The organism is Flavobacterium crassostreae, assembly GCF_001831475.1.
Taxonomy (GTDB): domain Bacteria; phylum Bacteroidota; class Bacteroidia; order Flavobacteriales; family Flavobacteriaceae; genus Flavobacterium; species Flavobacterium crassostreae.
On the sequence record NZ_CP017688.1, the window covers coordinates 1,211,101 to 1,268,771 of the forward strand.

Annotated in this window: 61 protein-coding genes and 2 tRNA genes (2 of these 63 only partly in view); 50 read left to right on the top strand and 13 right to left on the bottom strand. The window is 35.6% G+C overall.

Translation table 11 applies throughout. The features are described 5' to 3' along the window. The 39 genes from LB076_RS13825 to LB076_RS05615 form a co-directional block, all read left to right on the top strand. A protein-coding gene (locus LB076_RS13825; protein WP_141672823.1) for a hypothetical protein crosses the window boundary here: on the top strand, positions 1-338 show its end. 853 nt of this gene lie to the left of the window's left edge; 338 of the gene's 1,191 nt are visible here — the last part of the coding sequence; the start codon falls outside the window, past its left edge; its stop codon occupies positions 336-338. After that, on the top strand, positions 328-1,341 hold the full coding sequence (locus tag LB076_RS13615) for a glycosyltransferase family protein (RefSeq protein ID WP_078055269.1): 1,014 nt from the start codon (positions 328-330) through the stop codon (positions 1,339-1,341). Before LB076_RS13825 ends, LB076_RS13615 begins: the two co-directional genes overlap by 11 nt. After that, complete coding sequence (locus tag LB076_RS05440) at positions 1,338-1,889, top strand: acyltransferase (RefSeq protein ID WP_066334010.1); 552 nt, start codon at positions 1,338-1,340, stop codon at positions 1,887-1,889. Before LB076_RS13615 ends, LB076_RS05440 begins: the two co-directional genes overlap by 4 nt. Continuing rightward, positions 1,882-2,997: a glycosyltransferase gene (locus LB076_RS05445; RefSeq protein ID WP_066334007.1), complete on the top strand. Its 1,116-nt coding sequence runs from the start codon at positions 1,882-1,884 to the stop codon at positions 2,995-2,997. The genes LB076_RS05440 and LB076_RS05445 overlap by 8 nt, the downstream gene beginning before the upstream one ends. Next, complete coding sequence (locus tag LB076_RS05450; protein WP_066334004.1) at positions 2,981-4,117, top strand: right-handed parallel beta-helix repeat-containing protein; 1,137 nt, start codon at positions 2,981-2,983, stop codon at positions 4,115-4,117. The genes LB076_RS05445 and LB076_RS05450 overlap by 17 nt, the downstream gene beginning before the upstream one ends. A gap of 27 nt (positions 4,118-4,144) precedes the next feature. After that, complete coding sequence (locus LB076_RS05455) at positions 4,145-5,293, top strand: glycosyltransferase family 4 protein (protein ID WP_078055268.1); 1,149 nt, start codon at positions 4,145-4,147, stop codon at positions 5,291-5,293. Further along, entirely contained in the window at positions 5,286-6,083 is a 798-nt protein-coding gene (locus LB076_RS05460) for an acyltransferase family protein (protein WP_066334000.1), read from the top strand. Before LB076_RS05455 ends, LB076_RS05460 begins: the two co-directional genes overlap by 8 nt. A 7-nt stretch (positions 6,084-6,090) precedes the next feature. After that, complete coding sequence (locus tag LB076_RS14165) at positions 6,091-6,432, top strand: acyltransferase family protein (RefSeq protein ID WP_425598067.1); 342 nt, start codon at positions 6,091-6,093, stop codon at positions 6,430-6,432. Next, complete coding sequence (locus LB076_RS05465; protein WP_066333999.1) at positions 6,422-7,024, top strand: sugar transferase; 603 nt, start codon at positions 6,422-6,424, stop codon at positions 7,022-7,024. The genes LB076_RS14165 and LB076_RS05465 overlap by 11 nt, the downstream gene beginning before the upstream one ends. A 1-nt stretch (position 7,025) precedes the next feature. Then, positions 7,026-7,637: an acetyltransferase gene (locus LB076_RS05470; protein WP_066333994.1), complete on the top strand. Its 612-nt coding sequence runs from the start codon at positions 7,026-7,028 to the stop codon at positions 7,635-7,637. Further along, positions 7,630-8,775, top strand: a complete 1,146-nt coding sequence (locus LB076_RS05475) for a DegT/DnrJ/EryC1/StrS family aminotransferase (protein WP_066333991.1) — start codon at positions 7,630-7,632, stop codon at positions 8,773-8,775. The genes LB076_RS05470 and LB076_RS05475 overlap by 8 nt, the downstream gene beginning before the upstream one ends. Positions 8,776-8,818: 43 nt before the next feature. Continuing rightward, positions 8,819-9,367, top strand: coding sequence for a dTDP-4-dehydrorhamnose 3,5-epimerase (gene rfbC, locus LB076_RS05480; RefSeq protein WP_066334249.1), 549 nt, complete (start codon positions 8,819-8,821; stop codon positions 9,365-9,367). Then, entirely contained in the window at positions 9,367-10,230 is an 864-nt protein-coding gene (gene rfbD, locus LB076_RS05485) for a dTDP-4-dehydrorhamnose reductase (RefSeq protein WP_066333989.1), read from the top strand. Before rfbC ends, rfbD begins: the two co-directional genes overlap by 1 nt. A 69-nt stretch (positions 10,231-10,299) precedes the next feature. Next, entirely contained in the window at positions 10,300-11,346 is a 1,047-nt protein-coding gene (gene rfbB, locus LB076_RS05490; RefSeq protein ID WP_066333986.1) for a dTDP-glucose 4,6-dehydratase, read from the top strand. A gap of 20 nt (positions 11,347-11,366) precedes the next feature. After that, complete coding sequence (rfbA, locus tag LB076_RS05495; RefSeq protein ID WP_066333983.1) at positions 11,367-12,236, top strand: glucose-1-phosphate thymidylyltransferase RfbA; 870 nt, start codon at positions 11,367-11,369, stop codon at positions 12,234-12,236. 102 nt (positions 12,237-12,338) lie between these two features. After that, positions 12,339-14,306, top strand: coding sequence for a polysaccharide biosynthesis protein (locus tag LB076_RS05500; protein WP_078055267.1), 1,968 nt, complete (start codon positions 12,339-12,341; stop codon positions 14,304-14,306). A 132-nt stretch (positions 14,307-14,438) separates the two neighbouring features. Then, positions 14,439-15,305, top strand: a complete 867-nt coding sequence (locus LB076_RS05505) for an ABC transporter permease (protein ID WP_066333980.1) — start codon at positions 14,439-14,441, stop codon at positions 15,303-15,305. A 223-nt stretch (positions 15,306-15,528) separates the two neighbouring features. Then, the gene (locus LB076_RS05510) at positions 15,529-16,818 is read left to right on the top strand and encodes an ABC transporter ATP-binding protein (RefSeq protein WP_066333973.1); all 1,290 of its coding nucleotides are present in this window, start codon (positions 15,529-15,531) and stop codon (positions 16,816-16,818) included. A gap of 86 nt (positions 16,819-16,904) precedes the next feature. After that, entirely contained in the window at positions 16,905-17,540 is a 636-nt protein-coding gene (locus LB076_RS05515) for an FkbM family methyltransferase (RefSeq protein WP_157776668.1), read from the top strand. 2 nt (positions 17,541-17,542) lie between these two features. Next, positions 17,543-18,280 carry a glycosyltransferase gene (locus LB076_RS05520; RefSeq protein WP_066333970.1) on the top strand — a complete coding sequence of 246 codons (738 nt, stop codon included), beginning with the start codon at positions 17,543-17,545 and terminating at the stop codon, positions 18,278-18,280. A gap of 39 nt (positions 18,281-18,319) precedes the next feature. Further along, on the top strand, positions 18,320-19,225 hold the full coding sequence (locus LB076_RS05525; protein WP_066333961.1) for a glycosyltransferase family 2 protein: 906 nt from the start codon (positions 18,320-18,322) through the stop codon (positions 19,223-19,225). Between the two features lie 2 nt (positions 19,226-19,227). Continuing rightward, positions 19,228-20,139 carry a glycosyltransferase family A protein gene (locus tag LB076_RS05530; RefSeq protein WP_066333956.1) on the top strand — a complete coding sequence of 304 codons (912 nt, stop codon included), beginning with the start codon at positions 19,228-19,230 and terminating at the stop codon, positions 20,137-20,139. A gap of 4 nt (positions 20,140-20,143) precedes the next feature. Continuing rightward, entirely contained in the window at positions 20,144-21,352 is a 1,209-nt protein-coding gene (locus LB076_RS05535) for a glycosyltransferase family protein (protein ID WP_070786676.1), read from the top strand. A 183-nt stretch (positions 21,353-21,535) separates the two neighbouring features. Beyond that, the gene (locus LB076_RS05540; RefSeq protein ID WP_066333952.1) at positions 21,536-22,204 is read left to right on the top strand and encodes an acylneuraminate cytidylyltransferase family protein; all 669 of its coding nucleotides are present in this window, start codon (positions 21,536-21,538) and stop codon (positions 22,202-22,204) included. Next, positions 22,201-22,848 (top strand): hypothetical protein, encoded by a 648-nt coding sequence (locus LB076_RS05545; protein WP_066333950.1) that lies wholly within the window; start codon positions 22,201-22,203, stop codon positions 22,846-22,848. The genes LB076_RS05540 and LB076_RS05545 overlap by 4 nt, the downstream gene beginning before the upstream one ends. Continuing rightward, positions 22,845-23,885 carry an N-acetylneuraminate synthase family protein gene (locus LB076_RS05550; RefSeq protein WP_066333941.1) on the top strand — a complete coding sequence of 347 codons (1,041 nt, stop codon included), beginning with the start codon at positions 22,845-22,847 and terminating at the stop codon, positions 23,883-23,885. Before LB076_RS05545 ends, LB076_RS05550 begins: the two co-directional genes overlap by 4 nt. A 48-nt stretch (positions 23,886-23,933) precedes the next feature. Further along, on the top strand, positions 23,934-25,055 hold the full coding sequence (gene neuC / locus LB076_RS05555; RefSeq protein WP_066333938.1) for a UDP-N-acetylglucosamine 2-epimerase: 1,122 nt from the start codon (positions 23,934-23,936) through the stop codon (positions 25,053-25,055). Then, a complete protein-coding gene (locus LB076_RS05560; protein WP_066333935.1) occupies positions 25,055-26,455 on the top strand; it encodes a glycosyltransferase family 28 protein in 1,401 nt (466 codons plus the stop codon). Before neuC ends, LB076_RS05560 begins: the two co-directional genes overlap by 1 nt. A gap of 2 nt (positions 26,456-26,457) precedes the next feature. Continuing rightward, positions 26,458-27,021, top strand: a complete 564-nt coding sequence (locus tag LB076_RS05565; protein WP_066333932.1) for a serine O-acetyltransferase — start codon at positions 26,458-26,460, stop codon at positions 27,019-27,021. 41 nt (positions 27,022-27,062) lie between these two features. Continuing rightward, positions 27,063-28,496, top strand: a complete 1,434-nt coding sequence (locus LB076_RS05570) for an MBOAT family O-acyltransferase (RefSeq protein ID WP_066333930.1) — start codon at positions 27,063-27,065, stop codon at positions 28,494-28,496. Between the two features lie 21 nt (positions 28,497-28,517). Further along, on the top strand, positions 28,518-29,402 hold the full coding sequence (locus tag LB076_RS05575) for a hypothetical protein (protein ID WP_066334241.1): 885 nt from the start codon (positions 28,518-28,520) through the stop codon (positions 29,400-29,402). Then, a complete protein-coding gene (locus LB076_RS05580; RefSeq protein ID WP_066333927.1) occupies positions 29,399-30,544 on the top strand; it encodes a glycosyltransferase family 4 protein in 1,146 nt (381 codons plus the stop codon). Before LB076_RS05575 ends, LB076_RS05580 begins: the two co-directional genes overlap by 4 nt. A 3-nt stretch (positions 30,545-30,547) precedes the next feature. Continuing rightward, positions 30,548-32,083, top strand: a complete 1,536-nt coding sequence (locus tag LB076_RS05585) for a glycosyltransferase family 2 protein (RefSeq protein WP_066333924.1) — start codon at positions 30,548-30,550, stop codon at positions 32,081-32,083. Position 32,084: 1 nt separating this feature from the next. Continuing rightward, entirely contained in the window at positions 32,085-33,083 is a 999-nt protein-coding gene (locus tag LB076_RS05590; protein ID WP_066333922.1) for a glycosyltransferase family 2 protein, read from the top strand. Positions 33,084-33,117: 34 nt separating this feature from the next. Continuing rightward, complete coding sequence (locus LB076_RS05595; protein ID WP_066333919.1) at positions 33,118-34,077, top strand: hypothetical protein; 960 nt, start codon at positions 33,118-33,120, stop codon at positions 34,075-34,077. Continuing rightward, a complete protein-coding gene (locus LB076_RS05600; protein ID WP_066333916.1) occupies positions 34,065-35,180 on the top strand; it encodes a glycosyltransferase in 1,116 nt (371 codons plus the stop codon). Before LB076_RS05595 ends, LB076_RS05600 begins: the two co-directional genes overlap by 13 nt. Next, positions 35,180-36,262, top strand: coding sequence for a glycosyltransferase (locus LB076_RS05605; protein WP_066333913.1), 1,083 nt, complete (start codon positions 35,180-35,182; stop codon positions 36,260-36,262). The genes LB076_RS05600 and LB076_RS05605 overlap by 1 nt, the downstream gene beginning before the upstream one ends. After that, entirely contained in the window at positions 36,255-37,604 is a 1,350-nt protein-coding gene (locus LB076_RS05610; RefSeq protein ID WP_066333911.1) for an O-antigen ligase family protein, read from the top strand. The genes LB076_RS05605 and LB076_RS05610 overlap by 8 nt, the downstream gene beginning before the upstream one ends. Positions 37,605-37,668: 64 nt before the next feature. Continuing rightward, on the top strand, positions 37,669-39,063 hold the full coding sequence (locus LB076_RS05615; protein WP_066334236.1) for an exopolysaccharide biosynthesis polyprenyl glycosylphosphotransferase: 1,395 nt from the start codon (positions 37,669-37,671) through the stop codon (positions 39,061-39,063). 28 nt (positions 39,064-39,091) lie between these two features. Here LB076_RS05615 and LB076_RS05620 read toward each other — a convergent pair whose 3' ends face one another. Next, entirely contained in the window at positions 39,092-40,234 is a 1,143-nt protein-coding gene (locus LB076_RS05620; RefSeq protein ID WP_066333903.1) for a lipoprotein N-acyltransferase Lnb domain-containing protein, read from the bottom strand. A 24-nt stretch (positions 40,235-40,258) separates the two neighbouring features. Next, positions 40,259-41,329, bottom strand: coding sequence for a putative type IX sorting system protein PorV2 (locus LB076_RS05625; RefSeq protein WP_486599207.1), 1,071 nt, complete (start codon positions 41,327-41,329; stop codon positions 40,259-40,261). A 193-nt stretch (positions 41,330-41,522) separates the two neighbouring features. Between LB076_RS05625 and LB076_RS05630 the strand changes: the two genes are divergently transcribed. Both LB076_RS05630 and LB076_RS05635 read left to right on the top strand, forming a co-directional pair. Continuing rightward, the gene (locus tag LB076_RS05630; RefSeq protein ID WP_066333899.1) at positions 41,523-42,242 is read left to right on the top strand and encodes a CDP-alcohol phosphatidyltransferase family protein; all 720 of its coding nucleotides are present in this window, start codon (positions 41,523-41,525) and stop codon (positions 42,240-42,242) included. Then, entirely contained in the window at positions 42,242-43,099 is an 858-nt protein-coding gene (locus LB076_RS05635) for a glycoside hydrolase family 25 protein (RefSeq protein ID WP_066333897.1), read from the top strand. Before LB076_RS05630 ends, LB076_RS05635 begins: the two co-directional genes overlap by 1 nt. Positions 43,100-43,128: 29 nt before the next feature. Here LB076_RS05635 and LB076_RS05640 read toward each other — a convergent pair whose 3' ends face one another. The 5 genes from LB076_RS05640 to LB076_RS05660 all read right to left on the bottom strand — a co-directional run bounded on the left by LB076_RS05640 (position 43,129) and on the right by LB076_RS05660 (position 46,324). Beyond that, positions 43,129-43,353 (bottom strand): DUF5808 domain-containing protein, encoded by a 225-nt coding sequence (locus tag LB076_RS05640; RefSeq protein WP_066333894.1) that lies wholly within the window; start codon positions 43,351-43,353, stop codon positions 43,129-43,131. A gap of 11 nt (positions 43,354-43,364) precedes the next feature. Beyond that, positions 43,365-44,105 carry an LPS export ABC transporter ATP-binding protein gene (gene lptB / locus LB076_RS05645; protein WP_066333891.1) on the bottom strand — a complete coding sequence of 247 codons (741 nt, stop codon included), beginning with the start codon at positions 44,103-44,105 and terminating at the stop codon, positions 43,365-43,367. Between the two features lie 96 nt (positions 44,106-44,201). Beyond that, on the bottom strand, positions 44,202-44,549 hold the full coding sequence (locus tag LB076_RS05650) for a carboxymuconolactone decarboxylase family protein (protein ID WP_066333890.1): 348 nt from the start codon (positions 44,547-44,549) through the stop codon (positions 44,202-44,204). A gap of 3 nt (positions 44,550-44,552) precedes the next feature. Then, positions 44,553-45,359 carry a twin-arginine translocase subunit TatC gene (gene tatC / locus LB076_RS05655; RefSeq protein ID WP_066333888.1) on the bottom strand — a complete coding sequence of 269 codons (807 nt, stop codon included), beginning with the start codon at positions 45,357-45,359 and terminating at the stop codon, positions 44,553-44,555. Beyond that, a complete protein-coding gene (locus LB076_RS05660) occupies positions 45,359-46,324 on the bottom strand; it encodes a KpsF/GutQ family sugar-phosphate isomerase (protein WP_066334233.1) in 966 nt (321 codons plus the stop codon). Before LB076_RS05660 ends, tatC begins: the two co-directional genes overlap by 1 nt. An 84-nt stretch (positions 46,325-46,408) precedes the next feature. Between LB076_RS05660 and LB076_RS05665 the strand changes: the two genes are divergently transcribed. Then, entirely contained in the window at positions 46,409-48,604 is a 2,196-nt protein-coding gene (locus tag LB076_RS05665; protein ID WP_066333886.1) for an ATP-dependent DNA helicase RecQ, read from the top strand. A gap of 65 nt (positions 48,605-48,669) precedes the next feature. Here LB076_RS05665 and LB076_RS05670 read toward each other — a convergent pair whose 3' ends face one another. Further along, complete coding sequence (locus LB076_RS05670; protein ID WP_066333882.1) at positions 48,670-48,915, bottom strand: hypothetical protein; 246 nt, start codon at positions 48,913-48,915, stop codon at positions 48,670-48,672. A 163-nt stretch (positions 48,916-49,078) separates the two neighbouring features. On the opposite strand from LB076_RS05670, the gene LB076_RS05675 reads away from it, so the two are divergent. From LB076_RS05675 to LB076_RS05710, 8 genes are all read left to right on the top strand, one after another. Continuing rightward, positions 49,079-50,653 (top strand): NAD(P)/FAD-dependent oxidoreductase, encoded by a 1,575-nt coding sequence (locus LB076_RS05675; protein WP_066333880.1) that lies wholly within the window; start codon positions 49,079-49,081, stop codon positions 50,651-50,653. A gap of 213 nt (positions 50,654-50,866) precedes the next feature. Then, positions 50,867-51,394, top strand: a complete 528-nt coding sequence (idi, locus tag LB076_RS05680; RefSeq protein ID WP_066333878.1) for an isopentenyl-diphosphate Delta-isomerase — start codon at positions 50,867-50,869, stop codon at positions 51,392-51,394. 82 nt (positions 51,395-51,476) lie between these two features. Further along, complete coding sequence (locus tag LB076_RS05685) at positions 51,477-51,887, top strand: 6-pyruvoyl trahydropterin synthase family protein (RefSeq protein WP_066333876.1); 411 nt, start codon at positions 51,477-51,479, stop codon at positions 51,885-51,887. Continuing rightward, positions 51,887-52,345 carry a peroxiredoxin gene (locus tag LB076_RS05690; protein ID WP_066333874.1) on the top strand — a complete coding sequence of 153 codons (459 nt, stop codon included), beginning with the start codon at positions 51,887-51,889 and terminating at the stop codon, positions 52,343-52,345. The genes LB076_RS05685 and LB076_RS05690 overlap by 1 nt, the downstream gene beginning before the upstream one ends. Positions 52,346-52,373: 28 nt before the next feature. Further along, positions 52,374-53,342 (top strand): type I phosphomannose isomerase catalytic subunit, encoded by a 969-nt coding sequence (locus tag LB076_RS05695; RefSeq protein ID WP_066333872.1) that lies wholly within the window; start codon positions 52,374-52,376, stop codon positions 53,340-53,342. A gap of 55 nt (positions 53,343-53,397) precedes the next feature. Further along, complete coding sequence (locus tag LB076_RS05700) at positions 53,398-53,664, top strand: hypothetical protein (RefSeq protein ID WP_066334230.1); 267 nt, start codon at positions 53,398-53,400, stop codon at positions 53,662-53,664. 78 nt (positions 53,665-53,742) lie between these two features. Next, positions 53,743-53,816, top strand: a tRNA-Thr gene (locus tag LB076_RS05705). A 148-nt stretch (positions 53,817-53,964) separates the two neighbouring features. Beyond that, a tRNA-Thr gene (locus tag LB076_RS05710) sits at positions 53,965-54,038 on the top strand. Positions 54,039-54,158: 120 nt separating this feature from the next. Here LB076_RS05710 and LB076_RS05715 read toward each other — a convergent pair. The 5 genes from LB076_RS05715 to LB076_RS05735 all read right to left on the bottom strand — a co-directional run. Next, positions 54,159-54,863, bottom strand: coding sequence for a DUF4369 domain-containing protein (locus tag LB076_RS05715; RefSeq protein WP_066333870.1), 705 nt, complete (start codon positions 54,861-54,863; stop codon positions 54,159-54,161). A 284-nt stretch (positions 54,864-55,147) separates the two neighbouring features. Further along, positions 55,148-55,426: a DUF2805 domain-containing protein gene (locus LB076_RS05720; RefSeq protein WP_066333867.1), complete on the bottom strand. Its 279-nt coding sequence runs from the start codon at positions 55,424-55,426 to the stop codon at positions 55,148-55,150. A 297-nt stretch (positions 55,427-55,723) separates the two neighbouring features. Then, entirely contained in the window at positions 55,724-56,431 is a 708-nt protein-coding gene (gene aqpZ / locus LB076_RS05725; protein WP_066333860.1) for an aquaporin Z, read from the bottom strand. Positions 56,432-56,548: 117 nt separating this feature from the next. Continuing rightward, positions 56,549-57,469, bottom strand: a complete 921-nt coding sequence (locus tag LB076_RS05730) for an EamA family transporter (RefSeq protein ID WP_066334229.1) — start codon at positions 57,467-57,469, stop codon at positions 56,549-56,551. A gap of 201 nt (positions 57,470-57,670) precedes the next feature. Continuing rightward, position 57,671: a 1-nt sliver of an FAD-dependent oxidoreductase gene (locus LB076_RS05735; RefSeq protein WP_066334227.1), read on the bottom strand. It continues 1,460 nt past the right edge of the window; only 1 of the gene's 1,461 nt is visible here; the start codon falls outside the window, past its right edge; its stop codon straddles the right edge of the window (only 1 of its three bases is visible, at position 57,671).

Below are 57,671 nucleotides of genomic sequence, written 5' to 3' on the forward strand. Positions count from 1 at the left end.
CATCAGCTTCACCATTACAAGTTACGATGGACTATATATTAAGTCACCCCTTTTCCCCGTTAGGTCTTACTTATTCAGATAAATTATACTATAGTGATTCAGGTTTTATTCTCTATTTCCTTCGAGGTTCAATTTTTTTACTGTTTGGTGTTTACTTTGGTTTCATATCTTTAATAAAAAACAATCTTTTCAACAATAGAGAGGCTAACTTCTTTATCTTTTTCATACTACTCTTTGAAATAGGGTACCCTGTCTTAATATATGTTAGACTTTTATATTTTATTCCATTTTATGTAGTATATAGTAATCATTTAGAAAGAACATCCAATGAAAGTTAATGCATACACCACAGGTTTTCTTGCTCCAAGTGCTCGTTATAGAGTTAGACAACTTATACCCTATCTTGAAAATGAAAATGTTATAGTAAATGAAATTTATTCTAAAGCCGGAGCTTTTCCTCCTCCAAATAAAATAGATCAACTTAAGTGGGCTTTTGATAATATTAGTGAAAACACATTTAAAGTAATGCGTCAACCAGAGGCTGATGTAACATGGTTACAAAAGGTTATGTTTTCAAAACATTATACTTTTGAACGATTTTTAAAAAAACCATTAATCTTTGATGTTGACGATGCTATTTTCTTAAAAAACAATGGTTTTTTTGCTCAAAAAATTGCTGATAGAGCTGATAGAATGATTTGTGGAAATGATTTTCTAGCAGATTATTTTTCAAATTTTAATGCTAATATAGATGTTATCCCTACCTCTGTTGATGTTTCTAAGTACGACGCAATTGCAAAAGTATATAGTAGTAACACGTTCTATATTTTATGGACTGGTACTAGTTCAGGTTATCCATTTGTTTACGAAATGGAGCAAGCTTTAAAAATTATTGTTGATAAATATGATTTTGTTAAAATTAAAATTGTATCTAATGCACCACCAGTTTTTAAGTTCTTAGAAAAGGATGATTTTGAATTTTCATATTGGACAGAAGAAATAGAATTTAGCTCTATTAAGAATTCAGATTTAGGTATTATGCCTTTGCCTGATAATGATCAGACAAAGGGTAAGTGTAGTTATAAAATGCTATGTTATATGGCAGGAAAATTACCAGTTGTAGTTTCCGCAGTAGGTATGAATAATGATGTTTTGAAATTAGGAGAAATAGGTCTTGGAGTTACTAATAATAGTGAATGGGTTAATGCTATTGAAGAAATTATTCAATCAAAAACAATGCATGAAAAATTCGCATTGAACGGTTATAATGTTGTTTTAAATCACTTTGACGTTAATGTTGTTGCAAAAAAGATCTATAAAAGTTTTAATGAAGTAATATGATAGTAGCTAAGGTGTACAGAAAATTAAAAGACATATTTTGCCAATTATATATGAGTGGATCTGCTTACGCTAGGTTTAAAGGTGTTATTGTAGGTAATAATTGTCGTATTATTACGAAAGAATTTGGGACTGAACCCTGGTTGATTGAAATAGGTAATAATGTTACTATTACACATGGTGTTAAAATTTTGACACATGATGGTAGTACTTGGCTTTTTAATGATGAAAAAGGGAGGCGCTTTTTATATAAAAAGGTTAAAATTGGGAATAATGTTTTTATTGGTGTAAATTCAGTTATTATGCCAGGTGTTATAATAGAAGATAAGGTTGTTATAGCTGCTGGTACAATTGTTACTAAATCAATCCCTAAAGGCGTTATTGTTGGAGGTAATCCAGTTAAAATATTAGGTCTTTATGAAGATTATGAAAAAAATGTTTTAGAAAATTATGTTTCTAAAGAAAATATGGATTTCTCTTTATCGTATAAAAACAGAATAAATAAAGTGGTTGATGAAAGTAGTAAGCAATATATAACAATTGATGGATAAATTTGTTAATAGCAAGGTTTTAATCGTCCTGCCTAATAATAAATTAGGAGGAGCCGAGCAAGTTTTATTGATGATTGTTAAAGCATTAGTAAAGAAAGATTATTTAATTGATGTCTATTTTTTAAATTACTTTAAAAATGGTGGTTGGAATGAAATTGAAAATGTAAAGTACTTTATTTTAGATAATGGTAATGAAAAATTAGGGTTCATAAAATTTTTCTTTAAGATGTTGTTTAGTCGAAAACATTATAAGTTAGCCCTAACATCACATATAGCTTGTACATCTTTAGTAGGTGTGTTAAATTCATTACGGTTTTTAAATATTGATAGGGTAGTATGTAGAGAATCAACTTCAGTATTTAAAAGATTTTCAGGTTTTAAGAAAAAAAGTTATGAGTTATTATATTGGATTGGTTACAGGAAAATAGATCTTTTAATTTGTCAAACTAACTTCATGAAAGATCAATTAGTTGCAAATTTACCTTACCTAGAGAGCAGAACCCAAATTAAAGTGATGGACAATCCAATTGATTTAAACTCAATTGCAAAGTTGTCCTCAAATAATGTTGATGTATTTGATGACAAACAAAAAATAAATAAAATTATTGTTACAGCAGGCCGTTTGATTCATGAAAAAGGGTTTGATATTTTAATTGATAGTGTTAAGGTATTAATTGACACATACAGTCCCAATATTTGTCTCTATATTTTAGGCGATGGACCTGATAGAGATACACTGCAAGCGCAAATAAATGATGCCAACTTAAATGATAATGTTTTTTTATTGGGATTTCAGACTAATGTTTATCCATTCTTTAAAAAAGCAGACGTTTGCATTGTTTCCTCAAGAATAGAAGGGTTTCCAAATGTGCTTTTACAAATGATGTCTCAGAATATAAATGTGATTTCTACTGATTGTGCAGGGGGTATCAAAGATATTCCGGGTATTATCTTAGCGGTTACGACAGATGTAGAAGGTATTTCGGATGCTCTAAAAATGAGTTTGAATAATTGTGTTTTAAGAAATAGATTTTTATTTGATAAAATTTTAAGTAAAAGAGATAGTGATGAATATTTAAAAAACATTTTAAATGAAATTAATCTTTAATTTTTACATTTTATTGTTACTACAGGTAAGTTGTAATAGCCAGAGTTTTATTAAACAAAGAGTTCCTTTAATCTATAAAAATACAAATAAAACTTCAAAAGTAATTATTAGCTCTGAAATGAATATCTTAAAGGCAAAAGCGTTTCAATTAAAGCAAGCTTTGCCTAAAAATTATGACGTTACAGGCAAAGTGGATTACACGACAATTATACAAGATGTAATTGATAAAAATAGCTGCGTTGTTTTTCCAGATTTCCCATTATTGATAAATAGTAAGGGACTCACGTTAAGAAGCAATAGTACACTATTTTTTGGTAAAAAATCAAAATTATTTCTATTAGGCAATGAAGAAGTTGGTTATGAAGTTTTAAGAATTCATAACATAAAAGATGTTTCATTATATGCTCCAACAATTATAGGAGAAAGAGATGCTCATATTGGCACAAAAGGCGAATGGGGTATGGGGATATCTATTAGAGGAAGTGAGGAAGTGAACATATATAATCCAAACATATCAAATTGTTGGGGGGATGGTATATATATTGGAACAGGAAAAGGTGTAAACAAAAATATTGTTATAAAAAATGCCTTTTTAGATAATAATAGGAGAAATGGAATTTCGGTAATATCTGCAATTAATTTACGGATAATTAGCCCATTAATAACAAATACAAATGGTATTAATCCAATGGCTGGAATTGATGTTGAACCAAACAGCAATAAAGAAGAATTGCAAAATATAAACATTATTGATGCTATAACTTTCAATAATAAAAATAGAGGCATTTTAGTGGCTTTAAATAATTTTTACGGAACTGCAACAAAAGATGTTTCAATTAATATTGATAATCATATGGATGATCAATCTGGTTTTGGGATAGGTATGTCACTTGATTCAGAAGATTCTTCAGTAAGAAATAGTGTTAAGGGGGTTATCAATATTAATAATTCAATTTGGAAAAAAAATAAGATTGATGCGATTCAATATTATGATTTAAAAAATGATCAAATAAAAATTAATTTTATTAATAGTATCATTGACAATAAGAATACAAGTAAAGCAAAAATGAACGTTTTAAAATTTAAATATAAAAATTTTGATTGGGTTAAATTCAAATAACACGAATTAATCAAACTTAAATTAGCAATGAAAAAACTAATACGTATAACAACGGTACCGGTTTCATTAAGGATATTATTGAAAGGGCAATGTAAATTCATGTCTAATTATTACCAAGTTATTGGGATATCTTCAAATGGTTCTGAATTAAAAGAAGTAAGTATAGATGAAGGAATTACTGTTATACCGGTACGGATGACTAGGGTAATATCTCCAATTAAAGATATTATAGCAGTTTATAATTTATTTCGAATTTTTAAAAAACAAAAACCATTGATTGTACATACACATACCCCAAAAGCAGGCACCGTGGGTATGCTTGCGGCAAAGTTAGCGGGTGTGCCTAATAGACTACATACTATTGCAGGATTGCCTTTGCTTGAAGCAAAAGGTTACAAAAGAAAGCTTTTAAATTTTGTTGAAAAAATCACTTATAGTTGTGCAACTATGATTTACCCTAATTCATTCGGTTTAAAAGAAATAATTCTTAATGAAAAATTTTGTAAACCTACAAAATTGAAAGTAATAGCAAATGGTAGTTCTAACGGAATAAATACTAGTCATTTTAGTAGAGAAGCTGTTCAAAACATTAGTATTAATAAAGAAGAATTAGGTATATTAGAAAATGATTTTGTGTTTATTTTTGTAGGTAGACTAGTGTCAGATAAAGGATTGAATGAATTAATACAAGCTTTTAAAATTTTAAGTTCAGACTATCAACATGTAAAATTACTTTTAGTTGGAGGTTTTGAGAATGATCTGGACCCTTTGTTACCAGAAACATTAATTCAAATTAATAAAAATAATACAATTATACCTGTTGGATATCAACAGGATGTACGCCCTTATTTTGCTATTGCTAATGTTCTTGTTTTTCCCAGTTATAGAGAAGGGTTTCCTAATGTTGTTATGCAAGCAGGAGCTATGGGTTTGCCTTCAATTGTTTCGGATATTAATGGATGCAACGAAATTATTACTGAAGGCGAGAATGGATTCATCATACCAGTTAAAGATGCAAATGCAATTCAGGAGGCAATGAAAAAAATTATTGAAGAACCATTTGTATATAATAAATTGAAAGAAAAAGCTCGAAAAAAGATCGTTGATAACTATGAACAAAAAGTAGTTTGGGAAGCATTATTACAGGAATATAAAAGTTTAGAGAAAAATGGATAAAATAAATAAACCAATTTTTTTATCAGGATTAAATGGATTAAGGACTATTGCTGCAATAGGAGTTTTACTTTCTCATATTAATTTAAGTTTGCAAAATTTTGGTGTCAAAACAATTTCATTATTTGGTTTTAACGAAAAAGGAATTCAAAAAAGCTGGGTATTAGGAGAACACGGCGTGACAATGTTTTTTGTACTGAGTGGTTTTTTGATCACTTTTTTGTTATTAAAAGAATATGAAAAGACTGGAGCTATAAGAATAAAAGATTTTTATATTAGAAGAGCTTTGCGAATTTGGCCTTTATACTATTTGTATATTTTTTTAGTTTTAATTACAATATTTTCATTTTTTAAATTTGACTTCAATCTACTTTTGTACTTAACTTTTTTTGCAAATATTCCTTTTATAAATAATGCCACTTATCCAGCTATGGGTCATTTATGGTCTATTTCTGTAGAAGAGCAATTTTACTTGTTTTGGCCTTTTTTATTTTTATTTTTAATTAAAAATAAATTTATTAAAAAATTATCTATAGTAATATTTGTATTTGCTTTCTTCAGAATTTTTATTTGGTACATAAAACCTTTTTCTATACCCGCACTTATATCTGTCGTAAATAGGTTTGACTGTATGATGTTTGGCGCTTTAGGAGCTTATTTGTTTTTTAAAGAGAATGTAATTGTTAAATATTTAAACTCTAAAATAGTTCAATTGATTGCATGGGCAATAATGTTCTTGTTAGTTATTAATGTTTTTCAATTTCTGAATTCAATTTCTGAATTCAATTATTGAAATTTTTATTGTTGAGCTAATTACCTTTATTATCATAATAGGTCAAATTAAGGTTGAAAATAGAGTTGTTAATTTAGAAAATAAAGCTATGTCATATTTGGGTAAACTATCATTTGGGATATATGTGTACCATCCATTGATTATTTTAGTATTATCTAGATTTTTAACTATTAATGAAATTTATAGCTCAAACGAATTAATTTATACATTTGGCATTTTTATATTGACTATTTTATTTACACTATTAGTATCACATTTAAGTTATTATAAATTTGAAAAGAATTTTTTAAAACTTAAACATAAGTTTTCGGTTATTAAATCAACAAATGATATATCTGATGTACATTAAATTCTTTAAAAGAATAATCGATCTCTGTGCTGCTTTAATAGGATTGATAGTCTTAAGCCCAGTTTTAGGGATAGTAACTATAGGACTATATTTTGCAAACCAAGGAAAACCATTCTTTTTTCAATTAAGACCTGGATTAAACGGAGTGATCTTTAAAATTATTAAGTTCAAAACCATGAATGACAAAAAAGACCCTGACGGTAATTTATTACCAGATGCAGCACGTCTTACTAAAATTGGTGTTTTTGTTCGCAAAACCTCATTAGACGAAATTCCGCAATTAGTAAATGTGCTAAAAGGAGATATGAGTTTGATAGGTCCAAGGCCGTTATTGCCACAATACGTGCCTTTATATAACGATTTTCAAAAAAAGAGACATGATGTAAAACCCGGAATTACTGGTTGGGCACAAGTCAATGGGCGCAACGCCATATCTTGGGATAAAAAATTTGAATACGATGTATGGTACACCCAACATATAAGTTTAAAATTAGACACAAAAATATTTTTTTTAACCATTAAAAAAGTATTTGTAAGCGAGGGTATAAACATGCAAGGTCAAGTAACCACCGAAGCATTTAAAGGAAATTAAAATGTATTTATTTGGAGCAAGCGGTCATTGTAAAGTAATAATTGATATTATTGAAAATGAAAATAAACAAAAGATAGACGCAATATTAGACGATAATCCAAAAAATAATACATTAGTTAATAGTAATGTAATAAAACCGGACAGTGTTAAATTTAAGGCTACGGATTCTTTATTTATTGCAATTGGGAATAATTATATCAGAAAAAAAATCAGTCAGTTATATAAATTAAAATCTCCTGTTTTAACACATCCCAAAGCAATAGTAGCCTCAAGTGTAAAAATTGGAGAAGGCACAGTTATTATGGCTGGATCTATCATAAACCCGGATGTAATAATAAACAAACATTGTATCATTAATACTGGAGCAATAGTTGAACATGATTCTGTTTTAGAAAGTTTTGTACATATATCTCCAAATGCTTCTATAGCAGGTAATGTTGAAATTAAAGAAGGAACTCATGTTGGAATAGGTTCTTGTGTTATTCAAGGAGTAAAAATCGGTAAGTGGGTAACCATTGGTGCAGGAGCTGTTATAACCAAAAACATTCCAGATTATGCAGTAGTAGTAGGCAATCCAGGTAGAATAATAAAATATAATAAAGAATATGAATAATTCAAAAATATGGCTTTCTTCCCCACACATGGGAGGAAACGAACAAAAATATGTACAAGAAGCTTTTGATACTAATTGGGTAGCACCATTGGGGCCAAATGTGAATGGTTTAGAACAAGATTTAGAATCTTATTTAGGTGCTAACGCCCATGTTGGAGCCTTGAGCTCTGGGACAGCAGCCATACATTTGGGTTTAATTTTATTGGGAGTACAAGCAGGAGATACCGTTATTTGTCAGAGCATGACGTTTTCGGCATCTGCAAATCCTATTTTGTATTTAGGAGCTACGCCAATTTTTATAGACAGCGAGCCCGAAACCTGGAACCTTTGTCCCATAGCTTTAGAACAAGCCATTGTAGCCAGTATTGCAAATGCCCAAAAACCCAAAGCAATTATAGCTGTGCACCTATATGGAGTGCCATATAAGGTAGATGAAATTCATGCCATTGCGGATAAATATCAAATTCCGGTGTTAGAGGATAGTGCCGAGGCATTAGGGAGTAGTTACAAACAACAAAAATGTGGCACCTTTGGGGATATTGGTGTTTTGTCTTTTAATGGCAATAAAATTATAACCACTTCTGGAGGTGGTGCCATAGTTGCCAAAACGAAGGACTTAAAAGAAAAAGCAATTTTTTATGCCACCCAATCTAGAGATGCTGCACCGCATTACCAGCACAGCCACATTGGCTACAACTACAGAATGAGCAATATATGCGCAGGTATCGGTAGAGGTCAAATGGAAGTTATAGACCATCATGTAAATTTGCGCAGACAAATGCACGCATTTTATGTAGATTTATTCCAAAATATTGCTGCGGTCACGGTTTTTACCACACCAGAGAGCAATTCGTTTGCTAATTATTGGTTGAGTGCCATTGTGGTCACTCCAGATGTAGATAAGGGCATCACTGCCGAAGCACTCCGGTTGGCTCTTGAGGCTGCTAATATAGAATCGCGTCCCTTATGGAAGCCCATGCATTTGCAGCCAATTTTTGAGAGTTATCCTTACTACGGAACCACGATCTCCGAGCAGTTGTTTGCAAATGGATTGTGCTTGCCCTCTGGTTCCAACCTTACCGATTTAGAAAGAGAACGAATTAAAAAAGCGGTGTTTGGCTTTTTTGAGCCAAAATAATTATTTAAACAATACGTTAACAATCTTTAGTAATAGTAATAAAATGATACTAGAAAAAACAGAAATACAAGATCTAGTGGTAGTGCAACCTGCCGTTTTTGAAGACGAAAGAGGGTATTTTTTTGAAGCCTATAACAAAGAAAAACTAAGCAATCAAGGAGTTGCAATTACCTTTGTTCAAGACAACCAATCTTTTTCTAAAAAAGGCACCCTTAGAGGATTGCATTACCAAAACCCACCGTATGCACAAACTAAATTAATCCGTGTACTAGATGGAGAAATTATTGATGTAGCCGTAGATTTAAGAAAAGATTCTCCGACCTACGGAAAATCGTTTAGTATTTTATTGTCTTCAGAAAACAAAAAACAATTGTTGGTGCCACAGGGGTTTGCTCACGGATTTTCGGTGCTAAGTGCAACCGCTACAGTGATGTATAAATGTGATAATTATTATAACAAAGAAAGCGAAGGAGGAATTCGTTTTGACGATCCAACCCTAAATATAGACTGGGGGATGGATGCAAAAGATGCGATACTTTCGGACAAAGATTTGATTTTGCCTAGTTTTGAAAACTGTAACAGCCAATTTTAATGAAAAAAATCTTAGTCACAGGCGCAACAGGACAGTTAGGTAGGGAGCTACAGCTTCTATCTGGAGCGTATACACAATACCAATGGGTTTTTGCCGATAGAGCTACAATTACTTTAGATAATTTGCCTCTTTTGGAGCGTCAGTTAGCCACGATCCAGCCAAATATAGTCATAAATTGTGGCGCTTTTACGGCAGTAGACAAAGCAGAATCCCAGCAACAATTGGCAGATACTGTTAACCATCTGGCAGTGGGAGTACTTGCCGCTTGGACCACTACTCATGGAGCGCAAATGCTACATGTTTCTACCGATTATGTTTTTGATGGCAATGCTGCATCTGCTCGTACTGAAGAGGCGCAAACCAATCCGATAAATGTGTATGGAGCCACTAAATTGTTAGGAGAGCAATTGTGCTTGCAAAACAACCCAGAGGCAATAATCCTCAGAACCTCTTGGGTATATTCTAGCTTTGGAAATAATTTTGTCAAAACCATGTCTGCCTTGATGCAAGAAAGAGATAGTCTAAATGTAGTGCAAGACCAAATAGGTTCGCCAACCTATGCAGCCGATTTAGCCCAAGCAATAGTGGATATACTAACGGGTCCTAAATGGGTTGCGGGGATTTATAATTTTTCTAATCAAGGAGAGGTTAGTTGGTATGAATTTGCTTTGGCAATACAACAAATTGGTGGTTTTAGTTGCAAGATAACCGGAATACCATCTTCGGCATATCCCACACCCGCCAAAAGACCTTTTTATTCTCTATTGGATAAAACCAAAATTGCACATACCTTTGGGGTAGCAGTGCCCCATTATAAAGAAAGCCTAAAAAAAGCGATGGCTTTGATTGAAGCAAAAAAATAAAAGCACGTATTTTAAAATAATTTAAAAAAAGCCCCATTCTTTTTTAATAAAGAAAATAAAAATATAAAAATGAAAAAAATTGTAATTACTGGAGGAGCTGGGTTTATTGGATCTCATGTAGTGAGACGTTTTGTTACGAAATACCCGGACTATCAAATAGTTAATTTAGATGCATTAACCTATGCCGGAAATTTAGAAAACATTACCGATATAGAAAACGCTCCAAATTACACTTTTATAAAAGGAGATATAGTAGACGCTGCGTTTGTAGACCAATTGTTTGCAACCCATCAATTTGATGGGGTGGTGCATCTAGCGGCAGAATCTCACGTAGACCGTTCCATTACGGATCCCTTGGCTTTTGTCAAAACCAATGTAATAGGAACCATGAATTTGTTAAATGCAGCCAAAACCATTTGGAAAGACAACATGGAAGGAAAACGCTTTTATCATATCAGTACCGATGAGGTGTACGGAAGCTTAGGTGCCGAAGGCTTATTTACCGAAACCACGGCTTATGATCCCAACTCACCCTATTCTGCCTCCAAGGCAAGCTCCGATCATTTTGTAAGAGCTTATGGCGAAACCTATGGCTTGCCTTATGTTTTAACCAATTGTTCTAACAACTACGGTCCATACCATTTTCCTGAAAAATTAATCCCGTTGTTTATCAATAACATTATCCATAATAAACCCTTACCAGTTTATGGGGATGGCAAATATACCCGAGATTGGTTATTTGTTGAAGATCATGCTGTGGCTATTGATCTGGTTTTTCACCAAGGCACAAACCACGATACCTACAACATTGGTGGTTTTAATGAGTGGCAAAACATAGACTTAGTACGGTTATTGTGTAAAATAATGGACGAAAAATTAGGACGCAAAGCGGGTACATCCGAACAATTGATTGCGTATGTAAAAGACCGTCCTGGACATGATTTGCGTTACGCAATTGATGCTACCAAAATCAATAAAGAATTAGGTTGGAAACCTTCGGTTACCTTTGAGCAAGGATTAGAATTAACTGTAAATTGGTATTTAGAAAACCCAACATGGTTAAATAATATTACCTCTGGGGAGTATGCAACTTACTACGAAAAACAATATAATTAAGACTCTATAACCACAAGATTATGAAAGGAATTATATTAGCAGGAGGATCCGGAACACGTTTGCACCCACTAACATTAGCGATGAGCAAACAAATGATGCCGGTTTATGACAAACCCATGATATACTACCCATTGTCTACTTTGATGATGGCCGGAATCCATGAGATTTTAATTATTTCCACACCGCACGACTTACCCCATTTTAAAAAACTATTAGGAGACGGTTCTGCCATTGGATGTCAGTTTAGTTATGCAGAGCAAGCCGTACCTAACGGTTTAGCACAAGCCTTTGTAATTGGCGAAGAATTTATTGGAAAAGATGCCGTAGCGCTTGTTTTAGGAGACAATATTTTTTTTGGGTCTAATATGCAAGAGCTATTGCGCTCCAATACAAAACCAGAAGGAGGCGTAGTATTTGCATACCATGTTTCGGATCCGGAGCGTTATGGTGTAGTGGCATTTGATGCAGATTTAAAAGCACTCTCTATTGAAGAAAAACCCGCAGTTCCAAAATCAAATTTTGCAGTGCCGGGATTGTATTTTTATGATAATTCAGTAGTAGAAATTGCCAAAAATATTAAGCCTAGTGCCCGTGGAGAATATGAAATTACAGACGTAAACAAGGTTTATCTTGAAAAAGGAGCACTAAAAGTAGGTATTTTAAGCAGAGGTACGGCTTGGCTAGATACAGGAACTTTTAACAGCTTGATGCAAGCAGGACAGTTTGTACAGGTTATTGAAGAACGACAAGGTTTAAAAATAGGATGTATAGAAGAGATCGCTTGGAGACAAGGATTTATCACCAGCCAACAGTTACGAAAACTAGCAGAACCTTTGCAAAAATCGGGATACGGAGAGTACCTGCTAGGATTGTTAAAGAACGAGATATAAAGGCAGTGATTTTTTTGTAGTTGGTCTAAAAACAAGCGTATTTGTTAAAAAAACTGGCATCAAAGTATCGTATTTAATAATACAATTTTAAAAAAAACACACATGGAAAGTGATATAAAAAAATATTTCAAAAAACAGATCAAAGACAAAGTATTTGATAAATTTTTGAGATTAAATTTTAACAATTTAAGCTATCTCCCTCGATGGCTTATTGTTTTAATTGATACCTTAGTTTTAGTCTTTGCATTTATATTTACGTTTTTGATTTTTAAAGGAACGGAGCTTGAATATATTTTGACCAGCCATAGCGTGCTTTTTGTATGTAGCTTTTTTATTGTAAATATATTTTTCTTTTGGGTTTTTAGAACCTATTCTGGCATTATAAGACACTCTTCGTATGTAGATGCCGTTAAGATTGTTTTTTCGCAATCTTCGGTATTTTTAATATTTATAGCGATCAATTTTTTATTTGATGTGGCCTATGAGGACAAAATTGTTTTAAACACAGGGCTTTTTATCAATACGGTACTGTCTTTTTGTGGGCTGTTTTTGTACCGAGTGATTGTAAAACAATCTTTTGAATTGTATGTTTCTGAAAATTCTACCAATAACCTCATCCGAACGGTTATTTATGGAACAGATGCCAACGCAATATCTGTAGCCAATGCCTTAAAATTTGAAACCCCTTCGCGTTTTAAAATTGTAGGATTTGTAGATAAAAACAACCAAAATGCCTCCAAACGCATGCTGGATTTGCCTATTTTGATCCAAAAGAAAAAACTGCCAACTTTAATGCGTACCGTTGGGGCTGTAGCGGTAATTATGGCAGACAAAAGCTTGTCAAAAGAGGCGCAATTGATATTGGTAGACCAATGTTTAGAGCATAATTTTAAAGTATTTAATGTACCGGTGATCTCTAATTGGGAAAACCAAAAAGAAATTTCTCAAAAGGTAAAAGGAATTCAAATAGAAGATTTACTAGACCGAAATCCGATTGTTTTAGACAGTAAACTAATATCCAAACAACTAAAGGATAAAACCATTTTAATCACAGGGGCAGCAGGCTCCATAGGTAGCGAAATTGTAAGGCAGGTACTGCATTTTAATCCTAAAAAAGTAATTATTTTAGACCAAGCCGAAACTCCTTTGCATAATTTGAGTTTGGAGGTAGCTGCAATTGTATCCAAATCCAAGATAATCACAGTGATTAGCGATGTTAGAAATAAAGAAGCCTTGCATCCGGTTTTTAGTATGTATAAGCCTCAGGTAGTTTTTCATGCGGCAGCATACAAACACGTGCCTTTAATGGAAGAAAACCCATCTCAGGCGATCCAGACCAACGTAGAAGGAACTAAAAATCTAGCGGATCTGTCCTGTGCCTTTGGGGTCAAAAAATTTGTAATGGTCTCTACCGATAAAGCTGTAAACCCTAGTAATGTTATGGGTGCTAGTAAAAGAATAGCCGAAAAATACGTTCAGTCTTTACAATTAAAAAGCAAACAATCTGGAGTAGAGAATGCCACCAAATTTATTACGACCCGCTTTGGTAACGTTCTAGGATCTAACGGTTCTGTGGTGCCTTTGTTTACGAAACAAATTGCTAATGGAGGGCCAATTACCATAACGCATCCGGATATTATCCGTTATTTTATGACCATACCCGAAGCATGCCAGTTAGTATTAGAGGCAGGAGCAATGGGCAATGGTGGCGAAATTTATATATTTGACATGGGGAAACCAGTAAAAATAATAGATCTAGCCAAAAAAATGATAAAGTTAGCAGGCTTTATTCCCGAAAAAGAAATTGAAATTAAAATAGTAGGATTAAGACCTGGAGAAAAATTATACGAAGAACTACTCAACGATACCTCCAAGACCATCCCTACTTACCACAGCAAAATCATGATTGCCGAAGAAATATTGAATGAATACGAGAGCTTACATATTGAGATCGAAAAATTGATACGTATTGCTAAGCTATTTGATAATAGTGCTATTGTTGGACAGATGAAAAAAATTGTACCAGAGTTCAAGAGCATGAATTCTACTTTTCAAAAATTAGACGCCTAGCCCCAAAGGGCAAGTATACAAAAGCACAAAGTTTTCTTTGTGTTTTTTTGTTTACAAATGCGTTGAACCTCTTTTTATAAATTACACTTGCACGCCCCCGAATAAAACACGTGCCATTATTTGATAAATCCGATGCAAACTCCAAAAAACACGACTACTTGGTTGTTTGAAATAACACCCAAGAACAATTTTTTTAGACTGAATTTCAAAGAGATCTGGCAATATCGGGATTTACTAACCTTATTTGTCCAAAGAGATCTTGTTACGGTCTACAAACAAACTATTTTAGGGCCACTTTGGTATTTAATACAGCCTTTACTTACCTCCATAACGGTTACCATTATTTTTAATACTCTAGCAGGAATAACTACAGCTACCGTACCTCCATTTTTGTTTAATTTGGCAGGGATCGTTGTTTGGAATTATTTTACTTCCTGTCTTAACGATACCGCAGATACCTTTAAAAAAAATGCCTCCGTATTTGGCAAAGTATATTTCCCGAGGATTATTGTTCCGTTATCCATCGTGTTGTCTAATTTGTTAAAGTTTGGAATACAATTTTTTATCTTCCTGCTTTTCTATATTTATTATTATAATCAAGGAGCTCCCATTGGCTGGAATTACTGGATTTTTGCCTTTCCGGTTATGGTTGTTTTGATGGGTATTCTTGGACTAGGCATGGGCATGCTTATTTCGTCTTTGGTTACTAAATACAGAGACCTCTCGCATTTGATTGGTTTTGGAGTGCAATTATTGATGTACATTTCGGCGGTAGTGTATCCTATGGCATTAGTGCAACAAAAAATGCCAGATTATGCGTGGTTGGTACAGTACAATCCGTTGGCATATGTTATTGAAAGTTCGCGGTACATGCTATTAAACACAGGACAAATTTCGATAGCAGGATTAGGATACACTCTTGTAGTCACCGTGGTGTTATTTTTGTTTGGGGTATTGGTTTTTAATACTACCGAAAAAAACTTTATTGACACGGTATAAACTATAGTACGCAATGTCCGGGCTAAACGGGCAATTTCCCCTCTTTTTTGGGGTTGATCTCCAGATAATTCTGGGAATATGGATCGCATTATAATCCATAAAAAAAAAGCAAAAGTACCATAGCCTAGAAACAAGGCACAATCAGACTACAGTTACGCCGCTTTTGTTAAAATATAAAAAAAGAGTAGTCAATCCAGAACATTACTCCACAGCTAGCATTATTATGAAGGACGTTATATTAAGAGCCCAAGACCTATCCAAACAATACCGCCTAGGACAAGTAGGTACCGGCACACTTAGCCATGACCTAAACCGTTGGTGGCACCGCTTGCTAGGCAAAGAAGATCCATATCTAAAAATTGGCGACACCAATGACCGCTCTACTAAGGCAGAAAGTGATTATGTATGGGCGTTGCAAGGGGTTAACTTTGAGGTTGCACGCGGAGAGGTTTTAGGAATCATAGGCAAAAATGGTGCTGGCAAATCCACGTTATTAAAAATACTATCTCGTGTTACTACTCCCACTACCGGTAGGATACAATTTGGAGGTCGGGTAGCTTCGTTACTAGAAGTAGGTACTGGCTTTAATGCCGAAATGACTGGTAGAGAAAATATATATCTTAACGGTGCCATTTTAGGAATGACCAAAAAAGAAATAACCTCTAAGTTAGAAGAAATTATTGCTTTTTCGGGCTGTGAGCGCTATATAGATACGCCCGTAAAAAGATACAGTTCCGGAATGACCGTACGACTCGCTTTTGCAGTAGCGGCATTTTTAGAGCCCGAAATTTTGATTATTGATGAGGTTTTGGCCGTAGGAGACGCTGAATTTCAAAAAAAAGCCATTGGCAAAATGCAAGACATCTCCCAACAAGGCGGCAGGACAGTTTTGTTTGTAAGCCACAATATGGCAGCCGTAAAAAGCTTGTGTACTAGAGCTATTGTGATGGAACATGGCAAAATAACCTTTGATGGAAATGTTGCACAAGCGGTTTCTGAATACTATCTTTCGGATTATAAAAATTTAGAAAACCAAACCTATGGGGTTTATGATTTGAAAAAGCATAAAGACAAAAAAAATAATTTTGGCATCCATCAGGCAATGCTTTTTTGCAATGATCAATTAAGCGATGTGATGTATACGGGGGCAAAGTTTACCCTAAAATTAGATTTTGAAACCAATAGAGACTTTTTTGAGGCAGAAATTGGGATCGTTATCAAAGATTCGGATCAAATAGCATACATAGGTCTGAATAATAAGCACTTGGGTAAAAGCATTGTGGTTAAAGAAGGCTTGGGAAAAGCAGAAATAAGCATAGATAATTTTCCGCTATTTGGCAATGGAGATTACTGGGTTAATCTGTATTTTGGGGATGCAGGGCCTAATTACGAATGTTTAGAAAATGCCCTAAAGTTTAAAATAATTGCAGAAGATGTTTTTGGATCTGGAAGAAAACTAGATCCAGCCTGGAATACAATATATACTAAAGACATAACCATACAAACGATATGATTTATTGGTTTAATTTTTTAATAGTATGGCTAGTTAGATTAGAAAGCAAGGTTCTAAAAACCTCTTTGCTTAGGTCTAAACTATTTTTGAGCAAAAGAATTTTAGAAAAGAATTTTAAACAAAATACTCCTTTTTCTTTTATTCAAGTTGGGGCAAATGATGGGATTAGTTTTGATTTTTTGTATGATTTTGTAATTACAAGAAATTCTACAGGAATTGTAATAGAGCCCGTAAAGGATTATTTTAAAGAATTAGAGAATAATTACAGCCAATTTCCGGGTATACTTACGATAAATAAAGCGGTACACCCTGAAAAAAAGCAAATTGAGCTTTATAAAATAAAACAAGAGTCTTTAAGTAACTATCCAGATTGGGTAAAAGGAATTGCCTCTTTGGATATACACCACCATCAAAAACTTCAAATTAACAGCCAAGATATAATCCTTGAAAAGGTAGCAGCAGACAATTTGATGGATATTATTCGGGCCAATTACAACCAGAAAATAGATTATTTACAGATTGACACAGAGGGTTTTGATTATGAAGTGCTAAAGATGCTTGATTTTGGCATAAGTAAACCTGCAATTATTAAATATGAATTTGTAAACCTAAAACCAGAAGACCAACTCAAAACCACCAATTTATTACAAAGTCAAGGCTATTATTTGTTTTCCGAATTGGGAGATACTATAGCACTGGATTTAAATAAAATAAAACTCTAAAGATGATTCCTAAAGTGCTCCATTATTGTTGGTTTGGCGGTGGCGAAAAGTCTCCATTAATTAAAGACTGCCTGGAATCCTGGAAATTACATTTGCCAGAATACCAAATAATAGAATGGAACGAAACCAACTCAGACCTAAGGCTACCCTTTGTAAAAAAAGCCTACCGACAACAAAAATGGGCATTTGTAGCAGACTACATCCGATTAAAAGTATTGTACGAACAGGGAGGTATTTATCTGGATACGGACATGCTGCTGTTGCAGCCATTGGATAGTCTTTTATGCAATACCACTTTTTTGGGTGCAGAATGTAAAACGTTTATCAATTGCAGCATAATAGGAACCACTCCACACAGTAATTTTATCCAAAAATGCATGTCGGAATATGGTTCTATAAAAATAACTAAAAAAACAGATTGGGGCACCATCACCATTCCAAGAATTGTAACTCGGGTTTTTAAGCAAATGTATGGTTTGGATGTTCCATTGGATACAATAAGTACCACTGAGCAGATCACCATATATCCGGCGGCCTATTTCTATCCGCTACAATACCAAGACAAAACAGATGCAGCAAATTATAAACAATACCTTCGGCCGGAGAGTTTTGCAGTACATTTATGGAGTAGTTCTTGGATCGATTCTGAAGCACTTGTACCAGCTCCACCAAAAAGAAGTTTTAAAGACCTCTTTAGAATAATTAAAACTATTTTTGTCCAAAAAAATGAAAGCGTTTAAGCTGTAAAAGTAGTATTTACAACGTATTAGTTAGTATAAATGACACCAAAAATTTCCGTAATCGTCCCTTGTTATAAGCAAGCCCAATTTTTAGATGCGGCCTTACAATCGGTATTGGTGCAAACCTATACCAATTGGGAATGCATTATTATAAACGACGGCAGTCCTGATGACACTGAAAAAATAGCTCGTAATTGGACAACCAAAGACGCTAGATTTAAATACGGCTACCAACCAAATGGAGGCTTAAGCAGTGCTAGGAATGCAGGTTTAAAAATGGCAACAGGACACTTTATACAATTTTTAGACGCAGATGATTATTTAGCGCCCCAAAAATTAGAGGCCTCAATAAACCGTATAAACTTAGACCATGGAACCAACACGGTAATCACTAATTTTAGAATGTTTGATACCAACCCGGCACAATCTTCGGAGCCTTATTGCAAGTTATCCCAACAGCTGTTCACTTTAGATAAAATACTATACCACTGGGAAAGTTCGTTTACCATACCCATACATTGCGGATTATTTGCGGCATCTTTTTTTGAAAAATTTAGATTTCCGGAGGAGTTACGAGCAAAAGAAGATTGGGTTATGTGGATTTGTTTGTACAAAACAAATTGCAAAACAGGTTTTATAGACCAACCATTGGCCCTTTACAGAAAAAACCCAAACAGCATCACACAATCCAAAGACATGCTGCCGGATGTAATAAAAGCCTACCAATACCTTAAAACACCTTTGTCCGAATCCCAATACCAGGGGTTGACCATAAGCATGCTTTCTAGATACTACACCTCTGCAGTATACTTTAAAACCAAGCGCAATGAAATCAAAGCATCCAATACCTATATTGTAGGCAATTTAATTAAGAGAGGACTATCTAAACTTGGCATTTTAAAACCATTTAAAAAGGTATTGGAATGGATTTATACTAAAAAATAAAGATGCTGGCAATAGTAATTCCGTATTATAAAATTCGTTTTTTTGAAGCAACCTTACAATCGTTGGCTTTACAAACAGACAAAAGATTCAAAGTCTATATTGGGAACGATGCTAGTTCAGAATGTCCTTGTGATTTGTTAGAAAAGTTTAAAAGAAAAATAGATTTTGAGTACCAGCATTTTGAGAACAATATAGGTTCTTATTCGTTAACCCAACAATGGGAACGTTGCTTGGCCATGGTTGCCCACGAAAAATGGGTAATGCTACTGGGGGATGATGATACTATTGGAGCTAATTGTGTAGCTCTTTTTTATCAAAACATAGAGACAATCCAAAAGAAGAATATAAACATACTAAGGTATGCAACCCAAGTGATAGACAGACATAATGTAGCCTTGTCAGCCATATATACCCATCCGGAGTTCGAACAATCTACAGCCTTTTTGATGCGCAAATTTAAAGGCGGAACGCGTTCTTCTTTGAGCGAATTTGTTTTTAATAAAAAAGTATTATTAGAACTAAAATTTAAGAACCTTCCCTTGGCTTGGTATTCGGATATTTTAGCAGTGCTCGAAGTTTCTAACTTTGGTTTAATCTTTACCATTAATGAAGCCGTAGTCTGTTTTAGGCTAAGTGGAGAAAATATTACTTCAAGAACCGATAATTTGTTACTAAAAAACGAAGCTAGTTTTGCCTTTTATTATTACTTATTAGATAAAAAAGAATCCTTTTTTGATAAAGACCAAATCCAAGTATTGCAAAACAAGCTCGAAAAAACCCTTTTGGATAACAAAAAAAACTTGCGCTTTTGGAGCCTTTTAACCCAGCTATATTACAAAAAAAACTACGTTAAAAAGTATTTTACATTTCTGGGTAAAGCCGGAGTTAGTATAAAAAATAAAATCATAACCTAATACAATGAAGATTCTGATTATACTTCAAGATGCACGAGTCTCAGGTACTAGTGAAGGAATCGTTACTCGTTCCTTTCTTGCAAAATTAAGGCAATTGTATCCCAAGGCCATCGTGGAGGTACATTATTTTATGTCTTATTTACATTCTTACGACAGCGATTTTTTGAAAGTAGACCACATAACAATACATCGGGTTAAAACAAAGCCTTCCTTGGGTTTAAAAATTCTAAATGCTATTTATAGAAGGATCTTTATAAAATCATTATATAAAACCTTTGTCATCAATCAATACAAAAAACCAATAACAAAGATCCACCCAGAGGAGTATGATTTGGTTTTTGTTAGAAGTTCCGGGCTAGACTACGAAACCATTTTAGCACTCAAAGGGACCCGGCTACTTGCCAAGGCAATTATTAATTTTCACGATCCGTATCCTTTAATTTTTGACGCCAGTGGATCTAAACCTCTAACAAAAAAGGATCTAATAGATTGGAAACAAATGTACAAGATTGTCCAAAAAGCATACAAATGCATGACGCCTTCTGCATTGCTTTCCAAAGATTTGCAACTAATTTATGGTAGTCAAAAAAAGTTTTATACCCTACCGCATCAATACGATCCATCCGTTTTTAACCTAACCAACACAACCCAAGTCCGTAAAAAACAAAAACCGATCTCCATTTCATATCATGGCGGACTGCAGTTTGGGCGCAATGTAGATATTGTATTGGATGCGTATGTAAATTTGTTAAAAACATACCCACAAATACTGGTACAATCCGAATTTGTCCTTCGTTTAAAAAGCGCTGAGAATACTAGAATAAAACAAAAATATAAAGCCTTTGAGAATATCCATATTTTGGACACCTTAGATTTTTCAAATTCGGCAAACGAACAAATGGCACAAGCAGATATTTTAATTATTTTAGAAAGCACCTCAGATTACAGCAATATTTTGCTAGGCAAAACACCATTTATAGCCTCGCTCTCTAAACCTGTTTTGGCTTTATTGCCAAGGGATTGTGAGTTGCGTTCCATTATCAAAGACAACAGATACCTTGCCAGAAGTACCAATCAAAAAGATATTGAATCAAAGTTAAAAGCATTGATAGAAAATACATTATACAATAAAGAAAAAACCAATGTATTTGGCGATTATTTTGGAGAGCAGCATTTCCAAAAAAAAATAAAAGACATGCTCTCGATAAATTAGTTCAACCAACCAGAAGTAGGGTCTTCCGTTCCAAATGATCCAGAATATTTCATGGTGCTGTGGTTGGGGTTATAAGAGAGGGGTTTCAATACAACCAATCGCAAATGTATTGGTACCTTTAAGAAATACGGAGATTTTGAATGTTTATACGTTTTTAGCATAAATTTGCATCTATAACTAATTATGAAAAATATTGTAATTCTACCCGCACGTGGAGGTTCCAAACGGTTGCCTAATAAAAACAGCATGCTCTTAGAAGGGATTCCGCTTTTGGTTCATTCCATTGCCTACGCAAAAAATAATCGAGATATAATTGATGAAATATACGTCAGTACAGATGATGCAGAGATAAAAAAAATAGCTTTGGATCATGGTGTGCAAGTGATTGATCGCCCAGAGCATATTTCCGGAGATCTAGAACCTACCATAACGGCTTTGCAGCACGTATTGGAGTCCATTGAAAATAATGTAACCAATGTAATTGTGTTGCAACCCACAAATCCATTGCGTCCCGAAAACTTGCTGAAAGAAGCATTTGCAAAATTTATAAACAACCGCTCGAGTAGTTTATTCACCGTTAGCCGCAATCATCACAAGTTAGGCACTATTGTTCAGGACTGTTTTGTTCCAATTAATTATAAATCCGGACAGCGAACTCAAGATTTGAATCCTCTTTATTTTGAAAATGGGCTGCTTTATATTTGTGACGCGAAACAAATTAAGAAGGGTATAATTATGGACAAAAATAGCTTTCCGTATCTAGTAAACCATGTTTTTGCAAATGTGGATATAGATACCCAAGATGATTTTGAATACGCTGCTTATTTGTTAAACAAAAAAACAACATTATGAGAATAAAAAGAATAGCAGTTGCAAATTATAAAAAATTTTGTGGTCTTGAAGGCAGTCAATACATAGCTAGTGAATTTGCATTAGAAACCATTTTAGTACTCATAGAGAAATTTTCCTTACACACCATTCTTGAATTGGGATTAGGGATTGGATCTATTTCGGATACGGTATTGCAGTATTTTGACCCCAAAAAAACAAATATTGCTTATTTTGGCACAGAAAACAATGTGTTTTGTTTAAAGGCTTTGCAAACCAATGTAATTGCGTTTAATAAACTACACTTATACTCTGAGTTAAATCAGATTAAGAACCATACGTTTGACTTTATTATTATAGACGGCTATGACGATTGCTTAAATAAGATAAAGAATTATTGCTCCAAGAATGCCATAATATTCATTGAAGGAGACAGAAAATTGCAAAAAGAAATAATTTTAAATATTTTTCCTAAATGCAAATATGTCCATGTCATCACTCTAAATAAAAGCAAACCATATGCTCATGGAGAAAACAGTATTCATAATTATGTAGGAGGAGGGCAGTTAATATTTACAAATCCGACCGCTAAAATGAATTTATTTTGGATGCAACAAAAAATAAAGACTTTTGTTAAAAATAAAATAAGAAAATACAAAAGCAAATGAACCCATATATAGAAATAGCAGGCCGAAAAATAGGGCCAGATTATGCTCCTTTGGTCCTTGCCGAAATAGGAATTAATCACGAAGGCTCTTTGGCTGTAGCCAAAAAAATGGTCGATGCAGCCCATAGAGCAGGCGTTGAGGTAATAAAACACCAAACCCACATTGTAGAAGACGAAATGAGTGCTGCCGCCAAAAAAGTAATTCCAGGCAATGCCGATGTTTCTATTTATGACATCATGGAGCGCTGTTCTTTAAATGAAACCGATGAATTAAGCCTAAAAGAATATGTAGAAAGTAAAGGGATGCTTTTTATCTCCACACCCTTTTCTAGAGCAGCAGCAAATAGACTACAAAAATTTAAGGTTCCTGCCTACAAAATAGGTTCTGGCGAGTGCAACAATTATCCCTTGCTAGAACATATTGCCACTTTTGGCAAGCCCGTTATCTTGAGTACCGGAATGAACACCATAGAAAGCGTAGCCAAAGCAGTAGCTATTTTTGACAAACATAAGGTGCCAGTAGCCCTATTGCATACCACCAATTTGTATCCTACACCGATTCACTTGGTGCGATTGGGAGCCATGATGCAACTGCACCACGCTTTTCCGGACAAAGTATTTGGTTTGTCTGACCATACCCTAAATAACAATGCTTGTTTAGGTGCAGTGGCCTTAGGCGCAAGTATTCTGGAACGTCATTTTACAGACAGCATGCAACGCAGCGGTCCCGATATTGTATGCAGTATGGACGAGCAAACAACCCAAGATTTAATACAAAATACCAATGAAATCTGGCAAATGCGTGGCGGAACCAAACAACCCGCACCAGAAGAACAAGTAACCATAGATTTTGCTTTTGCAACCGTATGCAGTATTCAAGCAATTAAAAAAGGAGAACCGCTTACAAAAGATAATATTTGGGTAAAAAGACCAGGTACCGGAGAGATTCTGGCAGAACGATTTGAAGAATTGTTAGGCAAAATTGCTCTTAGAGATATAAGCATTGATGAACAGTTGCAGCTCGAAGATATAGAATAAAAGGTGTAGATTCGGTTCTTACGAACCATTTTTATTGAAAAATAACGAATGAAAAAAATACTATTTTTAACCGGCACACGTGCTGATTTTGGCAAAATAAAATCCTTGGTTTCTGTTCTGGATTTGCATCCCGATTATGAGGTATTTGTATTTGTTACCGGAATGCATTTGCAACAAGAATATGGCTATACCTTATTAGAAATTGAACGATGCAATTTTAAAAACATACATACCTTTAAAAACCATACCCATGAAGCCACCATGGATCTAACATTAGCAAAAACCATTGAAGGCCTGTCTGGCTATTGCAAAAAAACAAAGCCAGATTTGATAGTGGTACATGGCGATCGAGTAGAGACCCTAGCAGGAGCAATAGTAGGCTCGTTGAACAATATTTTAGTGGCACATATTGAAGGTGGCGAGTTGTCTGGAACCGTCGATGAATTAATCCGGCACAGTGTGACTAAACTCAGTCACATACATTTTGTTTCTAATACGGCAGCAGCCAAACGCTTGCTGCAAATGGGCGAAATAAGCAGCTCTATCTTTACCATTGGTTCTCCGGATATAGACATTATGTTTTCAGATACATTGCCCAGCCTAGAAGTAGCCCAAAAATACTACCAAATTCCTTTTAAAAAATTTGCCATTGCGATGTTTCACCCCGTAACCACTGAGGCAAGTGAGATGCAGCACTACACCGAAAATTTTGTTACTAGTTTATTGGCAGACAACCATAATTACGTTATCATTTACCCCAACAATGATTTAGGCAGCAAACACATTATACAAGAATACAAAAGAGTACAAAACAATCCTCGGTTCCGAATCTTTCCATCTCTTAGATTTGAGTATTTTTTGAGCTTACTCAAAAACGCACAATTCATTATAGGCAATAGCAGCGCCGGCATTAGAGAAGCACCTTATTATGGGGTTCCTATTATAAACATAGGTACCAGACAACAAAACCGTGCCATTCATGCAGCTATTCTAAATGTAGATTATACCTTTGCGAGTATCCACAATGCATTAAAAGCTATAGACAGCCACCAAACCACAACTGTAAATCCGGATTTTGGCAAAGGGAACAGTAGCGCACTCTTTTTAGAATCCATAAAAAAAGACGCTTTTTGGAAAATTAACCATCAAAAACAATTTAGAGAAAATTAATGTCTGACCAAAAAATAATTATTTTACTACCGGACGGAATCGGTTTGCGCAATTTTGTATTTACAGATTTTTCAGCTATAGGTACCAATAAAGGGCTAGAGGTGGTTTACTGGAACGGAACCCCCTTTGATTTGGCGGCAATGGGCTACCGCGAAATCAAAATCGAAAATGCCAAACCACACCCTTTAACCACCCTTTATAAAAATGCACGCCAACAAATTGAGCTGGATTTAAACTGCCAAAAAACAAATGACAAAACCTACAATACGTATCGTTTTGAGCAAAACAACAAGGGGTTTAAAAACAAACTAAAAAAAATACTTTTAAACACAATTATACAACAGCATTCGTCAGAAAAAGGGCTAGTAAAAGTTAGAAATAAAATCCACCAAAAAGAAAAACAAACGGCTTTTTATAACACGTGTTTAAATACCTTAAAAAAAGAAAAACCAGACATAGTTTTTTGTACCAACCAAAGGCATACGGTTTCTATTGCGCCCATATTAGCGGCACAATCGTTGGGGATCCCTACCGTGGCATTTATTTTTTCGTGGGATAATTTACCAAAGGCCACCCTGGTTCTAGAAACCGATTACTATTGTGTCTGGAGTGCCCACATGAAAAAAGAACTTCAGTTCTATTATCCCTATATTAAAGAAGAACAAATTTTTATTACTGGATCGCCACAATTTGAACCACATTTTGATGCCAATAGAAAATTATCTAGAGAAGTCTTTTTTAAAAACAATGCTTTAGATTTAGATAAAAAATATGTGTGTTATTCTGGAGATGATATAACCACCTGCCCCGATGATCCGCAATACCTAGCAGATGTAGCTGCCGCAGTAAAAAAATTAAATCAAAAAGGGTATAACCTAGGAATAATTTTTAGAAGATGCCCTGTAGATTTTTCAACAAGGTATGCTGCCGTGCTGGAACACTACAAAGATATTATTGTTCCATTAGCGCCCTTATGGCAAAACAAAGGTACCCATTGGGGAGGTGTGTTGCCTACAAAAGAGGATATGGATTTACAAATTAATACCGTTGCTCATTCTGAAATGGTACTAAATTTAGGCTCTTCTATGGTTTTTGATTTTGCAACCAACAACAAACCCTGTGGGTATATTAATTATGAGGTAAGAAATAAAGTACAAAAAGACTGGTTTGTGGCACACATCTACCAATACATTCATTTTAGATCCATGCCAAGTAAAGAAGCTGTTTTTTGGTTGCACAGTGCAGCCGAGATAGAAATTAAAATCCAACAAATTTTAGATCAACAGCCCACAGCAATCACGGACCAAGCACAACAATGGTTTGAAACAATCAACCAGCATCCCGCTAAGGATGCTTCCAAAAGAATCTGGCAGGCCATCACCGAAATTTGCAACAAATAAAAATGCTAAAAGAAACCATTTTATCCGATTATAAAAGACATGGCATTGGTCATCTTAGCTTTAAGATCCTACTAAAAACCTTTGTACTGATGCCAAATCCGGGCTTGAAATTTATGACCATTTTTCGGTTAACCCAATATTATAGAATACATAACAGAATCTTGTTTTATGGCTTTTTTGTATGGTTACAAAGACTAAAAGTAAAATACGGTTTGGATATTTCGTACAGAACCAAAATAGGAAACGGTTTTTATATCGGGCATTTTGGAGGTGTCGTAATCCATGGAGATACCATTATTGGCAACCACTGTAATATTTCACAAGGAGTAACCCTTGGAGTCAGTAATTATGGCCAAAACAAAGGAGTTCCAACCCTAGGGGATCGTGTTTTTGTAGGTCCGGGCGCTTGTATTTTTGGCAATATTACCATCGGTAACCACACTACCATCGGTGCCAATGCCGTGGTTACCAAAACCATTCCGAGCCACGTGACAGTAAGCTCTTCGGAGATACAAATTTTAGACAAAGATCTTTCGGCATTTTATATTCATAACACCAAAGTATAACTAAAAGCATTATTTTTGCACCTCCAATTTAGCACCACAATATGTTTTTTAACTCCCTAACCTTTGCGGTTTTTTTGCCCATTGTTTTTGTATTGTACTGGTTTGTTTTTAATAAAACCAAAAGCAGTCAAAACCTTCTATTAATACTAGCTAGTTATTATTTCTACTCCTGTTGGGATTGGCGGTTTCTGTTTTTATTGGTTTTTTCGACCTTTTTGGATTATTATACCGGAATTCAAATAGAAAAAAACCACAACAAAAAAATCAGAAAATTCTGGTTCTGGTTGAGTATTGCAATTAACTTAGGGTTACTGGGGCTTTTTAAATACTACAATTTTTTTGCCAGCTCTTTTGCCACACTCTTAGATGATTTCGGACTCAAAACCAGTCCGTTTTTGCTGGATGTAGTTTTGCCAGTCGGGATTTCATTCTACACTTTTCATGGTCTATCCTACGTGATTGATATTTATTATAAACGAATAAAAGCCGAATACAACTTTGTGGATTATTCCCTATTTGTGAGTTATTTTCCGCTATTGGTTGCTGGTCCTATTGAGAGAGCCACGCATTTGTTGCCACAAGTCAAACTAAAAAGAACATTTGACTATACAAAAGCCAAGCAAGGGGCGTACCAATTTATCTGGGGATTAGTTAAAAAAGTAGTCGTAGCAGATACTTGCGCAACCTATGCCAACGCTATTTTTGACAATTACAGCTCCATGAACTCTTGGTCTTTGGTATTGGGAGCGGTCTATTTTTCGTTTCAGATTTACGGTGATTTTTCAGGCTACTCAGATATGGCCTTAGGGATGTCCAAGTTATTTGGAATGGATTTACTACGCAACTTTAACTACCCATACTTCTCCAGAGATATTGCCGAGTTTTGGCGTCGTTGGCACATTTCTCTTTCTTCTTGGTTTCGGGATTATTTGTATATTCCGCTTGGCGGTAGCAAAGGCTCCAAAATCAGACAAGTACGCAATGTGTTTATTATTTTTGTAGTTAGTGGTTTTTGGCATGGCGCCAACTGGACCTATCTGGCTTGGGGATGTATCAATGCCTTGTATTTTTTGCCGCTTTTATTGCTCAATAAAAACAGATCTAATATAGAAATGGTAGCGTTGCAATGGGATGTCGCTTCCGCAAAAGAGATGCTGCACATGGTGTACACTTTTGCATTAGCGTGTTTGGCTTGGATCTTTTTTAGAGCAAAATCCATTACAGACGCTGTTTTGTATCTCAAAAGAATGTTTACCCAGGCCAGTTTTAGTTCGCAATATTTATCCAACGAAAGGTACAATTATGAATTGTTAGGAATACTCCTGCTTTTTGTGGTGGTAGAATGGAACAACCGCTTTAAAGAAGAACCACTCTCGGGCAAAAACAGTTGGCTAAAAGTAGCCTTGGCAATTGCCGCTATTATTGCCTTAGGAACCTATTCGGATTATAAAGAATTTATCTACTTTCAGTTCTAAAACAAAATAGTACCAATGGATATGAAAAAGTTTTTACTTTTTATTTTAAAAATGAGCCTCGTTCTTGTGGTGATGGCAATAGCCTTAGATTTTGGTTTTACCACCATTTATAAACATTCTAAAAACAGAGGAAAAATCGATTATGTTTTCAATTCAACTGCTCGCAACTATGATGTGGTCATTTTAGGTTCGTCCAGAGCCAATAACCATTTTGTGTCAGAATTGTTTGAAAAACAAGGCCTAAAAACATTCAATTACGGCATGAGTGGTGGTCATTTGTTTGAAGCCTCTTTGCTGCTAAAATTAATGATCGAACGAAAATACGAAATCAAAAACGTAATCCTAGAGGCAGATTTGAATCTATCCAATACCCATCAGGCCGAAGGGATATCAGCTAAATACTTACCCTATCTGCATAGTTCTAAAATAGTGCGAAAGCATTTTGAAAATGAAAAAGATTTTAACGAACTCTACTACATTCCGTTTTACAGGTATTTGAAATATGAAACTAAAATCGGGTTTCGAGAAACCTTTTTTACAGCCATTCAAAAAAAATCAAGACTGTTAGAAAACGGAGGCTACTACTCCTTAGGGAAAACCAAAGGGAATATGAAAAACAATATTGTGAACCTAAACCCGCTGCCACACAATACCTATTACCAAGAAATAAAAGGGTTATGCAAGGCCCATAACATTCGTTTTATTGCCATCATGACACCAATGTGTGAGAATGTAACGGGCATGAATTATTTTGACAAAGTACATAAAGCCTATCCAGAGATTCACAATTATGAAAATGCGGTGGTAGAGAACCGCTATTTTTCTTCTTGTGGACACCTCAATGATGTTGGGGCAAGGCTTTTTAGCAGCATTATACTAAATGATTTTTTTAAAAACCAAAAATGAAAATAGCCTTTCTTACTCCAGAATACCCACACGCTCTCACGGGCAATTCCGGCGGCATAGGTACTAGCATCAAGAACCTAGCTACAGGGCTTGTAGCGGCTGGATGCCAAGTGCGTATTTTGGTGCACGGCCAAGCACAAGATGCGGTTTTTGAGGAGGATGGTATCGTGGTTCAGCGCATTAAAAACATCAAGATTAAAGGAGTTTCTTGGTTTTTTACCCAAAAAAAAATTCAAAAAATCATTAATCAATTGCACCAAAACAACCAAATTGATCTAGTAGAAGCGCCAGATTGGACTGGTATGACCTCTTTTATACGTCCCAAAAAATGCCCAATAGCGATTCGGTTGAATGGCACCGATACCTATTTCTGTAATTTAGACCAACGCAAGGTAAAATGGAAAAATAAATTTCATGAAAAACGGGCCTTACAAAAGGCAAATGCACTGCTCTCTGTGAGCGAGTTTACCGCCCATAAAACCAATGCTGTTTTTGGTCTTCATAAAAAGTTTACCATTATACCTAACTCCATTGATGTAGCTGCTTTTGATCCAAACCAAAATAGCACTGTTGTGCCCAATTCGGTTTTGTATTTTGGGAGCCTTATCCGAAAAAAAGGATTGCTAGAACTGCCTTTAATTTTTAATAAATTAGTCCAAATCAACCCAGAGGCACAATTGATTTTGGTAGGTAAAGATGTGCCCGATATTATTTCGGGTTCCAATTCCACCTGGAAAATGGTGCAACAGCTCTTTACGCCAGAAGCATTGTTGCGTGTCCATTATTTGGGAGCGGTACCGCATTGTGAAATTCAAACCCACATAAATGCCGCAACAGTTTGTGTTTTTCCGTCTTTTGCCGAGGCGTTGCCAGTCTCGTGGATAGAAGCCATGGCGTTGCAAAAACCCATTGTAGCTTCGGATATTGGTTGGGCTACAGAGGTTATTGAAGATGGCATAAACGGGTTTTTGGTGCACCCAAAAGCACATTCGCGTTACGCCACTAAGATAAATATGCTGCTTGAAAACGTCGCTTTGCAGCAAAAAATAGCTTTGGCCGCCAGAGAAAAAGCAATAACAAAATTTGGTATTGCCGTTGTGGCAAAGCAAAGCATGGCTTTTTATAAAACCCTAATTCCATAAAATTTGCTTTTTATATACCATACAGATACCGCTATTTCGAGGGTCGAAAACGCATTAGGAGAACAAGTTGATTTTGATACTACGGCTACTGTCTCAAGCGGGTTACAACAAATAGCCCGTAAAAATCCGCAAGCTACTTTGGTATGGTGTCGGGTTGCTTATGCGCCTTATTTAAATATTGCGGCTTTACCAACCGTATTTCACCACCCTAAATTACTGCTCTCTTTTGACCCAAATAGTTCCTCTTTTTTGGGAGATTGTATTGGTTATGTAGACGAATCGTTGTTTGTGAATGTAAATAAAAAAGTACGGTTCCCTACTTGGCAAATGAGTAGTGCTGTAGGGATGGTTCATGCTTCGGTGTTACTAAAGCTAAGCGAGATTGCTTGTCAGCAGGATTTGGACTATTATTTAAATTCGGTAGCAAAGGTAGCCATGCCCAAAGGCTTGCTGTGCTATTCAGAGCCTAAATTACTTTTGGACCAGAACCATAGCAAAGACCTAAAAAAGTCCCTGTTTGTTTTGTTTCGATTTGTACAACAACATTACAAAACCCGTTGGGTATTTTTGCTGTTTCTGAATTTGTTGTGGTACGAAAACAAACTACCTTTTTTACCTTTTTTTCTTTCGTTTTTTTATAAAAAGAGAACAAGAACTAAGATAGATTTAGAGGATATAAATGGTGTTTCAAACAAAAATGAGGTTCAGCAGAAAACCATCGATGTTATTATTCCTACCATTGGCAGAAAAAAATATTTACACCAGGTTTTAAAGGATTTAGCAAAGCAAACAATAGTGCCACAAAAAGTGGTGGTTGTAGAGCAAAACCCGATGGATACTAGTGTTTCGGAATTAGATTATTTGACAACAGAAAGCTGGCCATTTAAAATAAAACATATTTTTACGCACCAAGCAGGAGCTTGTAATGCCAGAAATCTAGCCTTGCAAGAGGTAGAAAGCGAATGGGTTTTTATGGCCGATGATGACATTGTTTTTGAGGCTGATTTTTTGGAGAATAGTTTTCTTGCGATAGAAAAGTATGGGGTGAGTGCTGTTTCGGCTAATTGTTTAAGAGAAAACGAAAAAAACAGTTTCAATACCGTAGTGCAATGGCAAAGTTTTGGTGCGGGTTGCAGTATTGTTAGAAGTCACGTTCTAAAAAAAAGTGCATTCCGGATGGGGTATGAGTTTGGTTATGGTGAGGATACGGACTTTGGGATGCAAATTAGAAACCAAGGGACGGATGTATTGTATTTGCCAGAACCTAGGATTTTGCATCTAAAAGCACCGGTAGGCGGCTTTAGAACCAAACCCATACTAGCCTGGCAGAAGGATCAAATCCAGCCCAAACCGTCTCCTACGGTAATGCTATTTCAAATAAACCACAAAACAAAACAGCAAAATCTTGGCTATAAGACCATTTTGTTTTTTAAATATTACCAACACCAATCCATTAAAAATCCCTATACTTACTTTTTGGTTTTTAAAAAACAATGGAACAAAAGTCTTTATTGGGCTGCTAAATTAAACCGTTTATAAAATGAAATTTGCCTTAATTATATGTACCTATATGCGTCCAGAACCTTTGCTGAGGTTGCTAGAGTCGGTACAGAAGCAAACGCTATATCCAGACAGAATTTTAATAATAGATGGCTCTACCGATGTTGCAACGGAGGCAATTTTGCAGCAGCATACCTTTAATAATTTAGACTATTTTAAGGTCACTGCACAAGATCGTGGCCTAACCAAACAACGGAATTATGGTATAGCACGCGTAGCAAATGGCATAGATGTGGTTTGTTTTCTAGACGATGATACCGTGCTCGAAGAGGATTATTTGGAGCAAATACGAAGCACCTATCAGCAATATCCAGATGCTGTAGGCGTAGGTGGGTATATTAGTAATGAAATCAAAAGTGAATTTGTAGGCTATGATTATCAGCCTTCCAGGGATGAATATTATTTTGACGGTTGGAAACAAAAAGAAGGAAGCCGTTTTGTGATGCGTAAAAAACTGGGTCTCGATAGTGATTGTCCACCTGGATATTCGTCTATGTATTCTCACGGGCGCAGTGTGGGCTTTTTACCTCCGAGTGGCAAAGTGTACCCCGTCGAAATGTTGATGGGAGGCGTTTCTTCTTTTCAGAAAACCGTTTTCAATACTCAGGTTTTTTCTACTTATTTTGAAGGATATGGATTGTATGAAGATGCCGATTTTACGCTAAGAGTCTCTAAAATGGGGCAACTGTATTTGAATACTGCTGCTAAATTAAAACATTATCATGATGCAGCTGGTAGGCCAAATCCATATCATTATGGCAAAATGGTGGTACGCAATGGTTGGTATGTATGGCGTACCAAAAATCCCAAACCAACAATCCAACACCAATTAAAGTGGCACGCCATCACGATTTTATTGACTCTCATTCGGTTTACAAATGTACTCACAAGCAGTTCCAAAAAAGAAGCCCTTACGGAAGCTCTTGGCAGAACCGTAGGTTGGTGGAGTTTGTTGTTAAATAAACCAAGAAGGAACTGATTTTGCGTTTATTAAAAAAATAAAGAAGGTAAATATGCTGATTACAATATTAAATATTCCGAATTATTGCTCTTCTTATTATTTGTACGGGTTGAGCCAAGAGTATACAATTCATTATGTATTGGATACTCGTTTTAAGAAATACAACAATACCCCGCTATTAATTTTTAGAGTAAATGATAAAATTGCGGTTATTGATAATAGAGATCCTATGGGGGTAATTCAAGAACTTTACGAACAATCGAGTGTGTATTTTGTTACAAACAAGCATAAAGAACTGGAGTCTTATAAACAGATTAATGTAAAGCCCCTCTTTCCACATTATCCAATTAATATTTTACCACTCTATACGAGACTTTTTGGATTGAATTTATTTCGTTTTTTTAAACCCAAAGAATTGGCTCGGGAAGTATATACACAATTTAGACGCCCATCGTTTAGAAATCATAAATATTCGGACACTAAAGATACTTTTGTTTTTTTTAGTGCAAATATTTGGAAAAAAGAACCAGTAACCAATGAAATTAGAGCGGCCTTTATTAAATATTGTAAGCAAGATATAAGATTGCACTTTAAAGGCGGATTTGTACCTAGGTCGGATGGAAATAATTATGGATACGATGCGGTTGTGAATACTGAAAAATATTCTGCAAAAACGTTTTCTAGATTAAGTTCCAAATCTCTTATAGGTTTCAACAATCCGGCAGTTTGCGATGCCGTTAGTTGGAGACTTGCAGAATATCTTAACTTTGGAGTTTTTGTTTTGTCTTTTCCTTTCAAAATTGATTTTCCAATCAATTTACATCCCATGCATAATATACATGTTGTATCTTCAACCCAAGAATATGAAACGGTGGTCAATAAAATTTTAGAACAAAAGACGTATCATGATACGATTGCGCGCAATGGCAAAAAGTATTTTGACGAATTTTGTACACCAAGAGCACAAGCTAAATATATTGTTGAATTGATTTGTAGCCAATGCAATTTTTAATTATCACGAGTGTTCCGCATATAAAAGAAGCGCATCAGTATTTTGCGTATGCACCCTATGTTCAGGAAATGAACCTTTGGGCAAAACAAGTAGACCAAATCCAGATTCTAGCTCCTTTGTCCAGTAAAAAAAGATCCGCAATAGATACCAACTACCAGCACCATTGCATTAAAATTCAGCCTGTTTATAGTTTTGATGTAACGACCATAAAATCGGCTATAAGAGCTTTTTTTTGTATTCCGATTAATTGTTTACGCCTATTTAGAGCCATGCAAAAAGCAGATCACATCCATTTGCGTTGTCCCGGAAATATTGGATTGTTGGGATGTATAATGCAGCTTTTTTTTCCGAATACGCCTAAAACGGCTAAATATGCCGCTAATTGGGATCCCAAAGCAAAGCAACCTTGGACCTATATGCTGCAGCAAAAAATACTTCAAAATACTTTTTGGACCAAAAACATGCAGGTTTTAATTTATGGCGCCTGGGATGGGCAAACCAACAATTGCAAATCCTTTTTTACGGCAAGTTATTTTGAAAACGAAAAGGAGGATTTAAAGATTAAAGATCTGAGATCTAAGGTGGGTTTTGTTTTTGTAGGAGCTTTGACAAAAGGAAAAAACCCTTTGTATGCCATCCAATTAGTCGCAGAAATGTTCTATAAAGGCTTTGATGTAAGCTTAGATTTATATGGCGAGGGCATAGAACGAAGTAATTTAGAAAACTATATTTTAGAAAATAAATTAGAGCCAATAATAACTCTAAAAGGAAATCAAAACAAAGCAACCTTAAAAAAAGCCTACCAACAAAGCCATTTTACACTGCTTCCTTCGCAAAGTGAAGGTTGGCCCAAGGCAATTGCCGAGGCTATGTTTTGGGGCTCTGTGCCTGTGGTTACTGCTGTTTCCTGCGTTACGGATATGTTAGATAACGAAAAAAGAGGGGAGTTGTTGGCCATGGATTGGAATCTAGATATTCTGAAACTAACGGCTGTTCTACAAAACAACATGGCCTATAAGATAAAGCAAAAAAAAGCTTTTGATTGGTCCCAGCAATACACGCTGGATTTTTTTGAAGCTGAAATAAAAAAAATACTATTTTAATGCGTATTGTACAAATCATAGACTCTCTAGAGGCGGGTGGAGCAGAGCGTATAGCAGTTCAGTATGCCAATGCGTTGTCGGACAAAATTGCTTTTTCAGGATTGGTGGTTACCCGAAAAGAAGGTCCTCTGCTAAAAACGATTGCAAAGAATTGCTCGTATTTGTTTTTAGCCAAAAAAAAGGCCATGGATTGGAAGGCAATTTTGAAATTACGAAACTATATACGCCACAACAAAGTAGCAATGGTACATGCGCACGGTACTTCTTTTTTTACGGCAGTTTTATTAAAAATAAGTTGTCCTTCTATAAAAATAATTTGGCACGAGCACTATGGTGCGCGCCAAGACCAATCTACACTAAATAATTTAAGAATAGTATTTTGTTCTTTATTTTTTAGGGCAATTTTTGTGGTAAACAAGCCCTTGGTTGGTTGGGTAAAACAAAAACTCTTTTGTAAAAAAGTGTTTTATATCCCTAATTTTGCTGTTTTAGATTTAGAGAAAACACCTTCAACCGTTTTAAAAGGAACCAAAGGCAAACGGATTGTGTGTGTAGCCAATCTCAAAGATCCCAAAAATCATTTGGCACTTCTGGTGGCTTTTGAGTCTTTAGAACTAAGTGCCTTAGGGTGGAGTTTGCATTTTGTTGGCAAAGATTACCAAGACAACTATTCGGATACACTAAAGGATTTTCTGGTGACCAATAATTTATCAGAATCGGTATTTTTGTATGGACTCAAAAAAGACATTTCGTCCATTTTGGCACAAGCCACAATAGGTGTTTTGGCATCCACCTCTGAGGGCTTTCCGGTTAGTTTGTTAGAGTATGGACTCATTGGATTGCCTACTTTATGTGCCAATGTAGGGGCTTGTTCGGAGATAATAAAAAACACTACAACCGGCTTGCTTTTTGACCCTAACAACACCGAAGATTTAAAAAACCAATTGCATAAAATTATTTCGGACGTCCGTTCCCGAAACCAATTTGGGGTATCTTTGCAACAACTAGTGCTTAAGGAATACAGTCCGGAGACGGTTTTAAAACAATTAATTGCTAGATACGAAGAGATACAAAATGACTAAGCAAGAAATTACCTATATCCAATTAGTACTTTTTCATGCAGGAATTGGTTTCCTGATTTTTCTATTTCCGTTTGTGTCCAAAATTTACGGCTATTCTATTTTTGTTTTCGGGCTTTACTATGTAATAAAAACCCACAACCGAAACAATGAAGTGCTATTAGTTGCTGCATATATTGTGGGCAGCGAAGTCTTTTTGCGCATGACAGGAGGAAATCCGTTGTATGAAATTTCTAAATACGGAGTGATTGCTTTTATGTTGCTAGGCATGCGCTATGCTGGGTTTTCAAAAGGGGCTTTCCCATACTGGATTTTTTTATTACTATTAATTCCGGGAGTGATTATGGCAACGTACTCTTTAAACTATGACTCCGATATTAGAAAAACCATTGCATTCAATATATCCGGTCCGGTATGTTTGGGGATCGCCTCTTTGTATACCTTTAGAAGAAACGTTACGTTTAAACAAATCAACAACATTCTTTTGAGCATTGGGCTTCCCATTGTATCGTGTATGGTGTATTTGACTTTTTATACTCCAAATGTTCAGGATGTAATCACCAGTACCCAATCTAATTTTGAAACCTCTGGCGGGTTTGGTCCCAACCAAGTAGCTACTTTTTTGGGTTTTGGAATGTTTGTGTTTTTTTCTCGAATGATTTTAGAATCTAAAACCAAACTCCTGGTTGCCATTAATCTCATTGTGGCACTAAATATGAGTTATCGTGGGATAGTCACTTTTTCTAGAGGAGGCATGATTACTGGTTTTTTGATGGTGGTTTTGTTGTTCTTTTTTTTGTATTACAAAACAAACAGCAACGGAAAACTAAAATTGAGTTTTTTAGCGCTTTTGTTAGCAGTAGCCACAATGGCTGTTTGGAGCTATACTTCTTTGCAAACCGATGGATTAATCAACAAACGTTATGCCAATCAAGATGCCGCAGGTAGAGCCAAAGAAAGCCAATTTACTGGAAGAGAAGATATCGCTCAAAATGAGTTGAATACTTTTTTAAAAAACCCACTATTTGGCGTAGGTGCTGGAGTTGCCGCAGAGCTCAGAGAAAAAGAAATCGGAATAAAAGTGCTCTCCCATGACGAAATTACCAGAATGTTGGCAGAGCATGGCTTGTTAGGTCTCCTTGGATTAGGAATTCTTTTTTTGACCCCGCTAATTTTATATTTTGAAAACAAGTTCAATCTCTATTTGTTTTGCTTTGTGGTGTTTTGGTTTTTGACCATCAACCATGCTGCCATGCGAACTGCAGTTCCTGCTTTTGTATATTCTTTATCCTTACTCCGGGTACAATTGGTGCCTTCTTTAAATAAGGATACCAGCTTAAAATAGCTTTTTAATAATTAGCGCATAAATTTAAATCCAAAACACTAAATTGCCACAAAAGTACCGTACCATAATGACCAAAAAGAAAATTTATTTTGAAATATCCGAAAGAAAAATGCTACTTCGTTTGATAGATGTTCTTGTAGTTTTAACTTCTTTATATAGCGTAGGTGTTTTTTTTGATCTAAAATATTTGACCGCCTCAGTGACTACCATTCCTTGGGTTGGCATGCTAATTATTTATATAAATGTATTTGGGGCCATTTTTGAGATGTATAATTTGCAAGTAGCCAGTAATGAGTTTCAGGTTTTAAAAAGTACTTTAATTACGGTTTCTACAGTAGTGGTAGTGTATTTATTGACACCAATTTTATCTCCTCTATTGCCAAACAACAGAGTGCAGATCGTGGCTTTTTATTTGGTCATTTTGATCGCATTATTTATATGGAGGCTTTTTTATGTCCGATTTTTGGCATCGGCACTTTTTTTTCAGAGAGCAATACTAATATGTGATAACGATCAGGTCGAAGAGTTAGTAGTTGGTTTAGAAAACATAGATCCGCATTATAAAATTGTAGGCTATGTAAGTGCCGACACTCCTGAAGAAATCGCTCTAAAGACCCATTATGTAGCCCACATCCAAAAAGAAGATTTATGCTCTTATGTAAGCCAAAATGCGGTATCCGAAATTGTAATAGGCGCCCGTAAAACCGAAGTTATCACCAATGAATTGTATTGGCAATTATTACAATTGCTAAAGTCAGGCAGTCTAATTAGAGAGTATACACAGGTCTATGAAAGCAAAACCCAGCGCATTCCGGTACAATTTGTAGACAAAGATTTTTATCGGTTTTTTCCTTTTAGCCGCAGCAATCAAAACAAATTATACCTCTCCATTGTTCGGGTGTTGGAGTTGGTTTGCTCCATTTTAGGGTTAGTACTTATGGGCATGCTTATTCCGTTAGTTTTGCTCGGAAATCTTTTGGGCAATAGAGGCAAATTGTTCTACACCCAAGAGCGCGTAGGCAAAGACGGCAAAGTGTTTAAGATAATAAAATTTAGAAGCATGATAAAAAATGCCGAAACAGGCAAAGCTGTTTTTGCAACCAGCAACGACAAAAGAGTAAATACATTTGGAAAATTTTTGAGAAAATCAAGAATTGATGAATTTCCGCAATTTATCAACATACTAAAAGGAGATATGGCTATAATTGGCCCGCGTCCGGAGCGTCCTTATTTTGTGGCAGAAATTGCAAAAAGAATGGCCTTTTATGAAACCAGACACATCATCAAACCAGGGCTTACTGGCTGGGCTCAAGTAAATTATAGCTACGGAGAGAGTATAGAGGATAGCTTGGTCAAACTGCAATATGATTTATATTATATCAAGCATCGGAGTTTTTATCTAGACTTAAATATTACCATAAAAACCATAACTACCATTGTTTTGTACCGAGGACAATAATTTTTTTAGAACCCTACTGTCGTTAAAATTAGATGCTAATTGGAGTTTTTTTGTAGTTCTGAAAAACCAATCTAATAAAAATAATGGCATTGGTAATAACCAAGGGCAAGACAATAACAAAATGTATTTTGTCTGCCACCAATGCCACATATACCAATAGGCAACATACGTTCGCTAAGGCAGCTTTATAAATATAAGAGCTATTTTTAGTAGTATAAAAATACCATAGTACAAATAATAATGGATTAAACAACAGTATGTTATAATTATATGCTAGCTCCTGGTGGTCTGAATAAAAACCTGCAAATACAAAAAACACGCCCAATAGAGCCATGATAAGCAAGTAGGCTTGGTTAATTATTTTGGAATTAATTAGAATAACAAAAATAAGAAAAGCAACATACGTATAGGCGTTATTCCACCACGAAACGGGGATTTGTTGCTCAAAATCCAATACAGTTGTAGTAGTACCCTTGATTAGGGACTGTTTTTGATAGGATAGTTGTTCTAAACTTTTTAATAATTCAAAAGGCAAAAACAACTGCGTTGCTAATCGGTCCACTTTTTCTCCAAAAATAATGCTTGTGCCTAACTTTTCGTAAAAATGATGCTCAAAATATGGGAACAAGATAGCTCGATAAGAAATTTCGGTATCGGTTTTCTTAACAATGGCTTTGGTTTTTAGTGTTTTATTGATAAGGTCTACCACCATAGAGGTGCAGTTCTTGTCTATAAATTTATAGGTATAATAGCTGTCTCCCGAAGACAAAGAATGGGTTAGGTTGTCTAGCAGCTCTTGTTTGAGCGGAACAGAAAGATTTAGTTCTTGTTCGTAGACGGCTCTTTTTTCGAGGGTATATTCGCTTATAAAAGTGTCGTAAGGATGGGTTACGGCAAAATATTGTAAGTCTCCTTTTATGAATTTTAGCACAAAATTAGGAGTATTAAAATCAAATGCACCATAGTTGTACACTACATCCATAAAATTTACGGGATCTTTGATACGTAGGGCTGTATGACCAAATAGAGAGTAAGAGGCATTGCCGGTTCCGCAGGTAATTACACTAACACGGGCTTGATCCGAAAGAAGCTGTTTTTGAGCAGATAATGGATTGATGCAGAGTATAAAAAAAAGTAGAAAGAGGGCTTTTTGTGCCATAGTGTTTTTCATCAGAATCTTTGTTTAGCAATAAAATCAATTTTTAAATAAGGACAAATCAACTTTTAGAGAAAATATATTAGAATAAATTGCTGCACTTTGATTGCCGAGATCCGTAAGAGCATAATCTATCTGAACTCCTTTGTATTTAAAACCGAGACCAATATTGGGCTGAAATTGGATTTTTTCGGAACGATCTAATTGTAATACATTTTGAAAATTACCAACACCAGCTCTAAGAAACACCAAATCGATATAGCCAAACTCAAAACCCAATGCAGGGTCGATACTTACTGCATTGGTTGCAACAATATCGTTTGTTCTTGTAAAGCGTAGGTTGGCATTGGCAGCGGCTAAGAGGCTGTAGTCATAATGAAATATAAATTTTTTAGACATTCCTATTTGTGCCTTTGGGATGGTGATTTCAGTACTCTCGGGTAGTTCCTGATTTTTGCCAGGGGCGGCGGCGGCTATTTTTTTGTATTCTTTCTCGTTTATATTCCAGACATTATAAGTAGTGGTAATATCCCGGAGCATCAATCCAAATTGCCATTGATTTTTTTCAAATTGCAAACCAACATCAAAACCAAACCCCCAAGAATCTGCAAAATCACCAATAATACGCCTAATTATTTTGGCATTAACGCCATACTGAAAACCAGCAACAGGTAGTTGTCTGGCGTAAGAAAACGTAAAACCATAATCTGCAGTAGAAAACAAACTAATTCTATTGTAATCAATGGTGCCTTGGCTGTCAATCAACTCTGTAGTATTTAAAATATCATCAACTCCAAAACGGATTAACGAAATACCATAAGCGCTTCTGTCATCAATAGTATTGGCATAAGCAATGTAGTCATATTGCGCAATGTTGGCAAAATAACTGGCATGCATCAAACTAACTTGTTCTTGCTCTAATCTGGTTAGTCCAGCAGGGTTCCAATAGCCAGAATTTACATCTGCAGTACTTGCCACTGCCGTATTGGCCATGGCTAGAGCTGAGGCATCCACACCGATATTCAAAAACTCATTAGAGTATTTCCTAATGCTTTGACTATACGTGAGTTTGCAGACCAAGAGCAACACAAAAAAAAGGTAGTTTTTCAATACAAACGTTTTTAGTGACCTAAAAGGAATTATTTAATATTTATCAAAAATATAATTTTTTACTGAGCTTAGGAGCTGCTTTTGTAAATAAATAGAAAACAATCAAAATGTGTTGACAATCTCTGCCAAAAATGAAGGCTCTCTTTAAGTTATTGTATTAAATTTGCTACACCACTTTTTAAACAACAAATAAATGAAAATTAAAAAACACCTTCCTAATCTCATTACGCTACTTAATTTATTGTCGGGCTGTATTGCGCTTGTTTATGCTACCAACGCAGATTTTGTAGCTGCTTTTTATTTTGTTTGTTTGGGGATTTTTCTGGATTTTTTTGATGGGTTTTTTGCTCGGTTGTTTGGGGTTTCTAGCCCATTAGGGTTGCAATTGGATTCGTTAGCAGATATGGTAACTAGTGGAGTGGTGCCAGGTTTTGTTATGTTTTTGATGATGAAAAGCAGCCAGCATGAGTTGGGGATGCATCCAGCTTGGGCTTATTTAGGCTTTATAATTACTTTGGGATCCTGCTATAGGCTGGCCAATTTTAATATAGACACACGCCAGACAGACTCCTTTATTGGTTTGCCAACACCAGCCAACACACTTTTTATACTAAGCTTGCCATTAATAATTCAATACCAAGACTCTTTATTGGTTCTAGAATTACTTACCAACCAATGGGTTTTACTGTTTATTACGCTATGTAGTGCTTTTATTTTAAATGCCGAAATCCCTTTGTTTTCTCTTAAAATTAAAAAGTTTAATCTAAAAGACAATGTTTTGCAACTACTATTCGTGTTGTTGTCTTTGTTGCTTTTAGTGGTGTTTAATTATTTAGGAGTGGCGCTTGTAATTGTATTTTATGTGCTTGTGTCTGTTGTAAATAATAAGTGGTCCAAAAAAGGAATCTCTTAATGAAAAGAAAGCCTGTTAGAAGAAAATCACCAGCAAAAAACACTAAAAAAAACGGTTTTTTGGGAAGAAAAATCTTTTCGTTTATGGTAGTATTTGCCATAACAATATTGTTGATGGTCGGTATATACCACTATAGAGAAGGACTTAAATACTATCTTGGTTTTAAATCTCGTGCTGCTTCAAAAGAACAAATAGAAGACAAGCGCCTTTCCGATGTGCGTAACTTTCAGGTGCTGAGCAAGCACCAAAATAACGCCATTGGTATTGATGTTTCAGAATACCAAGGGACTATTTCTTGGGATGCCATTGGTGCCTTGGAACAAAAATACCCCATACACTTTGTCTTTATTCGTGCCACTGTAGGCAAAGATAGATTGGATCGAAAATTTAAAGATAATTGGCTTGGCGCCAAAGAAAATAAGATAATCTGTGGAGCTTATCATTATTACAGGCCCAACGAAAACTCGTTAGAACAAGCGGCGCTTTTTATACAAACAGTGCAATTAAACCAAGGAGATTTGCCTCCGGTACTGGATATAGAACAACTCCCAAAAGAGCAGTCGGTTGCTAGATTAAAGATAGGACTTCGGCGTTGGTTGCAAGCCATAGAAGCACATTATAAAGTAAAACCAATTATTTATACTGGCGAGAAATATTACGAGGATTTTTTGAAAGAAGAATTTGGGGACTATCTTTTTTGGATAGCCAACTATAATTTTTATAGAGAAAAAATCCAAGAAGATTGGCTCTTTTGGCAATTTACCGAAAAAGCAAGTCTTCCGGGTATTACCGGTAGCGTGGATGTTAATATATACAACGGAGATTTACAACAACTACAGTTTATCACCATAGAGTAGCTAGATAGAATAAAGCAGTAGCATAACGGCTATTTTAAGTAAGCAAGAACAAAATGCACAATCAGAAGGATACCAATTAAAAAACCAATAGATTTAGGGTTGGCAAAATTAACCGTCCATCCAGTCCAGGAGGTTCTTTTGGGCGGAAAAATCCTGGGATCTTCTTTGTTATAATATAAGAAACCCAAAATCCAGTTTTTTGGATCTTGGTGCCATTTTTTTAAGGTTACTTTGGAAGGTTTTTCGGATTTCATTATTTTTATTTTTAAAATTCAATTTTCTTTTTGCGTAACTCAAAGTTTTGCCCTAGGTACACTCTTCGTACCATTTCATCTTCTACTAATTCTTCAGGGACTCCTGCCTTCAAGATGCCTCCTTCAAACATTAAGTAGGTTTTGTCTGTGATAGCTAAGGTTTCTTGTACGTTGTGATCGGTAATCAAGATGCCAATATTTTTGTTTTTTAGTTGGGCTACAATTCTTTGGATATCTTCTACAGCCACAGGGTCTACGCCTGCAAAAGGCTCATCTAATAAAATAAATTTAGGATCTGTAGCCAAACAACGAGCAATTTCGGTACGGCGGCGTTCTCCACCAGAGAGCAAATCGCCTCGATTGGTACGGATGTGTTCTAGACTAAACTCTGCAATTAGGCTTTCCATTTTGGCTATCTGTGCTTCTTTGGAGAGCTTGGTTAATTGCAATACGCTCAAAATATTGTCTTCAATACTTAGTTTTCTAAAAACCGAAGCCTCTTGGGCTAAATACCCAATACCTTGTTGGGCTCTTTTGTACATCGGATAATCTGTGATGTTTAAATCATCTAGATAAATATTGCCTGAGTTGGGTTTTACTAATCCCACAATCATATAAAAAGAGGTTGTTTTTCCGGCACCATTAGGCCCTAAAAGACCTACAATTTCTCCTTGGTTTACCTCCACAGAAATTCCTTTTACAACACTTCGTCCTTTGTATGTTTTGACTAAATTCTCCGCTCTTAAAATCATATATTTTGTTTAAAATGTTGTGCGGTAAGTTGTCTGCTTCATTGTTTTTTTTGTAAATTAACAAATAAAGCGGGTAACAATCTTTACGGTTAACAATTATTTAGTTTCCTCTAGTGCTTCCCAGAATTCATAGGCTCTCCGTAAATGAGGCACTACAATGGTTCCGCCCACTAGGGTAGCAATACCCATGGCTTCCATCATTTCTTCTTTGGTCACGCCTTGTTTGTGGCTGGTTTCAAGATGGTATTTTACGCAATCATCACAACGCAATACTGCCGAGGCAACCAGTCCTAATAACTCTTTTGTTTTGACATCTAGCGCTCCAGCAGCATACGCGTTGGTGTCTAGATTAAAAATTCGTTTTACTATTTTGTTGTTGTCTGCTAATAATTTTTCGTTCATTTTAGAACGGTAATCATTAAATTCTTCAATTACATTGGCCATTTTTTATTCTTTTATTTTTTTAGAAACAAATGCGGAAATAAAAATACTTGCTTCAAAGATTAATAACATAGGGATTGCCACAATGGTTTGGCTTACTACATCTGGTGGCGTAACAATGGCCGCAATGATGAGTACCAATACAATGGCATATTTTCGATTTTTTCTTAAAAAGGAAGGAGTGACCAAGCCTAATTTGGTCAAAAAATAAATAATTATAGGCAATTCAAAAAACAGTCCGCTTGCTAAAACAGAGGTTTTTACCATGCCAATATAGGAGTTTAATGTAAATTGGTTCAATACCACAGGGCTGACCGTGAAGGTGGCTACAAAGTTAACAGACATCGGAATCACAATAAAATACCCAAAAAGCACTCCCAAAAAGAACAGTAAGGAAGAGAAAAAGATAAATACCTTGGCGTTTTTCTTTTCGTTGGCATACAGAGCAGGGCTAATAAATTTCCAAACCTCCCAAAGAATATAAGGAAATGCTAAAATAAATCCAGCCAAAACACAAATCCAAATAAACACGTTTACTTGGCCTTCCATTTCTGTGTTTTGAATAATAAACGGCATCTCTGTGATGCAAATGCTATCTGCAAAACCTAAGGAATGCGATAATTCGCAAAAATAAACATAGGTGAAAAAAGTGGCTCTGGTTGGGCCAAAAATAATGGTATCAAATAAATAATCACTTATAAAATAAGTAACAAAAGCCATGATTAAAATGGCAACCGTGCTTCTAACTAACAGCCATCTCAAATCTTCTAGATGGTCTAAAAACGACATTTCGTTTTGGTTTTTCTTTGCCATTATACTATTCCTTCTTTTAAAATATCATGTAAATGCAAAACACCTTTGTATTGGGTGTCTTCAACAACAATTAATTGGGTGATTGAAAAATCTTCTAAAATATTTAAGGCATCCACAACCATGGCATTAGATGCAATTAATTTCGGGTTTTTGGTCATGATATCTTTGGCCGATAAATCGGTAAAATGGTCTCTTTCGTTTAACATTCTGCGGATATCTCCGTCGGTGATTATGCCCAGTACTTTTTGGTTTTCTACCACTGCCGTTACACCTAATCTTTTTTCAGAAATTTCAAAAATAACTTGTTTTATGGACGCATCTGGCGTAACCATAGGTTTCAAGGTTGGATCCAATAGATCTGTAACGCGCAATAATAATTTTTTGCCTAGAGCGCCTCCAGGATGGTAAACCGCAAAATCTTCGGGTTTAAAATCGCGCATTTCCATAAGGCAAACCCCTAGAGCATCTCCCATCACCAGCTGTGCTGTAGTGCTATTGGTAGGAGCAAGATTGATGGGGCAGGCTTCGGCATCTACGGTAGTGTTTAGTATAAAATCGGCACCTTTGGCCAAAAACGATGTCATGTTGCCAGTGATGGCAATCAAGGTGTTGCCAAAACGTTTTAATAGCGGAACCAGTACTTTGATCTCGGGGCTGTTTCCGCTTTTAGAAATACAAATAATAACGTCTTCTTTTTGCACCATTCCTAAATCGCCATGAATGGCCTCGGCAGCGTGCAAAAACAAAGATGGCGTGCCAGTGGAGTTAAATGTGGCTACCATTTTTTGTGCAATAATGGCGCTTTTTCCAATTCCGGTGACTACCAATCTGCCTTTAGAATGGAAGATTGCTTGCACGGCATTGAAAAAATTTTCGTCTAAAAGAGTTGTTAGTTTGGTAATAGACTCAGCTTCAGATAGTATGGTTTTTCTGGCAATACCTAATATTTTTTCGTTTGATATCAAAACAGAGTGTTTAAAATTTGTAAGTGTAAAAGAAATGTGTATCTTTAGTAATGCAAATTTATACAAAATACCATACAATAAAGAATGAATCCAAACGAAATTAATATCCACCAGGAATTAAAGAAATTTTTTGGCTTTAGCCAATTTAAAGGACTGCAAGAAGACGTGATAAAAAGTTTGCTTAATAAACAAAACACCTTTGTTATTATGCCAACTGGAGGCGGAAAATCCCTATGTTATCAGTTGCCCGCTTTGATACAAGAGGGTACTGCAATTGTGGTTTCTCCGTTGATTGCCTTGATGAAGAACCAAGTGGATGCCATCCGAAGTTTATCTTCTGAAGCAGGTGTCGCCCATGTTTTAAACTCGTCTTTAAATAAGGCAGAGATTACTCAGGTAAAAAAAGACATTACCTCTGGATTGACCAAGTTGCTTTATGTGGCTCCAGAGTCTTTAACCAAAGAAGAAAACGTAAATTTTTTAAAAAGCGTTTCTATTTCTTTTGTTGCCATTGATGAGGCACATTGTATCTCCGAGTGGGGGCACGATTTTAGACCAGAATACCGCAATCTTAAAAGCATTATAAAGCAATTAGGAGATGTGCCTATTATTGGACTAACCGCGACCGCCACCCCAAAAGTGCAAGAAGATATTCTGAAAAACTTAGACATGTGTGGGGCCAAAACCTTTAAGGCATCCTTCAATAGACCCAATTTATATTATGAGGTGCGCACCAAGACCAAAAATGTAGAATCCGATATCATACGTTTTATAAGGCAACACAAAGGCAAGTCGGGTATTATATATTGTCTTAGTCGCAAAAAAGTAGAAGCCATCGCAGAGGTGTTGCAGGTTAACGGAATTAGCGCAGTGCCGTATCATGCGGGTTTAGATGCCAAAACAAGAGCAAAACATCAAGACATGTTTTTGATGGAAGATGTAGATGTAGTGGTAGCAACAATAGCCTTTGGGATGGGGATTGATAAACCAGATGTACGGTTTGTAATACACCACGATATTCCAAAATCGTTAGAAAGCTACTACCAAGAAACCGGCCGAGCGGGTCGTGATGGAGGCGAAGGACATTGTTTGGCCTATTACTCCTACAAAGATGTAGAAAAACTAGAAAAATTTATGTCCGGCAAGCCAGTAGCCGAGCAAGAAATAGGCTTTGCTTTATTGCAAGAAGTAGTGGCTTATGCCGAAACCTCTATGTCAAGAAGAAAGTTTTTATTGCATTATTTTGGCGAAGAATTTGATAGCCAAACCGGTGAAGGCGCCACCATGGACGACAATGTTAGTAATCCAAAAACTAAAATTGAAGCCCAAGAACAAGTTCTAAAACTCTTAGAAGTAGTACGAGATACTAAGCACCTATACAAATCCAAAGAAATTGTTTTTACCTTAATAGGAAGAGTAAATGCCGTTATAAAAGCACACCGTACAGATATACAACCCTTTTTTGGGTCTGGAGTTTCTTTTGACGAAAAATATTGGATGGCACTCCTACGACAAGTATTGGTTGCAGGCTACCTTACCAAAGATATTGAAACCTATGGTATTGTTAAAATTACAGACAAAGGACTGGATTTTATTAAAAAACCCACTTCGTTCTTAATGTCCGAAGACCACCAATATAACGAAACAGTAGACGAAGCCATTGTTACTGCATCCAAGATTACACTAGCCATTGATGCCGTTTTGATGACCATGCTAAAAGAGTTGCGCAAAAAAGTAGCCAAAAAAATTGGAGTACCGCCATTTGTAGTTTTTCAGGACCCTTCACTAGAAGATATGGCTCTAAAATATCCAATTTCATTGAGTGAATTAATCAATATACACGGAGTTGGAGAAGGTAAGGCCAAAAAATACGGCACCGAGTTTGTCACATTGATCCATAAATATGTTCAAGAAAACGACATCCTTCGGCCAGATGATTTGGTGGTAAAATCTACAGGAACAAATTCTGTAAACAAACTCTACATCATTCAGAATATTGACCGAAAATTATCCCTAGAGGATATCGCTAAAGCAAAAGGGTTAACCATGGATTTGTTGATCAAAGAGATGGAACAAATAGTATACTCAGGCACCAAGCTAAATATTAAATATTGGATTGATGAAATGCTAGATGAAGACCAACAAGAGGAGATATACGATTATTTTATGGAGTCAGAATCAGATAAAATAGAAGAAGCTCTAAAAGAATTTGAAGGAGATTATGATATTGACGAACTGCGATTAATGCGAATAAAATTTATAAGCGAAGTAGCTAATTAATCCGTTGGTTTTGAACTGTATAAATAGCAATAAGGTCTTAAAGAAATAGCTTTAAGACCTTATTGCTATTTTTGTTCTACATAAATTTCTGCCCGATGGGGTTTCAATGCGTCTCTAACCTGGATCAGATGCTCGTCTGTAACCACCATAAAAGCAACGGCATGCATAGCGCTACGGATTTCAAAACCAGTAATATGTAAAGGTAGTTTTTCAAGAGCAATATATTCTTTGAGGTGGATTTCGTGGTGTTCTGCTGTTTTTGCGCCAGCGGGACCTTTAAAATCCCAAATCATTTTTATTTTTCTAGACATTATATTTAAGCTATAAGAGTTTGGAACCAGTAAAGGTACCGTTCTATTTTTAAAAACGACTTTAGATTAAACAATAAATTCCGGTTCAAAACACTATTTTTGCAGTTGTTTTGTTTTTAAATATACTCCAAAACACGATTGCATTTTTAAAAAAAAAGATACCATGCCCCAAGAACTCCTTTTACAAGTTACTCCAGAGATTGCCGCAAACCAAGAGCAACTTAAAAACCATATATCCAAACAAATCCAGGTTTCGGCAAATGCGATACAGCAAGTGGTGGTTTTAAAACGTTCTGTTGACGCACGTCAAAAGGCAATTAAAATCAATTTAAAAGTAGCGGTTTATTTAAAAGGAGATTTTTTTGAAGCAACCAAATTCCAACTGCCAGATTATCCAAATGTAGCAACAGCACAAGAGGTGGTTGTTGTAGGAGCCGGACCTGCAGGGCTTTTTGCAGCGTTGCAATTAATTGAATTGGGTTTAAAACCCATTGTGTTGGAGCGAGGCAAAGAAGTACGCGGCCGAAGAAGAGATTTAAAAGCAATCAATGTAGACCATATAGTCCATGAGGATTCTAATTACTGTTTTGGTGAAGGAGGCGCAGGAACCTATTCGGACGGCAAGCTGTATACACGATCCAAAAAACGAGGAGATGTAACCAGAATATTAGAATTATTAGTAGCCTACGGAGCCACGCCAGATATTTTGGTAGAGGCGCATCCACATATTGGAACCAATAAATTGCCTCAAATTATCCAAGACATTCGTCAAAAAATACTTGCATGTGGTGGACAGGTTTTGTTTGAAACTCGGGTAACGGATATTTTAATCAAAAACAACGAAGTACAAGGCGTTGTAACACATCAAGGCGATACCATTTTGGCCAACAAGATGATTTTAGCAACAGGGCATTCGGCTCGGGATATATATCAATTATTAGATACCAAAAAAATATTTATAGAAGCAAAACCTTTTGCCTTGGGCGTACGAGCAGAGCATTCACAAGCTTTGATAGATCAAATACAATACAGTTGTGATTATCGGGGAGAGTTGTTGCCGCCAGCACCCTATAGTATTGTAAAACAAGTAGGCGGTAGAGGGATGTATTCTTTTTGTATGTGTCCTGGTGGAGTGATTGCTCCCTGTGCTACCAGCCCAGGAGAGGTGGTTACTAATGGCTGGTCTCCCTCCAAGCGGGACCAACCAACGGCCAATTCTGGGATTGTGATTGAACTAAGACTAGAAGATTTTAAGCCATTTGCAAAATTTGGAGCCCTAGCAGGGATGGAGTTTCAAAAAAGCATAGAACAAAAAGCGTGGCAGCTTGCAGGAGAGAGCCAAAGAGTGCCAGCACAACGCATGATAGATTTTACACAAGGCAAAGTATCGTCTAGTATTCCTAAAACTTCATACGTTCCAGGAACCACTTCCGTAGAAATGGGACAGGTTTTTCCGGGTTTTTTGACCCAAATATTGCGAGAAGGTTTTTCTGAGTTTGGTAAATCCATGAAAGGATACCTTACAAACGAAGCTATATTGCATGCGCCAGAATCCAGAACTTCCTCTCCTGTGCGCATTCCTAGAGATCCAATTTCTTACGAGCATCTTCAAATAAAAGGATTGTATCCTTGTGGAGAAGGTGCAGGATATGCAGGTGGTATAATATCTGCAGCCATTGATGGCGAAAAATGTGCTTTAATGGTTGGGGAGTGCTTGCGCCAAAAAAACATGCAATAGTAAAACCAATTTGGTTATTTAAGATTAGAATGCTTTTATAAAGGCAGTGTAAATTTATATAATAATATAAGGAGTACAAAAAAGCAGTGTAGCATACCTGTTTAAAAAAAATATTTATTGTAAAAACAACAGGGTTTAACAATTCGAAACAGAACGTTAAAGCCTCCATTTATTCTAGATCTTTTTTGTATTTTTGTTTGGCTAAAATTAATTATGACACAAGAAAACGTAATACTGGTAAACACAAAGGATGAGCAAATAGGAATAATGCCTAAGTTAGAAGCCCACGAAAAAGGAGTCTTGCATAGAGCATTTTCGGTATTTATTTTAAACAAGAACAATGAGATAATGTTGCAGCAACGTGCGCATCACAAGTACCATTCGCCGTTGTTATGGACCAATACCTGTTGTAGCCACCAGAGAGAAAACGAGACCAATATCCAAGCTGGCAAGAGGCGTCTTTATGAAGAAATGGGTTTTAGAGCAGATTTAAAAGAATTGTTTCATTTTATATACAAAGCCCCTTTTGATAATGGTTTGACCGAGCATGAGTTAGACCATGTGATGTTAGGGTATTATGATGAAGAACCCGTGATTAATCCCGACGAAGTTGAAGCTTGGAAATGGATGGGTATTGAGTCTGTTCAAGAGGACATTCAAAAAAATCCAGAACAGTACACCGTGTGGTTCAAAATTATATTTGATCAATTTTACCATTACTTAGAAGATCATAAGCTGTAATGTGAGTTTAGAGCAAGTAAAGCAAACCAAATAGTTTTTTTTAATTTTTTTTAAAAAGAAACCACCCTAAAACCACCCTATTATGAAAGTTACAATAAGCAGAAAAGCACATTTTAATGCAGCCCATAGATTGTATAGAAAAGATTGGTCTTTAGAAAAAAACGATGCCGTATTTGGCAAGTGCAACAATCCTAATTTTCATGGGCATAATTATGATTTGATTGTAAGCGTGACAGGGCCGATTGATCCTGAGACAGGATTTGTTATGGATGTAAAGTTTTTGGCCGAAATAATAAAAGAAGAAGTAGAGTTGCAATTGGATCATAAAAATTTAAATCTAGATGTTCCGGAATTTCAAGATTTGAATCCAACGGCAGAGAATATTGCAGTAGTAATCTGGAATAAAATCAGAAAAAGAATACAAAAAACTTTTGAATTAGAAGTAGTTCTATATGAAACTGCTCGTAATTTTGTAACCTATAAAGGAGAATAATGGCATTGAAAATAGGAGATAGAGTACCTGATTTTACATCCAAAACAAGTACCAATAGCAATTTTGATAGCAGAGACATAATAGGTCAAAAAGTAGCAGTGATTTATTTTTATCCCAAAGATAATACTGCAGTTTGTACCGCACAAGCATGTAGTTTTAGGGATCAATACCAAGATTTTAAAGACTTAGGAGCCGAAGTGATCGGTATTAGTGCCGACAGTATAGCCTCGCATGAGGAGTTTGCCGCTAGGCATGCATTGCCCTTTGTGCTTTTGTCTGATTCGGATAAAAAAATAAAAACGCTCTTTGGAGTGCCCTCCGCTTTATTTGGTTTGCTGCCAGGCAGAGTAACCTATGTGGTAGATAAAAACGGATATATAGTACTTATTTTTAATAGTGTTTTAGGTAATAATCACATTGTTAAAGCATTAAAGGCAGTGAAAAATTTAGTGTCTTAGGATATTAATTTACTAAAAAACATAAATTATGGATGATAAAATATATCCTTTGCAATTTAATCCTATTTTAAAAGAAAGAATTTGGGGTGGTAAAAAGTTAAAAACAGTTCTGGATAAACCAATCACATCAGCCATTACTGGAGAGAGTTGGGAGCTGTCTACCGTAGAGGGAGATATCAGTTGTGTTGCCAATGGTATTTTGAAAGGAAAGAGATTATCGGATGTAATACAACAAATGCCAGAACAATTGTTAGGCACCATGGTATATGCGCGTTTTGGTACCCAATTTCCACTACTTTTTAAATATTTAGATGCCCACCAAGATCTGTCTATACAAGTACACCCCAATGATGCCTTAGCACAAAAAAGGCATAATTCTTTTGGTAAAACAGAAATGTGGTACGTAATGCAGGCCGATCCAGGAGCGAAAATAATTGTAGGATTTAAAGAAGAAGCCAATTCCAGCCAATATATCCGTCATTTAAAAGACAATAGTTTGTTGTCTATTCTAGACGTTATAGAGGTCCAAAAAGGAGATGCATTTTTCTTAGATTCGGGAACCATCCACGCCATAGGTTCGGGCTTGCTAATTGCTGAGATACAGCAAACCTCAGACATAACCTACCGACTGTATGATTATGATAGGGTAGATGCTCAGGGAAACAAAAGAGAATTGCATGTAGACCTAGCCTTAGAGGCTATAAATTATCATAAAGTAGACAGCCGTAAAGTATATCTAAAAGAAGAAAACCAGCCCAATTCAATTGTGAATTGCCCTTATTTTTCGACAAATTTAATACCACTATCTAGTAGCATGATTGTTAGTAAAACGGCCGCTAGTTTTACGGTATATATGTGTTTAGAGGGAGCGTTTTTGTTAGAATATAATCTAAACAGCTATAGTTATAAAAAAGGAGATACCGTATTGATACCCGCCGCAATGGATTATTATACGATGACCGGAAAAGCGTCTATATTAGAAATATACATTTCATAGTTAGTAATAGAAAGATTATATGTACTTTTGCAAACGCAAATTAAAATTAAAAAAAATGGCAAACGTTAAGAATTTAAAAAAAGACATCAACTACGTACTAGGAGATATTATTGAAGCAGTTTATTTGTTTGAAATTTCTACAACAGGAAAACCAACAACAGAAACTAATAACTTGATTGATGAGGCTATCGCTGCATTTGATGTTTTAATAGCAAAAGTTAATGCTAAAAATGTAGAAAACAAAAAAGCACACTTTAAGCAAATCCATACTGAATTGGAACAAACTGCTAATCAATTGATTGCTAAAATCAACGAGTTGTAGTCAAAAAAACGATAAAAAAAATATAGATTTATTTTGTAAAATATAAATTGATCTGTATATTTGCACCCGTAATGAGACGCCAGCGTAGCTCAGTTGGCTAGAGCAGCTGATTTGTAATCAGCAGGTCGTGGGTTCGAGTCCCTCCGCCGGCTCATTCTAAAACCATCTAACTTTGTTAGGTGGTTTTTTGTTTATTGAAACCAAAAAGGATTAAAAATGGATCCAAAAAACAGAAATATTATTCCAAAATTTTGTTTGTTTTATCCAAATTAATCTATATATTTGCACCCGTAATGAGACGCCAGCGTAGCTCAGTTGGCTAGAGCAGCTGATTTGTAATCAGCAGGTCGTGGGTTCGAGTCCCTCCGCCGGCTCATTCTAAAACCATCTAACTTTGTTAGGTGGTTTTTTTGTTTGTTATAGTTTATAAAAAAACCATCGTCACATGCAATTTGCAAGAAACGATGGTTGGTAATGCGTCTTTTTTTTGTAATTTATTTTTTTAAACTTGCAACGTATTGGGTTAGCTTTTTGCCGTATAAAGATTGCGCAACTTCTGGAGTCATTGCTTTTTGTATGGTGTCTAAATATTTAAGGTTAATATCATAAATTTCAGATAAGGCAATATAAGGAGCAATTTCATGGTCTTTATTGTTAATAGCAAAGTTGGTTGCAAACAAGTACTTTCGTTTAATATTTGCTTCTTGTTTTGCGGTAAGGCTATCTGCAGCATTGGTGTTTTTGTACTTAATGGCTTTAAACTTTTTTTCAATTAAGTCTAAATTAGTGTCTTTAAATCGGGTGTTTATTTTTTGGTATTCTTCTAATAATTCTTGATTTTTAGATCCTGTAACGGTAGCCGAAGATATATAAGAATCTAAATTGGTTTCAATATGGATGGTTCCGGGTTCTGCAAAAAAAGCCAAGTTATTATCCAAAGAATTGGTGGTGCCTCTGTCTAAATAGAGGTACAATACTTCGGGAGACTTTAAATCAAGATTGCTTTCAAAACTCGATTTTCCATCAATCTGAATGGTGTCAATTGCTACAAGAGTAGTGTCTACAATTCGTTGGATGTATAAGGTTCCTTTTTTTAGCCCTTTAATATTTCCGGTTAGGTGTAAGGCTTCTTTGGATTCGTTTTTGTTGCAAGACGACATCAGTGCCAAGCTAACAAATAACAAAATGGATTTTTTCATGGAGTATATATTTTGTTGCAAAATAAAGAAAATAGTTGGAAAGATAATACCCAATACCAAGGTAATTTTACAAATAAAAAACCTTTAAATTCTGGAATAAATCTGGTTTAGCTACGTCTTTATTTTTTTTTTGAAAGGCTAAAAGGAGAGATATTTAAAATTGGTAAGCCTTGTTTTGTATAAGAGTAGCGTGTTTTTTTTCGGGTAGCGCAACACAAAGAAGCAGAGGCGGTAATGGGTGTAAAAAAAAGACACCCAGAATAAGGTGTCTTTTAATATATTGACTAGTCAAATTTATTTTTTATGTAATACTTTCCATCCAAATCTTCGTCAAAGTCATCAATTTTAATTGGCTTTGGTTTGGGTTTGTGGGCGCTGGCCTTTTTCTTCCACATTTCAAATTTTTCAGCGGGTAGCTTTTTTTTCATTATTTCTAGAACTTCTTTCTCGGCTAGACCAAATTCTTTTTTAATAATTTCAAAAGGATTTTTTTCTTCTAAAGCCATTGTAACAAGTTTTTCTGTTTGCTCCCAGTTCAGTTCTTTGCGATTACTCTTTTTCATTACGTGAAAATTAATTCAGATAGGTTTTAAGGATTAATATGATTGATTTTAAATAAGATACCAATATTAATAAAAATAATAATTACTTTGGAGTAAAACGGGATTTTTTTTTAAAAATAGTTCCATTTTGCTCTTTTGCTCCCGAAGATATTTTTTTTAAAAGATGTTTTTTAGAATTATTTGGACCAAGATGTTTTTCTGAAAAGAGAATAGTATATTCTGGTTTTTTAAAGCATAAGAGAGCCAAACCAAATACGATCAAGAGTTGGTTTGGCTCTCTTGGATGGTTGGGAGTGATTATGCTTGGGAGTTATTTTGTAAGAGATTTTTGTAGATAAATCCTGCCGCAATGGCACCTAAGATTGGAGCTGCCCAAAACAACCAAACTTGCGAAAGCGGCTCTCCACCAACAAACAATGCTTGGGATAAGGATCTTGCAGGATTTACGGAGGTATTGGTTATGGGAATGCTGATTAAATGGATTAAAGTAAGTGCTAATCCAATGGCGATTCCTGCAAATTTTCCGTTAGCGAATTTGTCTGTAGCGCCCAGAATAACCAACAAGAAAAATAAGGTTAGTACAAATTCTGCAAGGAAGGCTGCTTGCATAGAATATCCATCCGGAGAAAATGCACCAAAACCATTGGAGGCAAATGCGCCTGCTTTGGTATTGTCTATTGCAAAACCTATTTTTCCGGACGCAATAGTATATAAGGTTCCTGCTGCAGCGATGGCGCCAATACATTGTGCAACGATATAACCCAATAGATCTTTGGCAGAAAATCTTCCGCCTGCCCAGAGTCCAAAAGAAACTGCTGGATTGAAGTGTCCGCCGGAGATATGCCCTACAGCATACGCCATGGTCAAAACGGTTAGACCAAAGGCAAGAGAAACCCCTGCAAAGCCAATTCCTAAATTTGGAATACCAGCAGCAAATAGTGCGCTACCACAACCACCAAAGACCAACCAAAAAGTACCAAAAAATTCTGCGAATAGTTTTTTCATAATGTGTATTTAAAAAAGTTAATGGTACTAAAGATATACAAAACTGGCAATAAACCAAGGCTAAAAACAGAACTAGATGGTTTTTGTAGGTTTTTCACCTTAAAGTGAAGCTACTTTTTAGGCGTTGTTTTTGGTTTTAAAATGAAGATTCATAACTACAATTGCCAGGATAATCAATCCTACCCCGATCCATTGGATGGTCTGTACTTCTTCTTGCAACAATACAAAAGCCATCATAACGGATACCGGTAATTCTAGGGCAGATACAATACTGCCTAAGCCAATTCCGGTCAGCGGAAACCCCGCATTCATAAACATAGGCGGAATAATGGTGCCAAATAGCGCCATGATAATTCCCCATTTGTAGAAGATGTCATAATTAAAAGGCGTAATTTGTGTGGCTATTGAAAAACCAAATACTACTACGGCACCTCCCAAAAGCATGTATAGACTGCGTTGCGCAGAGGAAATTTCCGTAGCAATACGGTTGGCGGTAAACATGGTTGTTGTAAAGGATGCTGCGGCAAATATACCCCACATTATTCCATGCCAATCTAGTTTTTGTTGGTTTTGGATCAAATTAGTAGCTAGTACTGTTCCTATTAGTACCATAACTACAGCAATTGTTTTTTGTTTTGTGGGTAGTTTTTTTTCTAAAATCATTTCTAGAAGCACTCCCATCCAAACGGTTTGCATCAACAATACAATACCTATAGAAACCGGAATGTATTTGACGGCCAAATAATAAAACACGCTTGTCATACCCAAAGAAGTACCCGCTAGCATCAAACGTGCAATGGCTCTAGGACTAGCTTGTAGGGCCGCATTTTTATTTTTTGTTTTTTGAAACCAATTGATAAGCAATACCCCTAAAATGCCTAATACAAATTGCGAAGTAGTGACCTCTGCGGTTGTAAATAAATTGCCCGTAACTCCAGTATCCTTATACGCAAGTTTTACAAAAGTAGCCAGCATTCCATAACTGGTAGCGCCTAATGCGACTAATACAACTCCTTTTAATACACTTGTTTTTGCCATTGTTTTGTTTTTAGGCAAAGTTACACTTTCCGTATTAAGTCAAATTAAAAAAGATTCCAGAAAATGGGACGTTATAAAATTCTATACAAAATTCGTTGCACAAAACAACTTTCAATTTTTGCAACAAGCATAAAACAGAAGTAACCTACATTTTAGATCCATAACAATACTTTTTAACAAAGCACTGTAGAATGGCCTATTT

Bases quoted from the DNA above. Each gene is read 5' to 3' on its own strand.
- LB076_RS05580 (WP_066333927.1), top strand. From the start codon at position 29,399: ATGAAAATAGCCTTTCTTACTCCAGAATACCCACACGCTCTCACGGGC.
- LB076_RS05605 (WP_066333913.1), top strand. From the start codon at position 35,180: ATGCGTATTGTACAAATCATAGACTCTCTAGAGGCGGGTGGAGCAGAG.
- neuC (WP_066333938.1), top strand. From the start codon at position 23,934: ATGAAAAAAATACTATTTTTAACCGGCACACGTGCTGATTTTGGCAAA.
- LB076_RS05560 (WP_066333935.1), top strand. From the start codon at position 25,055: ATGTCTGACCAAAAAATAATTATTTTACTACCGGACGGAATCGGTTTG.
- LB076_RS05535 (WP_070786676.1), top strand. From the start codon at position 20,144: ATGAAGATTCTGATTATACTTCAAGATGCACGAGTCTCAGGTACTAGT.
- LB076_RS05470 (WP_066333994.1), top strand. From the start codon at position 7,026: ATGTATTTATTTGGAGCAAGCGGTCATTGTAAAGTAATAATTGATATT.
- LB076_RS05565 (WP_066333932.1), top strand. From the start codon at position 26,458: ATGCTAAAAGAAACCATTTTATCCGATTATAAAAGACATGGCATTGGT.
- LB076_RS05440 (WP_066334010.1), top strand. From the start codon at position 1,338: ATGATAGTAGCTAAGGTGTACAGAAAATTAAAAGACATATTTTGCCAA.
- LB076_RS05690 (WP_066333874.1), top strand. From the start codon at position 51,887: ATGGCATTGAAAATAGGAGATAGAGTACCTGATTTTACATCCAAAACA.
- LB076_RS05665 (WP_066333886.1), top strand. From the start codon at position 46,409: ATGAATCCAAACGAAATTAATATCCACCAGGAATTAAAGAAATTTTTT.
- rfbA (WP_066333983.1), top strand. From the start codon at position 11,367: ATGAAAGGAATTATATTAGCAGGAGGATCCGGAACACGTTTGCACCCA.
- LB076_RS05450 (WP_066334004.1), top strand. From the start codon at position 2,981: ATGAAATTAATCTTTAATTTTTACATTTTATTGTTACTACAGGTAAGT.
- LB076_RS05620 (WP_066333903.1), bottom strand. From the start codon at position 40,234: ATGAAAAACACTATGGCACAAAAAGCCCTCTTTCTACTTTTTTTTATA.
- LB076_RS05575 (WP_066334241.1), top strand. From the start codon at position 28,518: ATGAAAAAGTTTTTACTTTTTATTTTAAAAATGAGCCTCGTTCTTGTG.
- LB076_RS05510 (WP_066333973.1), top strand. From the start codon at position 15,529: ATGAAGGACGTTATATTAAGAGCCCAAGACCTATCCAAACAATACCGC.
- LB076_RS05700 (WP_066334230.1), top strand. From the start codon at position 53,398: ATGGCAAACGTTAAGAATTTAAAAAAAGACATCAACTACGTACTAGGA.
- LB076_RS05610 (WP_066333911.1), top strand. From the start codon at position 36,255: ATGACTAAGCAAGAAATTACCTATATCCAATTAGTACTTTTTCATGCA.
- LB076_RS05650 (WP_066333890.1), bottom strand. From the start codon at position 44,549: ATGGCCAATGTAATTGAAGAATTTAATGATTACCGTTCTAAAATGAAC.
- rfbC (WP_066334249.1), top strand. From the start codon at position 8,819: ATGATACTAGAAAAAACAGAAATACAAGATCTAGTGGTAGTGCAACCT.
- lptB (WP_066333891.1), bottom strand. From the start codon at position 44,105: ATGATTTTAAGAGCGGAGAATTTAGTCAAAACATACAAAGGACGAAGT.
- LB076_RS05520 (WP_066333970.1), top strand. From the start codon at position 17,543: ATGATTCCTAAAGTGCTCCATTATTGTTGGTTTGGCGGTGGCGAAAAG.
- aqpZ (WP_066333860.1), bottom strand. From the start codon at position 56,431: ATGAAAAAACTATTCGCAGAATTTTTTGGTACTTTTTGGTTGGTCTTT.
- idi (WP_066333878.1), top strand. From the start codon at position 50,867: ATGACACAAGAAAACGTAATACTGGTAAACACAAAGGATGAGCAAATA.
- LB076_RS05590 (WP_066333922.1), top strand. From the start codon at position 32,085: ATGAAATTTGCCTTAATTATATGTACCTATATGCGTCCAGAACCTTTG.
- LB076_RS05460 (WP_066334000.1), top strand. From the start codon at position 5,286: ATGGATAAAATAAATAAACCAATTTTTTTATCAGGATTAAATGGATTA.
- LB076_RS05550 (WP_066333941.1), top strand. From the start codon at position 22,845: ATGAACCCATATATAGAAATAGCAGGCCGAAAAATAGGGCCAGATTAT.
- LB076_RS05540 (WP_066333952.1), top strand. From the start codon at position 21,536: ATGAAAAATATTGTAATTCTACCCGCACGTGGAGGTTCCAAACGGTTG.
- LB076_RS05455 (WP_078055268.1), top strand. From the start codon at position 4,145: ATGAAAAAACTAATACGTATAACAACGGTACCGGTTTCATTAAGGATA.
- LB076_RS05600 (WP_066333916.1), top strand. From the start codon at position 34,065: ATGCAATTTTTAATTATCACGAGTGTTCCGCATATAAAAGAAGCGCAT.
- LB076_RS05475 (WP_066333991.1), top strand. From the start codon at position 7,630: ATGAATAATTCAAAAATATGGCTTTCTTCCCCACACATGGGAGGAAAC.
- LB076_RS05525 (WP_066333961.1), top strand. From the start codon at position 18,320: ATGACACCAAAAATTTCCGTAATCGTCCCTTGTTATAAGCAAGCCCAA.
- LB076_RS05640 (WP_066333894.1), bottom strand. From the start codon at position 43,353: ATGAAATCCGAAAAACCTTCCAAAGTAACCTTAAAAAAATGGCACCAA.
- LB076_RS05675 (WP_066333880.1), top strand. From the start codon at position 49,079: ATGCCCCAAGAACTCCTTTTACAAGTTACTCCAGAGATTGCCGCAAAC.
- LB076_RS05715 (WP_066333870.1), bottom strand. From the start codon at position 54,863: ATGAAAAAATCCATTTTGTTATTTGTTAGCTTGGCACTGATGTCGTCT.
- LB076_RS05530 (WP_066333956.1), top strand. From the start codon at position 19,228: ATGCTGGCAATAGTAATTCCGTATTATAAAATTCGTTTTTTTGAAGCA.
- LB076_RS05500 (WP_078055267.1), top strand. From the start codon at position 12,339: ATGGAAAGTGATATAAAAAAATATTTCAAAAAACAGATCAAAGACAAA.
- LB076_RS05695 (WP_066333872.1), top strand. From the start codon at position 52,374: ATGGATGATAAAATATATCCTTTGCAATTTAATCCTATTTTAAAAGAA.
- LB076_RS05720 (WP_066333867.1), bottom strand. From the start codon at position 55,426: ATGAAAAAGAGTAATCGCAAAGAACTGAACTGGGAGCAAACAGAAAAA.
- LB076_RS05445 (WP_066334007.1), top strand. From the start codon at position 1,882: ATGGATAAATTTGTTAATAGCAAGGTTTTAATCGTCCTGCCTAATAAT.
- LB076_RS13615 (WP_078055269.1), top strand. From the start codon at position 328: ATGAAAGTTAATGCATACACCACAGGTTTTCTTGCTCCAAGTGCTCGT.
- tatC (WP_066333888.1), bottom strand. From the start codon at position 45,359: ATGGCAAAGAAAAACCAAAACGAAATGTCGTTTTTAGACCATCTAGAA.
- LB076_RS05465 (WP_066333999.1), top strand. From the start codon at position 6,422: ATGTACATTAAATTCTTTAAAAGAATAATCGATCTCTGTGCTGCTTTA.
- LB076_RS05730 (WP_066334229.1), bottom strand. From the start codon at position 57,469: ATGGCAAAAACAAGTGTATTAAAAGGAGTTGTATTAGTCGCATTAGGC.
- rfbB (WP_066333986.1), top strand. From the start codon at position 10,300: ATGAAAAAAATTGTAATTACTGGAGGAGCTGGGTTTATTGGATCTCAT.
- LB076_RS05505 (WP_066333980.1), top strand. From the start codon at position 14,439: ATGCAAACTCCAAAAAACACGACTACTTGGTTGTTTGAAATAACACCC.
- rfbD (WP_066333989.1), top strand. From the start codon at position 9,367: ATGAAAAAAATCTTAGTCACAGGCGCAACAGGACAGTTAGGTAGGGAG.
- LB076_RS05685 (WP_066333876.1), top strand. From the start codon at position 51,477: ATGAAAGTTACAATAAGCAGAAAAGCACATTTTAATGCAGCCCATAGA.
- LB076_RS05545 (WP_066333950.1), top strand. From the start codon at position 22,201: ATGAGAATAAAAAGAATAGCAGTTGCAAATTATAAAAAATTTTGTGGT.
- LB076_RS05595 (WP_066333919.1), top strand. From the start codon at position 33,118: ATGCTGATTACAATATTAAATATTCCGAATTATTGCTCTTCTTATTAT.
- LB076_RS05670 (WP_066333882.1), bottom strand. From the start codon at position 48,915: ATGTCTAGAAAAATAAAAATGATTTGGGATTTTAAAGGTCCCGCTGGC.
- LB076_RS05570 (WP_066333930.1), top strand. From the start codon at position 27,063: ATGTTTTTTAACTCCCTAACCTTTGCGGTTTTTTTGCCCATTGTTTTT.
- LB076_RS05630 (WP_066333899.1), top strand. From the start codon at position 41,523: ATGAAAATTAAAAAACACCTTCCTAATCTCATTACGCTACTTAATTTA.
- LB076_RS05635 (WP_066333897.1), top strand. From the start codon at position 42,242: ATGAAAAGAAAGCCTGTTAGAAGAAAATCACCAGCAAAAAACACTAAA.